Origin of the sequence: Bacillus cereus group sp. N12 (assembly GCF_016483575.1) — a bacterium.
In the GTDB taxonomy this organism is placed as follows: domain Bacteria; phylum Bacillota; class Bacilli; order Bacillales; family Bacillaceae_G; genus Bacillus_A; species Bacillus_A toyonensis.
Genome location: NZ_JAEHBO010000012.1, coordinates 57,672 through 105,308 on the forward strand (window position 1 = coordinate 57,672; position 47,637 = coordinate 105,308).

A 47,637-nucleotide genomic window follows, 5' to 3' on the forward strand; every position below is an offset into this window, starting at 1 on the left:
CAAACAGGAAAATCACTCTTTCTTTCCAATATGTATAAGACATATATAGAAGAGGAGCGAAAAATGTGGATCGAGGAATTTTTAAAGAAGTTCCATTACCGTGTGCATTTTTAGATGAAGTAGCTTTAGAAAGAAATATTCAATCGGTTATTGAACTAAGTGGCGATAAAAAGATTCGAATAGCGAGTAAATCATTACGATCCGTTCCAATTATGAAACGGATTTTAGCTGCAAACAACCGATTTCAAGGTATTATGTGTTTTTCACCTAGAGAGGCTTTGTTTTTAATTGAACAAGGATTTAATGATTTATTATTAGGATATCCAGCTTATGATGACAGGGCTTTATATGAAATTAGTTTGCTAACAAAGAAAGGGCTTATTATAACTTGTATGGTGGACTGTGAAGACCATATTGTTTATTTAGAAAAAATTGCTGAGAAGTCTAAAGGGTGTTTTCGTGTTTGTTTGGATATTGATATGAGTAGCCGTTTTTTTCAATTTCATTTTGGTGTAAAAAGATCCCCGGTAAAAAATGTGCGGAGCGCTCTGGAAATAGTAGAAAAAGTGAAGGACTCATCATTTTTAATACTAGATGGTGTAATGGGATATGAAGCTCAAATTGCTGGGGTTGGAGATTATATACCGAATCAATGGATAAAAAGTAAAGTAATTTCTTATTTAAAGAAGAAATCAGTGTTAGAAGTTAAAGAAAGAAGAGGACGTATCGTGAAAGAAATACAAAACCTTGGTATTGAACTTAGGTTTGTAAATGGGGGGGGAACAGGAAGTATAAAAACAACTGAGCAAGATAACTCAGTTTCAGAGATTACAGTAGGTTCTGCTTTTTATGCCCCTAGACTGTTTGACTATTATAAAGAAGTACAATTTCATCCAGCTGTCGGATTTGCTTTACCAGTTGTACGTAAACCAGCTCCGTTTATCTATACTTGCCTAGGTGGTGGATATATTGCTTCAGGCGCAGTTGGTAAAGATAAAGAGCCTGAGGTTTGGAGACCAGATGGTGCAAAACTATTAGCTTTAGAAGGTGCTGGTGAGGTACAAACTCCCGTTCATTATAACGGTGAGGAGCGAGTGAATATAGGAGATTCTATATTGTTTCGTCATAGTAAAGCTGGGGAATTATGGGAGCGTTTTCCAATTTTGTATCGTGTGAAACAAGGGAAGATTATTGGGGAGTATTCAACATATCGGGGGGATGGCCAATGCTTTCTATAGAGGGGAAAAAATGGAGAAATTGGACAGGGAATGTAGAAGGAACGCCGCATTATACGATGTATCCAGAAACTATACAAGATGTAATAGAAGTTGTAGAGCTTGCACGAAAAAAGGGGAAGAAAATTCGTGTTGTCGGTTCAGGGCATTCGTTTACGCCTCTCGTGCAAACAGAAGAAATTTTAGTTTCTTTAGATGAATTAAAGGGTATTACGAATATTGATGAAGAGAAGATGGTTGCCGAAGTATGGGCAGGAACAAAGTTACATGATTTAGGGAAGTTGCTTGAAGAAAAAGGTTATGCACAAGAGAATTTAGGCGATATTGATTCACAATCTATTGCGGGAGCGATTAGTACGGGAACTCATGGGACAGGTGTTAACTTTGGGAGTTTATCAACACAAGTTATAGAGATTACGACAGTTTTATCAACAGGTGAGAGTATAGTTTGTTCAGAAACCGAGAACGTCGAATATTGGAAAGCATTTCAGTTATCGCTTGGAATGCTAGGTATCATCGTAAAGATAAAATTAAAGGTTATCCTATCATATTCGCTCGTTTATAAAAGCGAAAAACAGTCACTATCTACTGTAATGAACAAGTTAGAAGAATATAAGAAGAATCGTCATTTTGAATTTTTCGTTTTTCCTTATTCAAATGAAGTACAAGTGAAGTTTACAAATGAAACAACGAGTAAAGGAAATGATTTGAAATGGCATAAACTAAAGGTGGAGTTACTTGAAAATAGGATGTTCTCTTTGTTATCTAAAGGGTGTAAATGGTTTCCTTCCATAAGTAAAGGAGTAAGTCGATTATCAGCTAAGGCTGTACCAAACACAAAAATAATCGGCCCAAGCTATGAAGTGTTCGCTACATCACGTACGGTTCCATTTTATGAAATGGAGTATAGTGTCCCTTCAAAGCATATGAGAGCTGTTGTAGAAGAAATTTCAAGTCTCATTGAAAAGAAAAAGTATAAGGTGCACTTCCCGATTGAATGTCGCTACGTGAAAGGTGATGATATATGGCTTAGTCCAGCGTATGGAAGAGACTCGGCATACATTGCTGTTCATATGTATAAAGGTATGAAGTATGCTGCTTATTTTGGTGAAGTGGAGAAAATTTTTCTGAAATATGAAGGTCGTCCACATTGGGGAAAAATGCATACGTTAACATACGAAAAGTTACAAAACATATATCCAGAATTGCATTCGTTTCTAAAAATGAGGAAGTCACTAGATGAAACAGGAATGTTTTTAAACCCTTATACAGAAAAGTTATTTACGATTATGAAAAAAAGCTGACAAAGTATTACTTGTCAGCTTTTTTTAGTATAATTGCATTTCTTGTTTGACTAATATGCTCGTAGAATAGTAACTTATCACGGCTAAATACATGTAATAAAACATGAATAATAAATAGGCCGTTAATTACGAATTGGAATAACAGTATAACTAGTAATACTAGAGGCTCTGTAAGATTTAAGATAGAGCTACTAGAAAGAATATAATTGATTCCACCTAAAACGAAATAGAATATACCGTAACGGATGAATAGTTCCTTCATCGTAATACGATCTGATTTTCCTTTAATGTAAATACGAAGCAACGCTTTTCCTATCGTTCTTCCATTTGTAAAGTATGGAATGATAATAAAGTAAATAAAGATTGAACATGTAATGAAAAGGAGTTCGTATACATTTGTGTAAGATTGGATATTAGAAATAAATAGAGAGTTTCCTTTATTTTTAATGACAGGAACAACGATAGATAAGAACAGCCAATCAATTTGCATAGCGATAAGACGACGAACGAATCCGACTGGTTTCGTTTCTAAATCAACATGACTATCTAATTCGCTTGTTTTCGGAAGGAAGTACGTAAATATTGGTGCAATGATAAAACCAATTACGCCGCCTAATGTGTTTAAAAATAGATCATCGATATCGAATAAGCGATATGCACAATTGTATATACCGTATAGTCCAGTTACCTGTGTCAGTTCGAAAAATAGTGAAAGACAAAAAGAAATACAAACTGTTTGTAAGAAACTACGTCGGAAATAATAACGTAAATAAACACCGAATGGAACGGTTAATAGAACGTTAAATGCTACTTGTAAGAACGCAGATTCTTTTAATAAATAGAAATAAGTAGCTGGTTTCGTTAAAATTGCCGAAGTATGATTACTAATTTCTTGTATGAAATAAAATGGTGATAGTTGCATGTGCTGCGTATTAGCCGGTTGTAGGCTACAAGTATCATATGTTTGTGGTAACGGCAAAATCACAAGAAAATAGGCATTTAATAAGTAAAGTAATAATGAGTACAAAATAAATGAACGCCATTTATTTAAATAACCATACTTTCGGTAGTTAAATATTAAAAAAGGTATTAAGAGAAACATTGCTAAAAAAGGAAATAAAATAAATGCTGTTTTTACTGGAAATAAATATGCAGTCAAAATGAGGCTCCTTTCAATGAAAATTCGTTTATCATTATAACGTTAAAAGAACCTTAAAACAAAATTAAAATATTTTGAAATAGAAAAAATTATAAATTTTAATGGAATTAAGTTATACTAAATTTAATATAAGGATATTGTGATTATTATAAGTTGAGAGAGGGTACAAGATATGCGATATGAGCTTTTTTCTGTAAGTGGGGATCATATTACAACTTTTGAAAGTGTGTGGCGTTTTCAAGAGGGAGAACAGGTTTTTGTTCATGATGATCAAACAAAACGAAATTTTATTATTATCCGCCTAACGCATGATGTATTTCAACAAAATAAACATGTTATTCGTTTGTATTGTCAAGAAAAGAAAGTTTATAAATAAGGGAAGCCCTCTTACTGGATGAGAAAAGGTAAGAGGGTTTTATCATTTTATATTAGGAAAAGCTCCTTAGGAATATCGAGTGAAGTTTAATGCATATAAGTAGCATTGGATGTGGAAGAAAGGATATAGTTTTGCATTTTGTGCTTCCAAGTTTCATTTTCGTTTCTTTGAGAAAGCCACGCATGGTAATCTTGTTGTGTTTTCCATAACATACGGACCATATATTTTGCTCCATCATCTGTACGATGCATATGTGAAAATTCTATGTTAATAAAACCATTTGTTCCAGTTGATGGATAATATTGTTTAAGTGAATATAGTAAATCATTCTCATAGCCATATTTAATATGAATTAGTTCAGTAACAATAAACATAGGAACACCTCTTTTATAATAGTAGTAAAGAAGACGGATTTTTATTAGTAGGAACATAATTAATATTATACTATTCTGAAAATTTAAAGTAAATAAGGCACTTCAACTTAATAGAAGTATAAAAAAGCGAGCCATCTTAGTGTAGTAGAATGACTCGCTTTAAATTTGTAAGTTTACTTTATAAGAAAATGATAGTAAGTACCCCTACGATAATACAATAGAAAGAGAAATATTTTAAATTTCCTTTTGCCATAATGTTCATAAACCATTTTAATGAAATATATGTCATGATAAATGTTGCTATAAACGCAACGATATATGGTACGAATAATGTGTCTAAATTAGGATCTTTAGCAATATCTGTAATACTTAGCAATAACCCACCTAAGCTAACAGGAATATATAGTAAGAATGAGAAGCGAAGAGCGGTCTCTTGCTTCATACCGAGTAACATCGCTGCTACAATTGTAGCGCCAGATCGGCTAATTCCAGGGATAAGTGCACAAGCTTGAGCTAATCCGATAATGATTGCATCTTTCATAGAAAGGTCACCATCATTTTTACGCCCGCGTAAGTTTCTAATAATCCAAAGACCGACAGCGGTAATAAGAAGGGAAATCCCAACCATTTTCACGCCTTTTAAGTACTGGTCGATATAATCTTTAAATAAAACGCCAATTACACCTGCTGGAATAGTTGCAATTACAAGGTAAATAATGAAGAAGAAATCTGATTTTGCATCTTCTGCTCTTGTAAATATATAAGATAGACCATTCTTTGTTAGACGAATTAAATCATTTCTATAAATAAGTAATACAGCTAGTAATGAAGCTGAATTAACAAGTAGTTCAAAGCTAAATCCTTCTATTTTTAGTCCTAGCAAATGTTGTGCTAAAACGAGGTGACCACTTGAAGAAATCGGAATTGGTTCTGTTAGTCCTTGGAACAGACCAAGAATTAAGTATTTTAAAATGTAGTAAAATTGTTCCATAACATCCTCCTTGTAAATTAATTTAAAGAAACAACTTTTCCATTATAACAAAGATATAGATGAAGATTGAGAAGAAATAAATATTCAAAATATAATAAAAACCCCTTATAGCGATATAAGGGGTTTTTATTGTTAATGAGAAGATAATGTTTCTTGAAGACCATTAGTCAATTGAACATCGACTTTTTCAGCATCATGAATATGGTTCATAATAGTAGTATTTAATTTTTGGAACATTTGTTGAGTGTTTGCAAATTCTCTTAATATATCATCATTACAAGATTTTTGGTTTTCAATTGCTTGAATAACGTTTGTAGCACCATTTTGTAACGTTTGAATCATAATTAAAATATTTTCGATTCTAGCGTTTGTATCGGCACTCATTTCTACACCTTCATCAACTAAATGTAAATTATCTTTTGTATTTTCGTATGCTTTTTCAATTTCTTCTTGAATTTTTTTCGTTAAGTTGCCGATATTTTTTGTACTCTCTGCCGTACTTTCTGCTAGTTTTCTTACTTCATTGGCAACAACCGCGAAACCTTTACCGTGCTCTCCAGCACGCGCAGCTTCAATACTTGCGTTTAGCGCAAGTAAATTTGTTTGTGCTGCAATGTTTTGAATGACTTCTACAATTTGCTCGATTTCTTTTGAGCGTTCACTTAAATGATTCATACTGTTAGATGTGCGCTGAGATTGTTCACCTAATTTATTAATTACAATAAGTAAACGGTGAACAGATTCTTTTCCTTCATTAGAGCAGTCAATAATCTCTTCAATAGACTGAATTAAGCTTTGTTCTTTTTGTAACATTTCACTATTTAATTCATTAGAATTTGTTGTACGTGTTGAAACATTTTCAAAACACGAGTTTAATTGCTGAATTAAATTTTGGAGTGTATGGTGCTGGTTATTTACAAGTTGATGCTCTTGAATGACGTTTTGCACACGGTCATGGATAGAAGAAATCATATTTTGTTTTTCAATGTCTTTTTGTTTTAATTCAGCCTCTAATTCTTTTATACGATCTTCTAATTGATCAATTTTATGTTGGAGTGATTTCTTTTGAGTAAACATGTATTTGTTTCAACCGCCTTTGGAAGTTATATTTTCTCTATATTTGGATTTTAGCATCTTTTATAATTTTTAAATATAGGAATTGTTAAATATTTAAGAATCTATTACATTTTATTTATAATTCCCTATTTTTTGTCATGAAAAATAAACTGTATTTAATAGTATTGTAAACAAACTGTAAAATAAATCATGTATAACTGTATAAGAAGGGAGTCGGATTATGAACTATTTTAAGCGAATCAGTAGTCTAGTATTAGCAGGAATTATCGTTCTTTCTAGTACAGTCGCTGTAAAAGCAGAGTCAAACGACGAGAAACTTAACAACATGCAACAGCAATTGCAGCAAAACGATGCAGATATGCAGAAGAAAGAGCAAGAGAAGCAAGCTGTTAGTAAAGAGATTCAAGGTATTGAAAACGAACTACATAACTTAAATAATACAATTGCAAAAAATAAAGAGGATCAAGCTGCTATTCAACGTAAAATCGATGAAACGCATAAGCAGATTGAGCAAAAAAAGAATGAAATTGTCGTTTTAGAGGATAAAGTCCTTGCTCGTAAGGATATTATGAGAAAACGTATGGTTTCTGTTCAAAACAGTTCAAATACAAGTTTAGTAGTAGAAGTTGTTGTAGAGTCAAAAAACTTTGCAGATTTCTTACAACGTATGAATGCAGTTTCTACTATTTTAGAAGCTGATAAAGAAATTTTACGTCTACAAGAACAAGATCTTCGTCAAATTGAAGAAGATAAGAAAACAATTGACGAAAAAGAAGCATCTTTAGTAGTAGACAAACAAAAATTAGCAAAAGCGCAAGCTGATTTGCAAGATAACTTGAAAAAGCGTCAAGATAACTTACAAGCAGTTCAAGCTAAATATAACCAAATTGCAAGCCAACTTAATTTAGCAGCAGAAGAAAAAGCTAAAATTGAGTCAAATATGAAGGCAGTACAAGAAACGATTGCCCGTGAGCAAGAAGCAGCAAGAATTGCAGCAGAAGAGCGTGCGAAAGCAGAAGCGGCTGCAAAGGCTGAGCAAGAAGCTTTAGTGAAAGCACAAGCAGAAATTGCTGAAAAACAAAAGCAAGAGAAAGCTAATAAACCAGCTGAACCTGTTGCGAATAATAATTCGAAGGTAGAACCTGCACAACCTTCGAAGCCAACTGCTGGTGGAAGAGAAATATATGTACATGCAACAGCTTATACAGCAGATCCAGCTGAAAATGGCTATGCGCCAGGACAACAAGTTTATTCTGCATGGGGAGGCTATAATCTAACTGCAAACCCAGGAATGAAATTAATTGCTGTAGATCCAAGTGTTATTCCATTAGGTTCTACTGTATATGTTGAAGGTTATGGACAAGCAATTGCAGCAGACACTGGTGGCGCAATTAAAGGTCACAAAATCGATGTTTTAATGCCTGATAAAGCTTCATCTAGTAATTGGGGCAGAAAAAATGTTAAAGTTACAATTTTAAACTAACACGTAATCCAACTTTACAATACGTAAAGTTGGATTTTTTTGTAAAAATAATGTTAAGTTGAGTTTACATTTTGTTAAGGATAGCATACAATAATGGTGAGAGGTGGTAAAATTGACCATTTTAAATAGAGTGAAAGAATTAAGGGCTCGCTTCAATTTTTCGCAAAGTGTATTAGCAGAAAAGGTTGGAGTGACGAGACAAACAATTGCTGCAATTGAAAAAGGGGATTACGTTCCTTCGTTGTTATTGGCACTTACGATTTGTGATGTGTTCCAGTTAAAGATGGAAGATGTGTTTGTTTTAAATAAGGAGGGGAAAGAGGATGAATAGACTTGTATTTTCTTATATGCTAAATGTACTTTTAATGGTATTAGCAGGTTGGGCTTTTATTGAGTTGTATTATTTTACTATTGAAGTCGCTAATTTTATTCAAACGAAGAGAGTACCATTTGAAGTTTCAATAAGTTTAATACCGCTCGGATTACTTTTAACATTTGGTATTGTATCGACGGTTATTTATAAAATTCAAAAGAAAAAATATAAAGAGCTCTCGTATTGGATGTTTCCACTATTATTTCCTCAAGAAGATGAGCGTGAAAAGGCAATTACAGAAAAGGCTTGTCGTACTACATTTATGTCATTATGGTATGTGTTGCCTTGTGCGGTTGGGTTTTTAACTCTTTCTCCAATTATTATTCTATATGTTCCTGCATATCCGATATATATTGCATTTAGTATCTTCTTTATTCAGATGACGATTTTTCACGTGTCTTTATATCGAAATAAAATTGCTTAAAAAGAAACCTTCTTGCATCGGCAAGAAGGTTTCTTTTCAGCTTATACTTGTACATATAGCAATATTATTTTATCATTTTATATAGAGTAAGATTTTGTAAGGGAAAGGAATTGTATATGAATAAGCAAAGAATTTATAGTATAGTAGCAATCCTTCTATTTGTTGTAGGTGGGTTTTTAATTGGAAAGCCATTTTATGATGGATATAAGGCTGAAAAGAAACAGACTGAAAATGTGCAAGCTGTTCAAAAGATGGATTATGAAAAGCATGAGACAGAATTTGTAGATGCGTCAAAAATTAATCAACCAGACTTGGCAGAAGTAGCGAATGCATCGTTAGATAAAAAACAAGTAATCGGTCGTATTTCGATTCCAAGTGTTTCATTAGAAATTCCTGTTTTAAAATCTTCTACTGAGAAAAACCTGTTATCAGGTGCAGCGACAGTAAAAGAAAATCAAGTAATGGGAAAAGGGAATTACGCACTAGCAGGGCATAACATGTCTAAAAAAGGTGTTTTATTTAGTGATATAGCATCTTTGAAAAAAGGCGATAAAATTTATTTATATGATAATGAAAATGAATATGAGTACGCTGTTACTGGTGTATCTGAAGTAACTCCGGATAAATGGGAAGTTGTAGAAGATCATGGGAAAGATGAGATAACGCTTATTACATGTGTATCTGTAAAAGATAATTCTAAGCGTTATGTTGTAGCTGGTGATTTAGTAGGAACAAAGGCGAAGAAATAAAAAAGAAGGTCAACTCTTTAAAGGGTTGACCTTCTTTTTTACTATTGTTGAGAAATAATAGAATATTTTAGTTTGCATTTAAAAATCCTTCTATTTATGTATAATAAAGTTAGAATTCTAGATTTTGGGAGGAACAAGAGTGAGACAACAGGTGAAGAAACTTCTTTTAACAACAAGTGTAGCGTTATTGGTAGCTCCAATTTCAGCTTATGCGCATCCAGGACGTACAGATGCGAATGGTGGACATACGTGTCGTACAAACTGTGAAAAATGGGGATTACAGTACGGGGAATATCATTATCACAATAAACCAGCTTCTAGTAGTGGTGTAACGAGTCCAACTCCTAGCCCAAATAATAATGGTGCTGTAGAAGCTGAAAGACAAGCAGAAGCACAGCGTAAAGCTGAAGAAGAGAGACAACGTGTAGCTGAGGAACAAAGAAAAGCAGAAGAGGCACGTAAGCAAGAGGAAGCAAAGCGCCAAGTTGATATGGAGAAAGGTCAACTTGAAGGTGAAAAAAATGGAGAGACTGATTTTAAAGCAGGGAAAAATGATGTTCAAGTACATTTAGTTGGAAAATCAGATACATATAAACAAGCATTTACAACTGCTTATACTACTACTTGGTCTTTAGAAGAGCAGAAGAAAACGCATTTTGAAAAAGGAAAAGAACAGGGCTTAGCACAAGAGACGGTGGACGATAGTCAAATTACTCCAGAGTTTAAGCCAATCTTTGCAGAAGGTTTCCAAGTGGGAAATAAAGAGAGAACAGAAAAAATTGAAAAAGAGCAAGCTGAACTAGGGGAAAAGGCTGGTAAGGAACTAGCTGAAAAGAATCCTGGAAATAATGAGAAAGATGTATACGTGAAGTCATATGAAACAGCGTATGAAAAAGGCTATAAGTCTACAAAAAAGGCAGTAGAAAAGGCTGGATATAAGTATGCGTTTGAAAACTATGATTTAAAAGTTCCTGCTAAGTATGAAAGAAATGAATTTTTAAAGAAATGGTTTATTGAAGGATTTAAATCGAATAAAAAGGCAGCGGAAATTCGAGAAGAAGGGTATAAAAAGGGAGACAGCTGGTTCTCATTCTTCTATAAGAGTTTCGTACCAAGTGAATATAAAGAACATAAAGAGTTGTATGAGCAAGCAATAGAAAAAGGTAAGAAGGCATAAAAAAGATGAGGAGAAATTCCTCATCTTTTTTTAATCCATCCATTTTACTAGTTTTTTAGAGATTAATAATAAAACACAACCTAAAACAATTGCTACAGCGCCGATAACAGTAAACACTTCAGCATATCCAAGTGAAGTTGTGAAGCTTGCAAGTTGTCCGCCTAAAATGTTGGCGATACCTGAACTTGCTAGCCATACCCCCATTAGTAAAGAAGCAAGTTTTACTGGAGCGAGAGAACTAACCATTGATAGTCCGACAGGTGATAAGAATAGCTCACCTAACGTATGGAAAAGATACGTAAAGACGATAAATAGTAAGTTTGCTTTTTCAGTAATGTTATGTTCGTCACTACCTGTTTTTAATGTAGCGATAACAAGTATGATATAACCGATACCCAGTAAGATCATACCAAGTCCCATTTTGGTTGGGATTTTTAAATCCCCGCGCTTACGAGTTGCAAGTTTTGCCCATAATGCTGAAATGACTGGAGCAAGTAAAATAATAAATAATGGATTGACCGATTGGAACCAAGATGTTGGAACTTCCCATCCGAACACAGAGCGGTCTACAAATTTGTTTGTATATAATGTTAATGAACTACCAGCTTGTTCAAAACCAGCCCAGAAGAAGACAACGAAGCACGTTAAAATGACGATAACTGCGGTACGTTGTTTTTCTTTTTTTGTTAACGGTGTATCTCCTACTGATGGTTGTCCAGCAGCTGTTTGCAAATCGCGAGTTGGTTTTTTACCGATATCACCAAGGAAGCGATTTGATAGTGTTGTAAATAAAATTTGTCCAATGATCATTCCGATTGAAGCGGCTAAGAAACCGTAACGGAATCCAAAATGAACAACGCCATCCACTGTTGTTTTGAATAAATTTTCTGATAAAAATCCGCAAACGAGTGGAGCTAAAAATGACCCGACGTTAATACCCATGTAGAAAATGGTAAATGCACTATCACGTTTTGGATCATTCTCTTCGTATAATTCTCCAACCAGTGTAGAGATATTCGGTTTGAAGAATCCATTACCGATAATAATAAGCGCTAATCCGAGGTATAGGCCTAATTGGTTTTGCAAGGCAAATAGTGTAAGGTTACCGATTGCCATCGTTATACCACCAATTGTGATGGCTTTTCTTCTACCTAGAAAACGGTCTGTTAAGTATCCACCAATCATTGGCGTGAAATAACAGGCTCCAGTATAAAATCCGTAAATGGAGAGTGCCCATGCGGGACTAAACCCAAGACCACCGCTTACTAAAGCTGTCGTTAAATATAATGTTAATAATCCTCGTAATCCATAGTAACTAAATCTTTCCCACATTTCTGTAAAGAAGAGTAAGTATAAACCTGGAGGATGTTTCTTTTTTCTTTGCTGTTTTTTTTCTAGTTGTATCGCTGATTCCATGTTATTTTCCTCCTGACACAAACAAAAACAAGGTTAATAATTTTGTATATTTAATATTTTACTTTATTAACTATTATAAGTCAATGAAGTGTAACTTTAATCATATTGGAAGATTTTATTCCAATATGATTATTAGTTGAACGAATCGGGCTTTTATGGGCAGTTTGATTCCCACTGGATATCCGGTTATTAGCTTAATTATTAGGGGGGAGTCTTACTGCCCGTTAATGCGGGGAAAGGTTGATTTTTCAGAAGAAATTGGAAAAGGGAAATAGCTATAGAATGGGCATTTCTTTTGTGATAGACTATGGACTATGTTTTCTTTGTAAGGAAGCGGATTACCGCGTTTTTTTATGTATGGAATTGATTTCACAAGAGATGAAATTGAAGAAGGAGAAAGAAATGAAATTGTTACAGAAAAAAGAAATTTTACTTATTAGTCTTATGCTATTCTCTATGTTTTTTGGAGCGGGGAATCTTATCTTTCCACCTTTCCTTGGATATGAAGCAGGAGAACACGTGTGGATTGCGCTGTTAGGTTTTATTATATCAGCAACAGGTCTTCCGATATTAGGTGTTATTGCTGTTGCAAAAGCAGGCAGCTTTCAAACGTTAGCGGGTAGAGTACATTCTTCATTTGCAATTATTTTTCCGTGTATTGTGTACTTATTTATTGGGCCTGGTCTTGGTATACCACGTGCAGGAAGTTTAGCATTTGAAATGGGACCAGGTCAGTTATTCCTAGAATCAGGTAGTGTAGTTTTACTAGTTTATACGATCGCTTTCTTTAGCTTTGTTTACTGGTTAAGTTTATCGCCATCTAAATTAATGGGCTTATTTGGGAAGGTTTTAACGCCTTTATTATTATGTATGATTGCACTTATTTTTATAAAAACTATGTTTACACCAGTTGGTAGTGTGAAAGAGGTTACTGGAAATTACGGACAAGCTCCTATGTTCCAAGGATTTTTAGATGGATATTTAACGATGGATGCGCTAGCGGCTTTAATCTTTGGTATTGTTATTGCAAATGCTTTACGTGCAAAAGGTATTGAAGATGATCAAGGCTTAGCGAAATATATGAGTATTGCTGGTATTGGAGCAGGTCTTTTATTATCTATTATTTATGTCATCCTCGGATATGTGGGTTCAATTAGCGGTTCGTTAGGTACGTTTAATAATGGGGCGAATGTGTTAGCACAAGTGATGACGACGTTATTTGGACAAGGCGGAGTAGTTTTGTTAGGCCTTATTTTTACTATTGCGTGTTTATGTGTTTCAATTGGACTTGTTACATCTTGTAGTCAGTTTTTTACAAGTGTATTTCCGAAAGTATCGTATAAAGTTTGGGCGTTTATATTGAGCTTTATTAGTATGGTTTTAGCTAATTTAGGGTTAACACAAATTTTAAAAGTTTCAGTACCGATTCTTGGATTTATTTATCCAATTGCATTAACGCTTATTATTTTAGGGTTATTCCATAAATATATTGGGAAGTATGTGTGCATATATCCTGTTACAATTTTGATTGTAGCGGTATTTAGTGCAATCGATATTTTAAATAAAAATGTGATGACGAATCAGTGGACGCCAATATTGAAGTATATTCCGTTTTATACAGAAGGTGTAGGATGGATCATTCCAGCTCTTGTAGGTGTGTGTATTGGTGTAATCGTTAGTATCATGATAAATAAGGACAAATAAGTGAAAGGGTGTTTTCCATAATGGGAAAACACCTTTCTTTTTTTGGAAAAATAGTTTTAAAAATGAATAGACTAAGAGTATGATAAAGATAATTGGTAATATATAGGTTTCGAATGAATGGTGAGGGGGGAGTATATGAAGGAAGATTTGAATAAGAAAATAGAAGCACTCGAAACTGCAATTGAAACGATGCAAGAGGCACTTTTTGAGTTGAAAGCAAAACAAAGGGAAATAGAAGTAGAAAACGCTCAGCAACGTGTTAGTAAGGAAAAGAAAGTATATATCGAAACGATAATAGATGAAAAATTACAAGAAGATGTAGTAAAGATCAAAGAGCCCGTGCAAAAAGTTGAGGAAAAACAAGTAAATATATCTGCTTTTAAACCGGAACCATTCAATATTATTAAGTTTTGCCAAACATGGTTGCCACGTATATTTGTCGGTATTATGCTACTTGGGGTTATTTGGTTATTTAAAGCAGGGGTAGATGCTGGTTTATTAACACCAGCGATACGAATTGTGTTTGGTATCGCCTTATCTATCGGTTTGTATTATATAGGGGATATTCAAATTAAACGAGAGCGGCAAGCGTTAGGGTTAGTATTAGCTGGAGGAAGTATTACAGGTATTGTTTTAACGACGTTTGCGGCACATTATTTATATGGATTTATTCCAGCAAGTATTGCGTTTATCTGTAATATTGTATGGGTTATTTTAGGGATTTATTTAGCGAAAAAGTATCAATCGGAATACCTTACTATCTTCGTAGCGGTCGGAGCTTTCTTCGTTCCGTTCTTGTTAAATAGTACGACTCCGAATCCTTATATTTTCTTTGGATATGAGACGATATTAACACTTAGTTTATTATGGTATGCGTTGAAAAATCGTTATAAGTACTTATATATGATTTCTTATGTTGTTGCTGCCATTGTCCTGTTTGTCTTCTTTGCTGTTATGTCGATATTAGTAGAGAATTTGCAAATACAGTTAACGATTGTATATGGTGTAATTCATTTGCTGTTATTTTGGCATATGTTTTCAGAGAGAGAGTTTATACAAGAAGCAAGAGTAGCGATATTTAGTACAAATGCCGTTTTCTTTATTTTATCTATTGCAAAAATACCTGATTTTACTACGTGGGGATTGGTCATAAGTGCACTCGTGCATACTGTTATGTTTGTACTTGAATATAGGAAGAATAAACAGTCTATATTTGCAAATCTCTTATTTGGTTTTGCAATGGGGTCATTTAGTTTAGCGATTTTATACGAGTACAGTTTAGTGAATGCAGCAATTGTATTATTGTTACAAGGTTTTCTCGGTATGGTTACTTCTATTAAAGCAAAACAACAAATTAAACTGTATGTAAGTGCCACTATTTATGCGATTGGAATGGTACAGACGATTTTTAGCCCGTTTGATCATTTTGTTTCAGCTGGGTTTGTTGCTCATATTATTTTAATAGGTACATTTTATTACTGCATGAAACGAGCGAAAGATGTATTAACGAGTTTTGGAAAATATGTTTATTCTATAGCTCTCTATTGGTTCATGGTCATTGTATTTATTACAATTACTAGAGTTGGCGAAGTTCTTTCTACAGATGGAAGTATAATAAGCGTATCAGTATCGTTATTATGGATGGTATATGCATTATTTGCAGTTTGGCTTGGACGGAATAAAAATATGAATGAAATATTGTATGCTGGCTTAGTTGTTTTAGTAGTAACGATAGGAAAGTTATTCCTTCTAGACTTACCAGAAGTTTCAATGATGATCAGGGCAGTGTTATTCTTAATTGTAGGTAGTATAGGTATCGTCATTTCCAGAATGTTTTTCTCAAAAGAAGAGAAATGAGAAGAAGGCAATCCGCATGTGGATTGCCTTTTCTTTTACTTCTTATTAATCGTTACAGCTTCATTATATTTAGCAGTTGTATTTTGGCGTAGACGAAGTGTTGCTTGTCCAGTTGTATTTGAATCAAGTTGTACGTTCACAATTTTTTCAGCAGAACCAAAGCTGTTTGTTGTGAATGAGAAGGCGCTACTATATCCGAAAGTAGATGGCCAAGTGCCGTTTGTATTTTGGACTTTTGCTACTTGTGTTCCGCCAGTCGTGAAGATACCTAAAGAATAGTTATTATAAGTTGTATTAGGTAATAAGTTGTTTACTTGAATCTTTATTTGGAACACTTCATTGTTTGGTAGAATGCTAGGGCGTGTAATCACATAATCGTTTGCTGTTACGGCGCCGTTATATCCGTATGAACCAGGTTTAAATGTATTTGTATTAAACCATTGGTAACCAGCGTTTGGTGCACTCCAAGGTTCTGGTTGTGGCTCTGTTGATAAGCTTGGTTGTTCAAATGTTTGTAAAGCAGTAGGTGAATCAAGTTGTAAACCGTTTACTTGATCTAAGCTTGTAAATGTCTCTTGTTTCGATAGCCAATTTACGATATTTTCTAGTAAAACAGCATCGTTTTCTTCTTTATAACCATCGTAAGTTTTCTTTGTTTGACCAGAATCTTCACGAACGTATTTTGGCGTAGCATCTTCAACAGGAGAAGAGTCACCGATAAAGGCAGCTTTTCCAAGTCCTACTTTTGCGATTGCAGCATATGGACCCTCTGCAACGCCACCGCCGTTATAAACACCACTATCAACAGCGTTATTCCATTTTGATGGGTTTTCTGGAAGATAAACAAGTCCTTTTGCTAGTTTTGGATTTGTAATTGCTAGAGTAGAACCAGCATGCATTGCTACCGATGAAACACCTTGTGTAATTCCGAATGATTGTTCAGGCGAAACAATGTTTTTAGCTGAAACATCACCAAGTGCATTGTAACGGAAGCGAATACCAAAATTATTAGATAGCCAATCAGAACTTTCTACTCCTTGCATAGCTTGTGAGTTTGCTTCTTCGTTAGACATTCCTTTTGCGGGATTTTCCCAAGCACCGCGTCTATATCCATTAAATACTTCAGAAGAGTCCCAGCGATTTTTATTACGATCTGCATTATAATGATCGGCAATGAAGAAGATACTGCCGCCATTTTTTACATATTGTAACATTGCATCTTGTTCAGATTTTTTGTAAGGAATATTTGCCTCTGGAACGATAAACACGTTGTAATTTTTTAAGTCTTCGTATGTAATAGGTGTTGATTTACGAAGTTCTTTTACATGATATCCATTTTGGGCAATGCCGTTTCCGAAATCAGAAAAGCCGCCATCAATAACCCAGTCAGCTGTCCCTGCAGTTTGACCGTGCGTATTATCAAATAATACTTTCTTCCCATTGTTTTGATTTACAACCTTTGCAGCAATTTCAGGAGCTGGGTCTACAGAGCTTTCGGCATAAGTAGACGGTATGAACGAACTCCCCATACTAAGTGTAATTGCTGTTGCTAAAGAAAATGTAATCCATTTTTTATTCTTCATAGAAGAATCCCCCTAATAATAAATATATGTGCTTTAATAATGTAATTTATTTTTCTGAAAAAATAAAGACAGAAAACGTAAAAAATATTAAAAAATTGTAAAAATACCGTGAATTTTGTTGAGAAATATTTATGTACACAATAAAAATCCCTTCCAATTAATAAGGAAGGGATAACTTGTTTAACTAATCTTTGAATTAGGTGTTTCATCAATCTTATGAAACCCTTTCATGTAATACACGATAGCTAAGCCAATAAGCCAAATTGGGCCAACGATTAATGCAATTCGTGTATCTTCTGAATACGCCATTATACAGAGTACAAGTGCAAGGAAGCCAAGTGAGAAGTAAGAGCTTAATGGATGTAAAGGCATTTTATACGTTAGCTTGTCTTTTTTCTCAGTTGATAATCCTTTACGGAATTTAATTTGAGCGACTAATATAATTCCCCAGGTCCAAATTGCCCCGAAAGTTGAAATACTAGTTAACCATGTAAACACCTTTGCAGGCACAAGGTAGTTTAATATAACACCAACAAGTAAAACGATAGCCGTTGCTACAATTCCTTGACTTGGAATCCCATTTTTATTTAAACGACCGAATCTTTCAGGAGCTTTCTTTTGTTGTGCCAATGTAAATAGCATACGCCCTGTACTAAATAAACCACCGTTACAAGAAGAAAGTGCAGCTGTTAATACAACAAAGTTAATAATACCTGCTGCTTTTGCAATGCCGATTTGTTGGAATGTTAATACAAATGGACTTCCTTTCTCACCAAGTTCGTTCCATGGATAAATTGCCATCATAACGAATAATGCCCCGACGTAAAAGATTAGGATTCTCCAAAATACGTTATCGATAGCTTTTGCGAGTGTTTTCTTCGGATTTTGAGCTTCACCAGCTGTAACACCAATTAGTTCAACGCCTAAATAAGCGAATAATACCATTTGTAAGGAAAGTAGTAATCCGGAAAATCCATTTGGGAACCAGCCACCATGTGACCAAAGATTTGAAATACCAGTAGCGATCCCACCATTTCCGAATCCGAATAAAATAATGCCAGCTCCAACTACTATCATACAGATAATTGTGACAATTTTAATGAGGGCAAACCAAAACTCAAGTTCTCCAAATACTTTTACTGATAAGAAGTTGAAAGCGCTCATTAATAATAGAGCGAGTAGTGCCCAAGTCCAGCGCGGGATATCTGGGAACCAGTACTGCATGTAAATTCCAGCCGCCGTAATTTCAGCCATACAAGTAACAACCCATAAGAACCAGTAGTTCCACCCAGTAATATAGCCAGCAAGTGGGCCGATATAATCATTAGCGTATTTACTAAAAGAACCGGCAACCGGTTGTTCAATTGCCATTTCTCCGAGCGCTCGCATAATGAAAAAAATAACGAGTCCAGCGATTATATAACCTAGTAAGATGGAAGGACCAGCTAGTTTAATAGCAGAAGCAGATCCTAAAAATAGCCCAACTCCAATAGCTGAACCGAGTGACATTAAAGTAATATGTCGTTCTTTTAAACCTCGATTTAAAGTTCCAGATTTGTTTGTGTGCTGCATAAGAAGAATCCCCCTTGTAGAATGAGCTACCTAAATATTTAACTATTTCAAATTATAAAACATTTCTATCTGTTATGCTACAAAAATAACCAGAAAAGAACTGTACTACATCTGAAGTTGTCAGACTTAAACTTAAAATTCTCACTATTAGAGAATATATTGACTCTTCTTTTTATTGATTGTTAAGATTAAGTATTATATTTTCTCACATACTAGTAAGAAAAGAATGTGTGATAATAATTCAGATGTAGGAAGGGTACATAAGCATGTTTCAATTACAAAAATATAACACTTCTGTGAAGCAAGAGCTTTTAGCTGGCATCACAACTTTTTTTACATTTGCGTATATTCTTGTCATCAATCCGAAAATATTATCTGATGCAGGTGTACCATTTGATCAAGCTTTTACGGCAACTATTATTGCGACAGTTATTGGGACGCTATGTATGGCGTTTTTAGCTAACTATCCAATTGTTATTGCTCCAGCTATGGGGATGAATGCATATTTTGCTTATTCTGTTGTTCAACAGGCCGAGGGGATTACATATGTCATTGCGTTTTCGGCAGTATTTGTAACAGGTATTATTTTTCTTTTATTATCTTTCACTTCATTTAGGCAAAAGTTAATTGTCGCAATTCCTGATAGTTTAAAGCATGCAATTGCAGGTGGAATTGGACTATTTATTGCTTTTATTGGATTACGTCTATCTGGAATTATCGTTGATCATCCATCTAATTTAGTTACGATTGGTGATTTTCATTCTCCAGCCGTTATTTTAACTTTAATTGGTTTAATTTTAGCTGCGGTATTAATGGTATTACGTGTGAGTGGTGCATTATTTATTAGTATGATTGTGACAGGAATTATCGCCTTCTTTACGGGGCAACTGAAGTTTGAGGATAAAATTGTAGCGATGCCTCATTTACCAGAGGGTATTATCGTTTCAAATCCAATCAATGCCTTTTCAGATGTAATTCAGTATGGATTATATGGTGTTGTATTTTCATTTTTACTTGTACTTTTATTTGATACGACAGGTGCATTACTCGGTTTAATTAAACAAGCAGGTTTAATTACAGATAATACAGAGAAACGTTTTGGTAAAGCGTTTATTGCAGATGCGATTGGCGGAACGACAGGTTCTATCTTTGGTACAAGCCCAACAGCAGCGACAATTGAATCGTCAGCTGGTATTGCTGCGGGTGGTAAAACGGGATTAACAGGTATTGTAGTTGTTGGACTAACAATTATAACGGCATTTTTCAGTCCTGTAATTGCATCTTTATCAAGTGTAGCTGCTATTACAGCTCCTTCATTAATTATTGTCGGTAGTTTAATGGCACAAAGTATTCGTGATATTAATTGGAATGAGTTTGAAGATGCATTACCAGCATTTTTAATTTTCGTAGGTATTCCGTTAACGTCTAGTATTGCGAATGGAATTGCAATCGGATTTTTAGTGTATCCGGTCTTAAAGATTGTGAAAGGGAAAGGGATGGAAGTACATCCGTTACTATACTTATTTACAATTTTATTTGGATGTCATTTATTCTTATAATATAGATATAGAAGAGGGGCTTCTTATGAGAGGCTCCTTTTTTGTGTATAATAAAGTGAAACTATAATTAGTGAGGGGTTTATTACCCGCAAATAGTGGGGGAAAGTGAAAATTAAATTAATTACGCAAAATATAAATTACTTAACGGAATATATATATTACAATTAAGGTAGAGGAGGAACATGAATGGCTGTAAGTAAAATAAAAGTCGCGCGTGTTCAGTTAGATTTAACACAGCAAAAATTAGCAGAAAAAGTAGGCGTTACAAGGCAAACGATTAGTTTAATTGAAAAGGGGAAATACAACCCGTCTTTAGATTTATGTTTGAAAATTTGTTATGCGGTAGATAAAACATTAAATGATTTATTTTGGGAGGAAGGGGATGAGAATCGTGAAAGATGAACGTTTAATGACTGAGGGGCTAAAACATATTAGACTCGTTTTCATCTTACAAAATATCGTCATACTAGGTATTGTTTTTTATCGCTATGTTTTGCAAGGTGCAGGATATGAAAGTATTTCGGATTTATTAATGGTATTTATGTGTGGGATAATAGGTATTAACTTTTTAAACTTAAAAAATTCGGTGCAAGTGTATGAGCATACGGGCGGAGTATCACGCAGCTATTTTATGAAACTATTATTCATTCCGGTAGGTATTATTATTGGGATTTTAGCTATTTGTATCATTGTAACACCAGATATTTCGATAAAGGAAATTAGTATGACAGGACTTATTATGTTTGCTTGCTTTTTAGTTCCTAGTTTGTTTGTATACATATATATGAAAAAAATAAAAAGTGAAGATTGAAATATAAGAAAAGCTTTCCCGTATTGCGGAAAGCTTTTCTTATATCTTTTTATATACAATACTTTATGAAGGCCAATCGGTTCAATTTCAAAGATTACACCATTTTCCTAGAAGCCTAAGCGCTTGTAATAGTCAGTTACAGTAATTCGGCCATTACACCATAAAATATTTGCTTTACGCTCTTTCAAGACTTGTTACGCTTTTTGAATTAAAGAGCTTCCAGCGTGTTTGTTTCGAAAGTTAGGTAATGTTGCCATTCCACGTAGTCGATAATGAATACCTGTTGGTAAGTCAAGGTATATTTTTTTGAGAAGGAAGCGATACTAATCGGTTCATCGCTTAGAAAAGCACCTAAGTGAAAGGTATCTGCTTCGTAGTCGGAAGAGTATTTACAATCTGTTACTGTTTGATTCGGGTGTAAAAATTTTTGACGTAATACGCAAGTTTCAGATGCATCAATACATTTCACGGTAATTATATTAACATCCTTCCTTATAAGCCTTTTTCTGTTAGTTGTATAAAGAAATAGGCAGGTGCAGCGAAAAGTCCGAGTATGCTAGCGGTTCCGAGAAGGAGCGAAAGCAAGAGACAAGTATATTTGACGCCAGTTGATTTTTTCCAGCCGTAACTACAAATTTCAATGCTAACACCGATGAGAATAATAGCAACGAGTACTTCCGCTAATAATAATAGAGCTAAAGTTACAATAGACATAATGTGATCCATCCCCATAATATGTGATAGTAACATTTTACCATATAGAATGGAAAAAAATGCCCCTCAATTATGTGAGGGGCATTTTCTATTCTAATATGTTTTTTAGTGTATTAATATGTTCTTTTGAACCTGTTACAAGCAGTGTGTCACCATGTTGTAACCTCGTATCACCATGCGGTATTAATGCTTTATTACCTCGGTAAATTTGGATGACAAGTACATCACCTAAAAATGGAAGGCGGCGAAGCTCGATGCCGTTATATTTATTGCTACGTAGTTCAACTTCACGTACTGTTTCGTTCGCTGTTGTAATTAAACGAACGAGACTCGGTTTATCGATAAGAGCACGTAATAAAATACGTGTAGAGTTAATAGTCGAGAATACAGCGATATGTTCTTGTGTTGCTTTTTCTTGTAGAAGTGGATCTTCTACACTTGCAATGACATGTTCAACACCTAGTTCTTTCGCATGTTCTGCTAATAATAAGTTTTGTTCATCATCGCTTGTTGCAACGACAACGCGATCTGCATCAAATGCTGTTCGTTCAGTTAATGATTCAATTGTAATATCATCTAATTTCACGATAGGGAAGTCATGTGATTTCGCTTCCTCATCATTTATTTTATTTTGGCGCATCATATATAGCGTTACATCATAGTCTTCTCGTTTTAAATCAAGTGATAATGGAAGAGTAATTCTGCTCGCGCCAATAATAGATACTTTCGGTTTTGGTGTTTCCACTTTTGGGAACATCTTTTTAAATAATATAGGTGCAAAAATGCAAGTAATAACTGCACTTAAAATAAGAGAAGCGGATAAACTTGGGCTGATGATTCCTAGTTTTTCACCAATTTGTGCCGCCGCAATAACTAAGGAAAGTGTTGATGTTAATAAGATGGCACTTCCGAGTACGATATTACGCGGATACCATTTACGTAGGACGAGTGATGGTAAAAGTTTTGAAATAAAGAGTCCTACAATTAAAATTGGGATCATTAGCATACTAGAAGGTTCTTTAAAAATAGACCAGACTTCTAGATTTACACCAACCATTACGAAGAAAATAGGAATAAAGAAACCGTATCCGATGGAATCAAGTTTTTCAACCATATCTTCATTTGGTGATAATAACGATACGAGTACACCTGCTAAGAAGGCACCTAAAATATTTTCTGCACCAACAGATTCAGATAACCCTACTAAAATTAAGATAAGTGCAAAAACAGCTCGAGTATCAATTTGTACACTACCAGCTTTTAAGCTATCTAAGTATGGGATGTTTTTGAAGCGTTTTGCAATAAAGTAAATGATAATACCTGCTCCGAATAGAAGGAGTAGGAGCCACATGCTTTGGCCGCTTTCAGAATTTAATCCGACAAATACAGCGAGTAAAATCATTGTAACTAAGTCTGCAATAACAGCGACTAATAAAATGATTTGTCCGATTGCGGTTTTTCCTAAGTTATTCTCTTTTAATGTTGGTACGACAACACCTAAAGAAATAGTTGAAATAATTAAAGTCATGAACATTGCATTATCTACAAATCCTAGCCATACGAATAGTAATGATAGGGCATAAGATAAGATGAAAATAAACAAGAAAATAATGCTTGCTGCTTGGAATGTGTTCGGTTCGTTTTTCGTACTTTTTTTCCCTTTTTGTTTAAAAATAGAAAAGTCAATTTCTAACCCGCTTAAAAACATGAGGAAGATAAATCCTAGTGTTGATAAAACTTGGAGCCACATATCTGGCTCAATAATATTAAACCCACTTTTACCTACAAAGATTCCCGCGATGATCTCTGCAACAACGACAGGAAGTGCTTTTAATTTAAAGCGTTGTAACAAAAGGGGAACGAAAAACGCGATTGCAACTACAACCATAAGTGATAGAACAGAAGTATGATGTTCCATTGCGTTCTCTCCCTTCAAATAAATATAGTACCTATTTAGCCATATAATAGGTAGAAAATCAACGCATATGGATTCGATTTCATAAAGAAAGAGTTTTCTTAACATTTGTCATAATAAGTATATTTTTCATGATTCTGCTGTTAATGCTGTAATGTGGATGTAATAGAGGAGGGGAATAAAAAAAGACTGCTGAGGAATCTCAGCAGTCTTTTTCATGTACATTACATTGAGAAGAAGATCCATACAGTTAAACCAACTGTTGCAGTTGCAACGAAGAAACTGTATATCATTGTAAGAATTTGAACTCTTCCTTCTCCTTCTTTTAAATGCATGAACATAATTAATTGTAATAAAGCTTGCGCAACAGCCATTATGATAATAGTTGTTAAGACTGTTGAAAGTGGTAATGTTGTGTAAAGTGCCACGTATAACGCTAGAAACGTTAGTGCAAGCGATAAAATAAATCCGAAAACGTGTGACCAAGGGAATCCGCTATGCGCATGCCCGTTTGCTTGGTTGTTATTTTGACCCATTTACGCCACCATCCCGTTCAAGTAAACTAGTGTGTAAATAAAGACCCAAACAAGATCAAGGAAATGCCAGTATAAGCTGATAATGAATACTTTACGAGCTGTAACTGGTGTTAAACCTCGTTTTAAAATTTGGATAATAACACAAATTGCCCAAATGATACCGCCTGTTACGTGGGCACCATGCGTTCCAAGAAGAACGAAGAATGCAGATAGGAAAGCACTTGTTTGAATTGTTGCGCCTTCACCAACGTATAAAATGAATTCTTCAATCTCGAAGAATAGGAAGCCTGCACCTAAAAGTAATGTAAGGATGAACCATCCAAGCATTGCTTTTTGGTTGTGCTTACGCATTTCGTGAATTACGATACCACATGTGAAACTACTTGTTAAAAGTAGTAATGTTTGAATTAAAAGCGTTTTAAGTTCAAACAGTTGTGCTGGAGTTGGGCCATCTGCCGTACGACCAGCAAGGACTAGATAAGAGGCGAAAAGTGTTGCGAACAGCATAATTTCAGCCCCAAGAAAAATCCAGAATCCTAGGATATTCAATCTGCTTTGTTCGGATTGATATTCCAAAGGTAAGCTTTTATCTAAAGCCGCCATGTCATTTCACCTCTCATGCTATATGTTCTGTTTCTTTAATTTCATCAACACTTACGTAGTAACCATCGTCGTAATCGAATGAACGATAGATTAAGCAAGCTAAAATACCAACGCCGCCGATTGCTGCAAGCCAGAACCAGCTAAATACTAATGCGAAACCTGCAAGACCGAAGAATAAAGACGCAATAATAGGCACACCAGAGTTACTTGGCATGTGAATTGGTTTTAAATCTTCTGCTGCTGGTGTAACTGTTTCTCCGCGTTTTTTCATGTACCAGAAAGCATCAGCTTCTTTAATTTCAGGAAGCTTCGCGAAGTTGTAATGTTGTACAGGAGATTGAGTTGCCCATTCAAGTGTACGACCATCCCATGGATCTCCAGTTGTGTCACGTTCACCGTGACGTGCACTCCAAATTACGTTGTAGCAAAGAAGTAGGAAGCCGATACCCATCATTACCGCACCAACAGATGCGATTTGGTTTAGCCATCCCCATCCAAGACTTTCAGAGTAAGTGTACATACGACGAGTCATACCGTCTAAACCTAAGAAGTACATTGGGAAGAAACAGATGTTGAATCCGCTCATAAAGATCCAGAATGTCCATTTACCTAGGCGTTCATTTAACATATGACCAGTCATTTTTGGATACCAGAATGTGAATCCAGCAAGCATAGCGAATACTGTACCTGCAATTAATACGTAGTGGAAGTGAGCAATTAGGAAGTAGCTGTTATGGTATTGATAATCAGCTGCCGCCATTCCAAGCATAACCCCTGTAACCCCACCGACTACGAAGTTTGGAATAAATGCCAATGACCAAAGCATTGGAACTGTAAAACGAATACGTCCTTTATACAGTGTAAACAACCAGTTAAAGATCTTAACCCCGGTTGGAATCGAAATCGCCATTGTCGAAATCGAGAAGAATGAGTTAACCGCTGGACCTGCACCCATCGTGAAGAAGTGGTGAAGCCATACGACGAAACTTAGTAAAGAAATTGCAACCATTGAGTATACCATCGCACTGTAACCGAATAGACGTTTACGTGAGAATGTACTAATGATTTCAGAGAAAATACCGAATGCCGGTAAAATAACGATATATACTTCAGGGTGACCCCATACCCAGAACAGGTTGGCCCATAACATCGGCATACCGCCGCTCGCCATCGTAAAGAAGTGAGCATCGAATAGACGGTCAAATGTCATTAATGCAAGAGCAACTGTTAATACTGGGAAAGCGAAAATAATGATAATTGTTGTAATTAAGATTGACCAAGTAAACATTGGCATTCTCATTAAAGTCATACCAGGTGTACGCATTTTTAAGATAGTAACAAGGAAGTTAATACCGGTCATTAGCGTACCGAGACCTGAAATCTGTAATGCAATTGCGTAGTAGTTATTTCCTACACCAGAAGTAAACTCTGTACCTGCCATTGGGAAGTAAGAAGTCCACCCAGCGTCTGGAGAACCACCGATTACGAAAGCGATGTTAAATAACATTGCTCCGACAAAGAATAACCAGAAACTTAAAGCATTTAAGAACGGATATGCAACGTCACGAGCACCAATTTGTAATGGTACTACAAGGTTCATTAATCCCATAACGAATGGCATCGCCATGAAAAGAATCATAACTGTACCGTGTGTTGTAAAGATTCCGTTATAGTGTTCAGCGTTTAAATAAGTTGTTTCTGGGAATGTTAATTGTGCACGGATCATTAAACCATCCATACCACCACGGAATAACATGATAACCGCAGAAATAATATACATGGCTCCGATTTTTTTATGGTCAACAGTTGTCAACCATTCATCCCAAAGCCACTTCCATTTTTTATACTTTGTTAGTACGAAAATGATTGCTAATGTCACAAGAACGATAGAAGCGTCTGCACCGTAAATAATCGGGTCACCTGTGACAAAGAATTCATCAAGCTTCACTGTGTTCACTCCAATCTGTTGGAATAATAGCTATTATTTTTTGTTTTTGTAGTAGTTGTAATCACAATATTCAAGTGATTTTGGATCTACATAACTTAAGTGATGACTAGAGAATGTCATACGACCAACTACACCAGGTTTAACAATTTCGTTGTACTTATCTTCTGTTAGTTTAGGAGCAGTTTGTTGTACTTCTTTTACCCACTTGTCATACTTTTCTTTTGTTTTTGCTTCAACTTCGAACTCCATGTGAGTGAATCCTTCACCAGAGAAGTTCGCGCTACGGCCTAGGTAAGAACCTGGCTTATCAGCTTGTAAATAAAGATCCATAATCATGCCATCCATTGTGTACTTCATACCACCAAGTTCTGGTACCCAGAAAGCATTCATTGGGCCGACAGAAGTCAGTTTGAATTGAATTGGTACACCAGCTGGGATGTTTAAATAGTTAACGGTTTCAATTTTTTCCTCTGGGTAACTGAATAACCATTTCCAGTTTGCAGATGTAACATAAATTTCAACTGGTTTAATATGTTTGGACTCTTCCGGAACCTCTTCCGAAGCATAAGTTGCTTTTACTGTTGGGATCGATAATGCGATAACGATAATAACAGGAACAAGCGTCCAAATAATTTCTAATAATGTGTTACCGTGTTGTTCAGGTGGCTCGTAGTCCATATTCTCTGGTTTTTCACGATAACGAATCAAGATGACTGTAAACAGGATGAATACAATTGCGATAATTAATGACATAAGCAAGAATGACCAAACAATTAAATCATACTGTGCTTTTGCAACAGGTCCTTGCGGATTTAATACTGCGAGTTTCTTATCACAGCCACCGAGGAACAGAAGTAATGATAACGGAAGAAGCGAAGCCAACTTCCAAAATGCTTTCTTTAGTTGCACGATTGAAAATCTCCTTTCTCCTTGGATTGAAACTATGCCAATAAAACAATATAAACCTATTAATTTATAGAAGGCAATAGTTTTTGAGATATTGTTAAAAAATAGACACAAATGCACACTTTTTAAGGTGAATATCATTTGTAACTTGATTATATTGTAAACTATTTTCCAGAGAAAAACGTGATTGTGAAAATTTTAAGATAAATAAAGTTATACCAAGATATCCAATAAATAGAAAAAAGCTATCTTATTATAAGAAAGATAGCTGAATATTTTGTATATTTAGTTTATTTCCTGAGTTATACTTTTTTTCTGTTCAAATGTGACAACTTTTTTATATTTAACTTGGTATAAAATGTAGCAAATAATCATAAATGGAATTCCGCAATAAAGAGCAATTCTCTGATCTGGAATGAAAGCTAAACTAACAAATGTAATAAAGTTGAGTGAGAACGCTACGATTGGAACTATTGGATAAAGTGGTGTACGATATTTTAAGTCATTTATGTCGCCGCCATTTTTTACGAAATTTCTACGGAAGAAAAACTGTGAAGCCGCGATTGACATCCAAACGACAACGGCGGCCATTGCTGCAATAGATGTTAAAACTAGAAAGACAGTATCTGCCGCAAACACGCTTGTTAATAAAGAAAGGCTTGCAAAAATAAGACTGAAAATGAGTGCATTCAGTGGTACCCCTTTTTTAGTTAACTTCGTAAAAGCTGGACTTGCCATTCCTTGTTTTGCCATCGCCCAAAGCATACGAGAGTTTGCGTATAAACCAGAATTAGCTACGGATAATACGGCTGTAATAATAACAAAGTTCATAATGTCTGCTGCATATGGAACACCAGCTACATCAAATACAAGTACAAATGGACTTTCGACTAGATTAGCCTCTTGCCATGGGAGTAACCCTACAACAACTGATATTGCTAGGACGAAGAAGAATAGAGTTCGCCAAATTGTGTTTTTAATTGCTTTTGGAATTGTTTTTTCAGGATTTTCACTTTCTCCTGAAGCAATTCCGATTAATTCTGTTCCTTGGAAGGAGTAATTTACTGTAATCATTGTAAGAAGAACAGCTAATGCACCATTTGGAAATAGACCGCCATTTTCAGTGAAATTGTAAAGCATTGGAGCGGGTTTTCCGTTAAAGTCTAGTAGACCAAACATAACTGCACCACCAAGTACGACAAAAATAACAATTGTTGCAACTTTTACACTTGCGAACCAAAATTCTGTTTCTGCATATGCCTTTGCTGATAGAGCGTTCACAAGAAAAAGTGCTGCTGCAAATGTAACGCACCAAATCCACGAAGAAACGTCTGGAAACCATCGTTTCATTAAAATACTTACAGTTGTTAACTCTACTCCAACTGTAACAGCCCAATTTAACCAATACATCCAACCGACAACAAATCCAAAACCAGGTGAAATAAATTTGCTTGCATAGCTTTGGAACGAACCTGCTTCTGGCATAGCAACGGATAATTCACCAAGACATAACATCGTTAAATACATAACAAATCCACCGACTAAAAATGCAAGAATTGCACCACCAGGTCCAGCGTTATGGACGATTTGACCAGATCCCATAAATAGTCCAGTTCCAATAACGCCACCAAGTGCGATCATAAATAAGTGTCTACTTTTCATTGTACGTTTTAAATTTGTTTGTTCTACTTGTTGATTCATATGCCCCTCACCCCGTTATTTTCTTGTATGTATTAACTGGTTTTCATTCTGAGTGTTTAATCATTAGCGGGGGATGTGACACATACTCAATTTATTTGTTATGAAATGAATGGAGTATGTAAAAAACGAACTATGACTAAATACTCTAAGAATGTTTATTAACAAGGTGATATCTTCACTATGTTAATAATTTCGATTTTAGCAAAATGTTTCGAAAAAGTATATTGTTTTTTCTTTTTATTAAAAATAATTAGAATTTTATAACGATACAAATGTGAATAATAATTCACAGAATCTTTCTAGCAAACTAGTTAGAAGAAGGGTACAATGATAAGAGTTGTGTCTGTAAAATAATAATTAATGGAGTTTTGTTTATAATGAAAAAGTTAAAATATCTTTTTGTTTTTGGGATTATACTTGCGGCCGCGTTTTTTATAGGGAAAGATAAAATTATACAAAAGGCGCAAGTGCTACGCTTAGATTTTCTATCTGAAATGAAAGAATCAGCTATGATTGAAGATGTTCCATTTATAAAACAATTACCAGAATTACCTCGTGGATGTGAAGTGACAAGTTTGGCTATGTTACTGCAATATAAAGGTGTACAAGTAGATAAGCTGCAGCTTGCTAGCGAAATCCATCGTGTTCCATTTGAACAAAATGGTTTGCGTGGAAATCCTTATGAGGGATTCGTTGGAAACATTTATACGAAGGCTGAACCTGGATATGGTGTATATAATCAACCAATCTTTAATTTAGCAGAAAAATATGTTCCTGAAAAAGTAATTAATTTAACAGGTAGAGACATGCAAGATATATATAAAGTAATTAGTTCTGGATCTCCAGTATGGGTCATTATTAATACAACGTTTAAGCCACTAGCTGAAAGTAGTTTTGAAACATGGAATACGAGTTCAGGTGAAGTGAAAATTACATATTATGAGCATAGTGCAGTAGTAATTGGATATGATCAAAACTTTGTATATGTAAATGATCCTCTTAAAAACAATCCACGTTTGGCTGTTCCACGAGCGGAATTTGAGAAAGCTTGGGAGCAAATGGGAAAACAAGCAATTACTATTTTGTAATAAGGAAAAAGTCATCTTTTAGATGGCTTTTTATTTTTAAGTCTATAACACGGAAAATTCGGAATATTCTTTTAAAAGTTAATAATTCGCGTTATAATAACATTTAACTTGGTGAAGAAGGAGAGAAGAGAAATGGATGTTGCAAAGGAACTTGTTTTGTCAAAAAATCAGTTGGTTGAGTGGAGAAGGCATTTTCATAAGTATCCAGAGTTATCTTTTCAAGAAGAGAAAACATCGCAGTTTGTGTTCGACATACTTCAAAAAATCCCATATTTAGAAGTGTCACGACCGACTCAATATAGTGTGATGGCAAAGTTAGTAGGTAAACAGCCCGGTAAAACAATTGCGGTCCGGGCTGATATGGATGCTCTTCCTATTCATGAAGAAAATGATTTTGATTTTATTTCGACATATCAAGGTGTGATGCATGCATGTGGTCATGATGGACATATGGCGATATTACTTGGTGTGGTACATAAGTTAGTAGAGGAAAGAGAGAAGGTTAAAGGGGAGATTCGTTTTCTATTCCAACATGCAGAAGAAAATTTTCCTGGTGGCGCAGAGGAAATGGTTGCAGCAGGGGTAATGGAAGGTGTGGATTATATTATTGGTGCTCACCTGTGGGCGTCGTTAGAGGTTGGTAAAATAGGTGTAATTTATGGTGCGGCAATGGCTGCGCCGGATGTTTTTAAAATTACGATTGAGGGCAAGGGTGGGCATGCTGGAATCCCTCATGAAACTATTGATAGTATTGCAATCGGTACACAAGTTGTTTCACAACTTCAGCAAATTGTATCTCGCCTCACGAATCCGTTAGATTCTCTCGTAGTATCTGTTACGCAATTTCATGCCGGAACAACCCATAATGTGATTCCAGAACAAGCGGAAATTGAAGGAACAGTGCGGAGTTTAAGACATGAGTTGAGAGAAGAAACAGAGGGGAAGATTGAACGGATTGTAAAGTATATTACAGAATCTTACGGAGCGAAATATACATTTTCTTATGAATATGGATACCGACCAGTTGTAAATAATTATGAAGTTACAGAGCTTATTGAACGCACGGCATTGCAACTTTATGGACGAGACAGGGTTGTTCGTTTACAACCAACGATGGCTGGAGAAGATTTTTCAGCATTTTTACAAAAGGCACCAGGGACGTTCTTTTTTATCGGAGCAGGAAATAAAGAGAAGGGAATTATATATCCTCATCACCATCCTCGTTTTACGATTGACGAAGATGCACTGCCGATTGGCGTGGAAGTGTTTGTATCATCCATTATGAATTTCATAAATAAAGGAGAATGAGATGAAGAAAATACACGTGCTAGCACTTATTCCCGTTCTTTGTTTAGTAGTTGGACCAGTATTTGCAAATTCGGTCACTCCTTACGTACTAGGGATGCCATTTTTATTATTTTGGGTATTATTATCGGTGCTTATTACCTCTCTTTGTATGGGGATTGTGTACGTATTCGATCCTGCTAATAAGGGGGATATGGAATGACAGCATTATTTATCATTATTTTATTCTTATTTCTAGCGCTATTTTTAGGTATTCGGGCGCAGCGTGGAAAAGATATGAATTTAGAGCAATGGTCAGTTGGAGGAAGAGGATTTGGAACGATTTTCGTATTTCTTCTTATGGCAGGCGAAATTTATACGACATTCACATTTTTAGGAGGAAGTGGATGGGCGTATAGTAAAGGAGCGCCTACTTTTTATATTTTAGGTTATGGCGCACTAGCTTATATTTTATCGTATTTCTTATTACCGCCAATTTGGAAATATGCGAAAGAACATAACCTTGTTTCACAGCCAGATTTTTTTGCGAAGAAATATAGAAGTAAAGCGCTTGGATTAATTGTTTCAATTGTTGGTGTTGTTTCCATCATCCCATATCTTGTTTTACAGTTGAAGGGATTGGGGATTATCGTTTCAGAAGCTTCTTATGGAAGGGTATCACCCGTTGTTGCAGTATGGATTGGTGCTATTGTTATAACTATATATGTAATGGTTTCAGGTATACATGGATCAGCTTGGACAGCCGCTTTGAAGGACATTATGATCCTGTTTATTGTTATGTTTTTAGGTATATATTTACCGTATCATTATTACGGAGGGTTTCAGCCGATGTTCGAAGCTGTAGAAGCTGCGAAACCAGGATTTTTATCTTTACCTGAAGAAGGGATGAGTATTTCTTGGTTTGTTTCTACTATTATATTAACGGCCCTAGGTTTTTATATGTGGCCTCATACATTTGCTTCTGCTTTCTCTGCTAAAAATGAAAAAGTATTTCGTAAAAATGCGGCAATTATGCCATTGTACTCTTTAGTTTTACTTTTCGTATTTTTTGCAGGGTTTGCTGCTATCCTGCAAGTTCCTGGATTAAAGGGAGCAGATGTAGATCTTTCATTATTCCGTCTTGCTTTACAAACTTTTGATCCTTGGTTTATTGGAATTATTGGTAGTGCTGGGGTATTAACGGCATTAGTTCCAGCATCCATGCTTGTTATGGCCGCGTCTACATTGTTAGCGAAAAATATTTACCGAACGATGATCCCATCTGCTTCAGATAGACAAGTGGCTAAAGTAGCAAAATTATTTGTGCCTGTAGTAACGTTTATAGCAGTTTTATTTACATTTAAAGGAGGAGAAACAATAGGAGCTCTCCTTTTAATGGGATACAGTATTGTAACGCAACTTTTCCCTGCACTTGTATGTAGTTTGTTTCCACGTCAAATTATTACGAAGCAAGGGGCGATTGCAGGAATGGCGATTGGTCTGTTAGTTGTTGCATATATTACCTTGTCTGGTTCCACTATAGCTACGATGTTTCCGAGTTTCCCGCAGTATATAAAAGATTTAAACGTAGGTATAATCGCATTATTAATGAATATGATTGTGATGTTTGTAGTGAGTGGGATTACGAAAAGAGTATCTATAAAAACAGACAATATAATAGTAGAAAAATAACCTGTGCACGAGAGCTATCTTTGAAAAGAGATAGCTCTTTTTTGTATATATTTTCTTCTATTAGCGGAATCTAACTAAAAACTTGTTGAAAAGGAAGTTAGGTGGGGGAATTGTTAGAGTTAGAAGGTAACTTGTTTGAAGTTATGGAGGAAATTAGAGATGAGTTAGGTTCACCTAATGATTTAACAATTAGAGAAGTTGCTCTTGCTGGTAGTTTAACGCGCTGCGCTGTTATTTTTTTATGTGGGTTAACAGATAAGGATAATGTTTATAAATATGTAGTTCGTACGCTTCAATATGAAGAAATAAAAAAAGAAGCATCTATTGTTCAAACGTTATTGGATCGCTTTATTTCTATCGCAGAAGTCGGTATGAAAACAACATTTCCGGATATTATAAATGCGATTTTAGCGGGAGATACAGTTATATTAATTGATAATATTCAAACGGCTATTGTTGTTAACAGTAGAGCTTGGGAGAAAAGAAGTCTGGAGCCTCCAGTGACAGAAGATTTAATACGTGGACCAAGAGTTGGGTTAAATGAAGATATTAATGTAAATAAAATGTTAATTCGCCGTGGTTTACGTGATCCGAAGTTACGGTTTCAATCTTATATTATGGGGAAACGATCGCAGAAAGAAGTAACCTTAGTATATATAGAAGATATTATTAATCCGTATATTGTAAAAGAACTAGATCGGCGTCTTCAATCCATAGTGACAGATGTCATTTTTGAGACGGGAACGATTGAGCAATTAATTCAAGATAATAATTTGTCACCCTTTCCGCAGTTTTTAAATACGGAAAGACCTGATAATATTGTGGCTTCATTAGCGAAAGGAAAGGCAGCTATTTTGGTGGACGGATCACCGTTTGCTCTTATAGCTCCACTTGTATTTGTTGATATTTTTCAATCTGTCGAAGATCATTATGAGCGCTGGGTGATTGGAACGTTATTGAGAGTTTTACGGATGGTTTCTGGTATAATGGCAGTTTTGCTACCAGCTATGTATGTAGCACTTGTATCATATCATCAAGGGCTTATCCCATCTAAACTAGCTTATTCTATTGCGGGAGCCAGAGAAGGGGTACCATTTCCGGCATATATTGAAACATTAATGATGGCATTAACGATGGAGTTAATACGAGAAGCGGGAATTAGATTGCCAAAACCGATGGGACAAACAATTGGGATTGTAGGCGGTCTTGTAATTGGGGAAGCGGCGGTGAATGCAGGAATTGTAAACCCGTTCTTAGTTATTATTATTGCAGTTACTGCAATTGCTACATTTTCACTGCCTGTATATAGCATTACAATTACGTTTCGCATTTTACTTTTTGTTTTTGTATTAGCAGCAACTGCTTTTGGATTGTACGGAATCATTTTAGCTCTTATTTCACTTGCGATTCATATTACGAATTTAAAGAGTGTTGGTATTCCTTATACAACGCCTATTGCTCCTGCATTTTATAAAGATTGGAAAGAAGAACTTATTCGTATGCCAAAATCGATGTTGAAAGAGAGACCGGAATATTTACAAACAAAAGATTCTACAATACGTCCAAAGGAGCGAAAATAATTGAAACCATTTGAGTATGGCGATGAAGAGATTGGATCTCGGGAAATTGGGTTTGCGGTATCGTCAACCATTATTGGTATAGGGGCATTGTCTATGCCGAGAGATATTGCTGATCAAACTTTATTTTCGGACGGTTGGATTATTTTACTTTTGGGTGGATTGATATGTGCGGTTTTAGGTTGGTTTGTAACGAGGGTAGCTATTTTATTCCCAAAACAAAACTTTGTTCAATATACGAGTGCGCATTTGACGAAACCTGTTGCATACACAATTAGTAGCATCTTAGTATTAACATTTGCAGCTTTGACAGCATATGAATCGCGAATGATTGCGGTTATTTCACAAACATATTTATTTAGTGATACACCAATACAGCTATTGTCTTTCTTCTTCTTATTAGTTGTTATTTATGGAGTAGCTGGATCGAGAGCGGCTTTATTAAGGTTAAATGTTCTATTCTTGCCAATTGTTTTAATTGCGATAGTGCTTCTTTCTTTATTGAATGTGAACTTAATGGAAATAGATAATTTACTACCGGCTTTTCAAACGAATGTCAGTCAATATGCTGTAGGAGTTAAAAATTCTATTTTTACATTCATCGGATTTGAGGTAGCTCTGTTTTATGCTGTGTTGTTGAACGATAAGGCAGCGAAAAAAGCGCCAATGGCAGTTGCAAAAGCGGTGATGGTGAACGTATTGTCATACATTTTAATTTATGTAACTTGTATTAGTGTTTTTACATATATGACAACACGTGGATTGACATATCCAACAATTGAACTAGGAAAAGAAATTGAAATTGGTGGAGGGTTTTTAGAAAGATTTGATGCAATTTTTTTTACTACTTGGATTATTACTATTTATAACACGACAGCAATGTATTATGACGTCGCATCTTTATTATTTTGTGCTATGTTTCCGAAAGTGAAGAAACATATTTTCATTTTTGTAAGTGCCCCGATTATTTTTATGGTGAATATGATACCTAGTAATTTGAAGGAATTGTCAAGTTATGGGACTTATTTAGCTTGGATAGATATGGGGTTTGTCGTGTTAGCGCCTTTGTTAGTTTTTATTGTATATAAAATAAAAAGAAGGAATGGTAAAAATGAAACACCTTCTTAAAATAATAATGGTTATGGTTTTAGCTGGATCTATAAGTGGGTGCTCTGAGTTAGAAGAAATAGAAGAAAGAGGATTTGTAGTAGGTGCAGCTTACGATATTGTAAAGGCAAAGAAAGCAAATCCAATTATGAAAGGGACGTATCAGATGGTACTGCCCAGTAAATTGTCGCAACAAGGTGGACAAGGTGATGGAGATGGAGAAAATTATATTAATGTTAGTGCGAAAGCAGATAGTGTCTTTGAGCAAATCCGAATTATCGCCAAAAAAATTAGTCGTTCATTATTCTTTCCGCATATACAAGTGATTATTTTTTCTAAAGATTTACTAGCGAATCCATATGTTTTGCAAAATACGTTAGATGTATATATTCGCGATCATGAAATGAGAAGGAATATTCGTTTGTTCGTTTCTAAGAAAAATGCAGAAGCTATTTTAAAGCAGAGTGCCAAGCCTGAAAATTTGCCAGCGCAGTATATCGATATGTTAGCTGAACACCCTCCGAAAAATGCCCAAATGATTGAGGCTGCAAGAATTGGTGAAGTACAGGAAAAGATGATTTCCAATCGGAGTTTTGTATTACCTATTCTCGAACTAACAAAACAAGGGGTACAAATGAACGGGGCAGCGTTGTTTCGCGGGAAGGATAATAAGTGTGTAGGTATTTTGGGTGGGGAAGAAACATTAGGAATGAATTATATAATAGGTAAAAAAATTGGAGGTTTTTTTACCATTCGTAAAAAGGACCAACTTATTACATATGAAATTCATAAGCTGCGTCGGAAAATTAAAGTATCCACAATGAATGCTACAAAACCAAAGTTTGATATTCACATATCGCTGGAAGGCACATTGGCGGAGTTGCACTTTAGTGATCATAAAAAGGTTTTGAATGAAAAGCGTTTAGAGAAGGATATTTCGGAGGAAATGGAGAAACGCATCCAAAAATCGATTAAGCTTGTTCAAAAAAAATATAAGGTAGATGTATTAGAATTAGGAGAAGTGTATAAGAGACATAATTATAAAGAGTGGAAAAAAATAAGTAAGAATTGGGATCAAGGTCAGAATTATTTTAGTGATGCTGAAATTACTGTTCATGTTCATCCGATAATTGAGCATTCAGGTTCAGCTTTACCGAAGAGAGTGAAATAAGGTGATGAAAGTTGTTTACTGGATTAGGAATTAGTTGCACGATATTAATGGCGGTTCTTCCGGGAACCATATACTTCATCCATAAAAAACTCACAACGTATGGAGCGCAACCGTGGAAAGAAAAAAAGAAACCTGAATGATTTTCAGGTTTCTTTCGCGCAAAGCATATGTGAAGGGGGATACCTTCTATGTATGCTTTGTTTTTCTCCCGCGTTAATGGGCAGTAAGACTCTTACCTAAAAAAATCGGTGGAAGCAAGGTATTAGATAGGAAGTCAACTGCCCGTACACGCCCGATTAGTGAGGGCTAATACAAGCCCCTACTGAGTAAAATTTCACTTTATACTAGCCCTAACCAATGTACCAATTGTGTAGAGAGGAATGTAACAACAATGGCGATAACGGTAGGGATTGCAAATGATAAGAATGTCCATTTTGCACTTTTTGTTTCTTTATATATGTTAACTAGTGTTGTTCCGCACGGGAAATGAAGAAGGGAGAACAACATTGTGTTTAACGCTGTTAACCAAGTCCAACCGTTTTCTAAGAATAGATTTTTAATCTGATTAAAATCATCTATTTCAGTTAAAGATCCAGTTGATAAGTAAGACATTAATAAAATCGGAATAACAATTTCGTTAGCTGGTAGTCCAAGAATGAATGCAGCTAGAATAAAGCCGTCAAGTCCTAACATTTTAGCGAATGGATCTAGGAAGTTTACAAAATACATAAGCAGGCTTGTGTCACCGATGAAAATATTAGCGAGTAACCAAGTTAATGCAGCGGCAGGAGCAGCTACAACTATAGCTCGTTTTAAAACATAGATGGATTTATCGAGTGTTGCACGTACAATTGTATTCCAAATTTTTGGCTTACGGTACGGTGGTAACTCAAGTGTGTAGTGAGTTGGAACACCTTTTAAAGCTGTTTTCGATAGTACCCAAGAAACGGTTAACGTCATAATAACACCAATTACAACCATTCCAACTACAACGCCAGCGGTAACAAATGTTTGCATACTACCTGTATAACCAGCAGCCATAAATAGTGAAGCCATTAAAATTAACGTAGGCCAGCGACCGTTACATGGAACGAAGTTGTTTGTTAAGATAGCAAGCATACGTTCACGTGGCGATTCGATAATACGCGTTGACATAATAGCAGCTGCATTACAACCGAATCCCATTGCCATTGTTAAAGATTGTTTACCATGAGCACCAGATCGCTTAAATAAACGATCCATATTAAACGCAACACGTGGTAAGTATCCGTAGTTTTCTAATAGTGCGAACATAGGGAAAAAGATTGCCATAGGTGGTAACATAACGCTAATAACAGCACCGATACCACGGAATAAACCAAGTATTAAAATACCATGTAACCATTCAGGTGAATGCATTGCTTGGAACCAAGATGTTAAATATCCTTCTACCCATCCAAAGAACTCAGCAATCATATCAGATGGTACGTTAGCGCCTGCAATTGTAAGATAAAAAATGATAGATAAAATACCGAGCATAATTGGAAATCCCCAGATGGGAGATGTGAAAATTTTATCTAGTTTTTCGGAACGATACAATTTATCAGTATTTGTATATTGAACAGATTCTTTACATATGCTTGCAGATGTTCGGTAAATATCTCCGACAATATCATCTCGTATATCTTCTTTTGATAGTGTTTGTGCATGTTGAATAATATAGTCCAATGGAAGAGCTTTACTGGCTGAGTGAGATTCCATTTATTACGACCTCCCTTACAAGTGGTTCATTATGGTGTTTTTGAAGTGTAGTTAAGAAATTTTTATCCCCATCTAATATACGTAACGCAATCCAGCGTGCTGGATACGCATCACCGAACACTTTATAAATTTGTGGTTCTAATTCCTGAATCATATTTTCGATTTTTTCGCTGTAAGTAATTTTAATTGGTGCTGGAATTATTTTTTTATTTGCTACTTTAGCGATGACATTTAGTAAATGCCCGATACCAATTCGGTTTCGAGCTGAAATCTTTACTACCGGTACACCGAGTGATGTTGCTAATTTCTTTTCATCAATAACGATGCCTTTTTTCTCAGCTTCATCAATTAAGTTAATACAAATAACTACGTTGCTCGTCATTTCCATCACTTGGAGTGCTAAATTTAAATTTCTCTCCATAGCAGTTGCGTCTATAACAACTACAGTGACTTCTGGCTTTTCAAAGATAATATAATCTCTCGCCACTTCTTCATCCGCAGAGTTTGAATATAGTGAGTAAGTTCCAGGTAAATCTATTAATGTATATTTATTTCCGTTATGTTCATATTCCCCTTCGGCCTTTAAAACAGTTTTTCCCGTCCAGTTTCCAGTATGTTGTTTTAAGCCTGTTAAAGTATTAAATAATGTACTTTTCCCGGTATTCGGGTTGCCAGCTAAAGCAATACGGTGGTTGCTCATCTGAAATCATCTCCTATTAATACCCCGAAAATAAGGGAGCTTTCTTCTTTCCGCAGTGCAATAGTTGTATTGCTTACTTGATAAGCGACCGGATCTCCAAGTGGACTGCGCTGTAATACTTTAATCGTTGCCCCAGGGATAAACCCTAGATCTAATAAACGTCGTTTCATAGTTCCTTCTAATTGTATCTTCTCAATTTGTACAAACTCTCCTGTTTTAAATGCAGAAAGTGGTCTTGTATTAGCCGATACCATAAAAGTTACCTCATCTCTATATTGTTAGTTTAAGTTTAAAAAGTTTCCTTAGGTAAACTTTTTGCTACTAATATAGTAGACTACATTGAATGATGCTGTCAATTAGTACTTTAAAAATATTCAATTATTTTTAGAATTGTTCCAATTTATTTAGTTGTACTAAAAAAAAATACTGAAATTCTGTTTAATGTAAATAAAATGAGATTGTAAAAGTTAAAAATATAGTGGATTTGTAAATATATTTTTAACTAAAAGGTGAAAAGAAAGAAAAACATTTACATTGAGTTTACATTATTAAGAATAAATTTACATTACAGCTCGTTTAGTGTGGATTTTGTTGGGTTCTTTAACTACAAATGTTGGAATTCCTAGCTTTTTAGGATTATTATCGCCATTTACTTAAAATTAAAAATTGCTTAACACTCACATAATATTGTTGTCCTACAATGAATTTGTGTTCGAAAAAAGTAGACGAATGTGAAAAGTGATAATCCAAATGGGGGTACAAGACATGGTTATGAAAAAGGGTATTAAATTTTCTTTAGCAGCTTTAGTGGTAGCAGGAGCATTAGTTGGATGTGGGAAAGCAGAAGATACAGCTAGTAAAGATAATGCTAAAGGAAGCGATAATGCAAAACAAGAATTGTCAGGTACGATTGCAGCTGCAGGTTCTACAGCGCTTCAACCTCTTGCAGAGGAAGCTGGAAAGAAATTCATGGAGAAAAATTCAAAAGTTTCTATTCAAGTTCAAGGTGGCGGTAGTGGAACAGGGATTAACCAAGTAGCATCTGGTGCAGTACAAATTGGTAATTCGGATGTTCCATCTGGAGATAAAATAAAAGATGCTGATAAAGCAAAAGAATTAGTAGATAACAAAGTTGCGGGTATCGCATTCGCGCTTGTCGTAAATAAAGATGTAAAAGTTGATAACTTAACAGTACAACAAGTACAAGATATCTTCACTGGAAAAGTAACGAATTGGAAAGAGGTTGGCGGGAAAGACGAAAAAATCAACGTAATTAACCGTCCAGCTTCATCTGGTACACGTGCTACTTTTGAAAAGACAGTGATGAAAGACGCGAAAATTAATGATGGAACTGGTACGACACAAGATTCTAATGGTGCTGTAGAGCAAGCGATTAACTCTACTCCAGGTTCAGTGAGTTACTTAGCAATGTCTTACATGGTTGGTGAGAAAAAAGGTGCGCTACAAACGGTTAAAATTGATGGATCTGAACCAAAAGTTGAGAACATCGCTGCTGGTAAATATCCATTCTGGTCTTACGAGTACATGGTAACAAAAGGTGAGGCAAAAGAAGCAACAAAAGCTTACATTGACTATGTAAAAGGTAAAGATTTCGAAAAGCAAGTAGAAGATATGGGTTACATTCCGATGTCTAAATTAAATAAGTAATAAAATTTATGGGGCTGGCTGCAAGGTCAGTCCTGTTCATTTCAATTTATGAAGTGGGGTCTGTCCTGTGATGAAGGGGAAAAAACAAATAAATTACGTAAAGAGTGAATATATAGGAAGATCACTCGTTACGTTTTGTGGTATTTTTATTGTTTTAGTTACATTAGCTATTATTGCGTTTATTTGTGGTAAAGGAATTCAATCTTTTACGCAAAGTGGTATCTCATTTACTGAGGTATTAACATCGACAAAATGGAATCCGAACGCTGACGAAGGAACCTTCGGAGCTGTAATTTTTATTATAGGTTCAACATTGGTTTCGATAGGTGCAGTTATTATTAGTGCGCCAATTGCTATAGCTCTTGCTATATTCATGAATTTAATTTCGCCGAAGTTCGGAAATAAAGTATTGAAGCCTGTTTTAGAACTATTAGTTGGTATTCCTTCAGTTGTATACGGATTATTAGGGGTTACGATTTTAGTGCCACTATTACGTGATTCGTTTGGAGGAGTGGGCTTTAGTTTAATTGCGGGTATTATTGTCCTAAGTATTATGATATTACCTACTATTGCTAGTATCGCTTCTGATGCAATACGCTCTGTTCCATTTGATTATTTAGAAGCTTCTTATGGTCTAGGATCAACGAAATGGCAAGCGATTAGTCGAGTGATTGTTCCTGCTGCAAAACAGGGGATTTTAACAGGTATAGTTTTAGGGTTAGCGCGTGCTTTTGGTGAAGCGTTAGCGGTTCAAATGGTAATCGGGAACACGATTAAATTACCAGAAGGAATATATAGTCCAACAGCAACGTTAACGGGTATTCTGACAATGGATATGACGAATACATTGAACGGAACAGCTTGGAACAATGCGCTATGGACATTAGCGATGATTTTGCTTGTTATTTCATTCCTGTTTATTTTAGTAATTCGAGCGATTGGTCAAAGAGGTGAGCGATAATAATGAATGCAAGAACGGTAAATAAAGTTTGGACAGGTATCTTTTATGCGGTTGCGGCTTTAGTTGTAGCTTTGCTAGTGTTCTTAGTGTTTGAAATTTTACAAAAGGGATGGGGATTTTGGGATCCTAATTTCTTGTTTGGAGAACCAAGCAATACAAGAGCTGGTGGTGGGATTGGTCCGCAGTTATTCAATTCCTTCTATATGCTTGTTATAACGCTTATTATATCTATTCCTCTTGGATTAGGTGCTGGAATATATTTAGCGGAGTATGCAAAACAAGGTCGATTTTTAAGTTTTGTTCGTTTATGTATTGAAACAATGGCGTCTTTACCTTCTATTGTTGTTGGTTTATTCGGTTTGTTAGTGTTCGTTACAATGACAGGCTGGGGATACACGGTAATGGGTGGTGCTTTAGCTTTAACTATTTTAAACTTACCAGGTTTAACGCGTGTGTGTGAAAATGCGATTTCAGAAGTTCCTCATAATGTAAAAGAGGCGAGTCTTGGATTAGGTGCGACAAAGTGGCAAACGATCGCGCGTATTATTATCCCGTCGTCATTACCGCAAATTATTACAGGTGTTATTTTAGCGGCTGGCCGTATATTTGGTGAAGCAGCGGCATTAATTTACACAGCGGGTTTAACATCTCCAATTTTAAATTCAGCAGCGGACTTCTCAAGTCCTGCGCATCCTTTAAATCCATTTAGACCAGCTGAAACGTTAGCGGTTCATATTTGGAAGTTGAATTCTGAAGGGATTATCCCGGATGCGAAGTTGATTGCGACAAAATCTGCAGCTGTATTAATTATTATGGTATTACTATTCAATGTTATTTCACGCTTGATAGCATCTTTATTGCATAAGCGTTTTACAGGAACGAAAAGAAAAAGTAAAACGACGAAGAAGGTAAAAGCGGCATAAGTTATAAAGAAGAACTCTCTATTTATAAGTAGGGGGTTCTTTTTGTATTTTAATATAGAAGAAATGGATATAAAGGGGGGGAGTAAAAGACCTTCAAATAACGAATATCTTATTGTAGACTTTGGTCAACCTATAGAGCGATATGCGCAAAAGAAGGATGGATTATATGGGTAGGTAAAGAAAAGGCGTTATCTTCATTCGTGAAGATAACGCCTTTTTACTTTAAATATCAGGTGTTTCTGTAGATGTACTGATTTTTCTGCGTGAACGTCTTTTTCTACCGATTTTATCCAGTAATTCGTACATAACAGGAACGACTACTAATGTAAGAACAGTTGAGACTGCCAAACCGCCGATTACAACAACTGCCAAACTTTTTGATACCATACTCCCTGCTTGAGATTGACCGAATAGGAGAGGGAGCATAGCAACGATTGTTGTTACAGCTGTCATAATAATTGGACGAAGTCTCGTGGACCCAGCTTCTAGTAAGGCGTCCCTTGTTTCCATGCCATTTTCTCGATTTTGTTGCACTCTTTCTATTAATACAATTGCATTTGTGACGACAATCCCAATTAACATTAATGCGCCAATTAAAGAATTTATATCGACAGGTGTTCTTGAAATGATTAATCCTAAAATACCACCGACAGCAGCTAATGGTAAGGAGAATAAAATTGCAAAAGGAGCACGCGCTTGCCCAAAGGTGATAACCATAATTAAATATACAATCCCAATTGCAATCCCCATGATTTTGAATAAATCTGTGAAGTTCTCTTGCATAGATTCAGTGGCGCCGGCGATATTTACTTTTGCTCCACTAGGTAAATCTAAGTTGGTTATCGCATTGTTTACTTCTGCGCTTACTTTACTTAAATCTTCACTTGAGGCTTCAGCAGTAATTTGAATTGTTTCTTTTCCGTCTTTATGGAAAATTTCTGTTTGAAGTTGTTTTTCTGAAATAGTTGCAATGTCCTTTAAAGGAATTGGTCCGTTAATAGGTGACAGTATGTTTGCGTTTAAAATATCTGTTTGTTTATTAATATTTTCTTTTTTGTGATCTATCATAATAGTAGTTTTTTCATTGTTAATTGAAATTTCACCAATAGGCGATTTCTTCATAAGGAATGCTACTTGTTGTGCTGCTAATTCTGGGGTTAAACCTAATTGTTCGGCTTTTGTTTGATCAATATGAATTTGCCATTCTTTCTTAGAGTCTTCTAAATTCGTTTTTACTTTAGAGAGAGCATCCATACTCTTTAGTTTTGTTTCGACGATGTTAGCGGCTTTTTTTAGATTCGTTTCGTTAGTAGCAGTTACGTTAAATTGTAAATTGTTACCCCCACCAGAGCTTGAATAACTCGTTTTTATATAATCAAGTTCGGCAGGTTCAAAAGATTTATGATCTTTCTTTAAGTCTTTAATATATTGGTCGATATTAGACCCCTTTTTGAAGACTACAAATATACTGGCAAGATTATTTTTAGTCGTTTGCCCCCATTGTGCATCTTCTGCGCTAGATCCCATTCGTAAAATAACATCTGTTACATCAGAATTAGAGAGTAGTTTCTTTTCGAAGTCAAAGGCTTTTTGCTTTTGAGATTCAGAATTATAATCAGCTGGAAACGTCATATTAACGGATAACATTGTATCATCTTCGGACTTTATGTTCGATTTTGGTAGTAATATATATGCAGCGATTGATCCCGCAAATAATAAAAATGAAGTTAGTAGAATAATAAATTTATGAGAAAGAGCCCACTTTAATGTAGCTACATATCGTGGTGAAGAGCTCGGCTTGCGATGCTTTGTTTTTTTGAGTAGTAAAAAAGCCATAAGTGGAACAACTGTTAATGCGACGATTAAAGAAGAAAGGATAGAATATACAACTGCTAATACCATAGGTAACATTAATTTTCCGATTACTCCTGATACGAGGCCGATAGGTAAAAAAACAGCGACCGTTGTTAAAGTAGAAGAAGTGATTGCGACGGCAACCTCTTTCGTTGCATCGATAATAATATCTTTAGAGAAAGGTTCTTTTTGTAAACGGCGAAAAATATTTTCGATGACAACGATACTATCATCGACGAGACGTCCAACTGCAACTGCTAAGCCACCGAGAGTTAAAATGTTAAGTGTGATGTTAGATTGGTGTAGTAATAAGAGTGTTAATAAAATAGATAATGGAATACTGACAACAGCGATGAGTGTCGTTCGGAAGTTACGCAAAAAGATTAAGATAATTAGAGTAGCGGCGATTGCGCCAAGGATTACTTCTTTTCCCATACTAGTAACAGCATTTTCGACTTGTTCATGAGTTGAGGCTAAAAGTTTAATGGAAAACTGATCTTTATATTGCTTACTTATGTCTTTAATTTTTTTATCAATCTCTTTTCCAATTGCAACCGCGTTTTTACTCGGCTCTTTCATGATGATTAATCCTGTTCCTTCTTCTCCGTTTATGTGTGATATTGTATCGTAGTTTTGTTTCAGTTCAATTTGAGCAATATCTTGCAATTTCACTTGAGGTGCTACGGTGATGTTTTTAATCTCATTTATATTTTTTACTTCCCCGATGACACGAAGATTGTATTCTTCTTTATTAACAGTAATTGCTCCAGTGGGAGTGGAAGTTTCTTTTCCCTGTACAACTTTTAATACTTGCTCTGACGTTACGTTTTTATCTTTTAGTTTGTTAGGATCAAGAACGATGGATAATTCGGAAGTTGATTTTCCGAAAAACATGACATTGGCAACACCATCAATGCTTTCGAGTTGTGGTACGATTTCTTTCTCGATTTGTTTTTCGTCAGCTTTTGAAAATCCATTTTGCTTCTGAATGGTAATTTGAGCGAGTGGAATCATAGAAGTATTTAATTGGCTAACTACAGGTTTAGTTACATCTTTAGGTAATTTAATCGTATTAATTGCTTTTTCGACTTCGCGTGCTGCATCTTTCATATTTGCCTTGGATGTATATGCAATGTCGATGCGTGATAATCCTTCGTGTGTGGAGGAAATGATGCCATCAATATGTTCTAAATTACGAAACTGTTTTTCAAGGGGATCAGTTACGTCTTTAGTCATCGTTTCAGCATCGAGCCCTTGAGATAATGTTGTGACAGTTATTGCAGGGTTATCGATGCTTGGTAAAAATTCCATAGGTAATTTAGAGCCGGAATAAACACCGAGTATGGAAATGAGAAAAACCATGATAATAATAGCAGCTCGGTTTTTTAATGAAAATTTTGTTAACCTATCCATAAGATAATTCCTCCATTAGTATTTATAGTTTTGTGGGCACTTTCTTACTATATAACAAAAAATGGATATTTTTCATTAATTAAATGTAAAAAAATTCTAACAACAATCTTAAGATAATGTTTTTGGTGAGATTGTATTATTTGTATAAAGTGCAATTTTTGATGGGGGAGGAAATTGTTCGTTCGAATTGCTTTTTAATGTGGATTGATTCGTTTCTTACGGCTAATTTATATCGTTATTCTATAGGGAGTAAATGATTATGAACTTTAATATAGAAGAGAATGAAAATCTGAGAAGTTATTGTGACCTACAGTTTGGTTGCTCGGAGTGTATTGGTATACAATCAAAATACCTGTTTTCAGTAGAGAGGATAAGGAGTCCTTACATAGAAGAAAGTAGGATAGGTGATTTTTTTATTTTTTTTATAAAAAGTACTTGTTATTTCGAAATCACGATGGTATATTAATAAACGTCGCTGATGCGGAAACGCAGAAAACGACAAAAAGAAATTAAGAAACATTGTTGACATCGAAAAATGAAGATGTTAATATGATGAAGTCGCTTATGAAGCGGCGGACAAGTTCTTTGAAAACTGAACGAAACAAACAACGTGAAACGTCAATTTTTATTTTTAGATGCTAGACAAACTAACTTTATTGGAGAGTTTGATCCTGGCTCAGGATGAACGCTGGCGGCGTGCCTAATACATGCAAGTCGAGCGAATGGATTGAGAGCTTGCTCTCAAGAAGTTAGCGGCGGACGGGTGAGTAACACGTGGGTAACCTGCCCATAAGACTGGGATAACTCCGGGAAACCGGGGCTAATACCGGATAATATTTTGAACTGCATGGTTCGAAATTGAAAGGCGGCTTCGGCTGTCACTTATGGATGGACCCGCGTCGCATTAGCTAG

The 47,637-nt window shown here is 35.4% G+C and carries 41 protein-coding genes, 1 rRNA gene and 1 pseudogene; 24 read left to right on the forward strand and 19 right to left on the reverse strand.

Annotated elements, in window-relative coordinates:
- Window positions 1–65: 65 nt before the first annotated feature.
- Window positions 66–1,238, forward strand: a complete 1,173-nt coding sequence (locus tag JDS92_RS09185; protein ID WP_199631847.1) for an amino acid deaminase/aldolase — start codon at window positions 66–68, stop codon at window positions 1,236–1,238.
- Window positions 1,226–2,539 (forward strand): D-arabinono-1,4-lactone oxidase, encoded by a 1,314-nt coding sequence (locus JDS92_RS09190; RefSeq protein WP_000948666.1) that lies wholly within the window; start codon window positions 1,226–1,228, stop codon window positions 2,537–2,539. Before JDS92_RS09185 ends, JDS92_RS09190 begins: the two co-directional genes overlap by 13 nt.
- Window positions 2,540–2,546: 7 nt before the next feature.
- Here JDS92_RS09190 and JDS92_RS09195 read toward each other — a convergent pair whose 3' ends face one another.
- Window positions 2,547–3,698, reverse strand: a complete 1,152-nt coding sequence (locus JDS92_RS09195) for a VanZ family protein (protein WP_199631848.1) — start codon at window positions 3,696–3,698, stop codon at window positions 2,547–2,549.
- 172 nt (window positions 3,699–3,870) lie between these two features.
- Here JDS92_RS09195 and JDS92_RS09200 point away from each other — a divergent pair, with 172 nt between their 5' ends.
- Window positions 3,871–4,074, forward strand: coding sequence for a hypothetical protein (locus JDS92_RS09200; protein ID WP_001268335.1), 204 nt, complete (start codon window positions 3,871–3,873; stop codon window positions 4,072–4,074).
- A gap of 86 nt (window positions 4,075–4,160) precedes the next feature.
- Here the strand turns inward: JDS92_RS09200 and JDS92_RS09205 are convergent, their stop codons facing one another.
- From JDS92_RS09205 to JDS92_RS09215, 3 genes are all read right to left on the reverse strand, one after another.
- Window positions 4,161–4,448, reverse strand: a complete 288-nt coding sequence (locus JDS92_RS09205; RefSeq protein WP_199631849.1) for an antibiotic biosynthesis monooxygenase — start codon at window positions 4,446–4,448, stop codon at window positions 4,161–4,163.
- Window positions 4,449–4,626: 178 nt separating this feature from the next.
- The gene (locus tag JDS92_RS09210) at window positions 4,627–5,439 is read right to left on the reverse strand and encodes an undecaprenyl-diphosphate phosphatase (protein ID WP_000434781.1); all 813 of its coding nucleotides are present in this window, start codon (window positions 5,437–5,439) and stop codon (window positions 4,627–4,629) included.
- A gap of 132 nt (window positions 5,440–5,571) precedes the next feature.
- The gene (locus JDS92_RS09215) at window positions 5,572–6,516 is read right to left on the reverse strand and encodes a methyl-accepting chemotaxis protein (protein WP_199631850.1); all 945 of its coding nucleotides are present in this window, start codon (window positions 6,514–6,516) and stop codon (window positions 5,572–5,574) included.
- 220 nt (window positions 6,517–6,736) lie between these two features.
- On the opposite strand from JDS92_RS09215, the gene JDS92_RS09220 reads away from it, so the two are divergent.
- The 5 genes from JDS92_RS09220 (at window position 6,737) to JDS92_RS09240 (ending at window position 10,722) form a co-directional block, all read left to right on the forward strand.
- Window positions 6,737–7,999 carry a 3D domain-containing protein gene (locus tag JDS92_RS09220; RefSeq protein WP_097959050.1) on the forward strand — a complete coding sequence of 421 codons (1,263 nt, stop codon included), beginning with the start codon at window positions 6,737–6,739 and terminating at the stop codon, window positions 7,997–7,999.
- Window positions 8,000–8,111: 112 nt separating this feature from the next.
- Window positions 8,112–8,330, forward strand: a complete 219-nt coding sequence (locus JDS92_RS09225) for a helix-turn-helix transcriptional regulator (RefSeq protein ID WP_000154014.1) — start codon at window positions 8,112–8,114, stop codon at window positions 8,328–8,330.
- On the forward strand, window positions 8,323–8,796 hold the full coding sequence (locus JDS92_RS09230) for a DUF2178 domain-containing protein (RefSeq protein ID WP_199631851.1): 474 nt from the start codon (window positions 8,323–8,325) through the stop codon (window positions 8,794–8,796). Before JDS92_RS09225 ends, JDS92_RS09230 begins: the two co-directional genes overlap by 8 nt.
- Before the next feature lie 116 nt (window positions 8,797–8,912).
- Window positions 8,913–9,545 (forward strand): class A sortase, encoded by a 633-nt coding sequence (locus JDS92_RS09235; RefSeq protein ID WP_001041710.1) that lies wholly within the window; start codon window positions 8,913–8,915, stop codon window positions 9,543–9,545.
- A gap of 139 nt (window positions 9,546–9,684) precedes the next feature.
- Window positions 9,685–10,722: a YHYH domain-containing protein gene (locus JDS92_RS09240; protein WP_199631852.1), complete on the forward strand. Its 1,038-nt coding sequence runs from the start codon at window positions 9,685–9,687 to the stop codon at window positions 10,720–10,722.
- Between the two features lie 30 nt (window positions 10,723–10,752).
- On the opposite strand, the gene JDS92_RS09245 is transcribed toward JDS92_RS09240, so the two are convergent.
- Window positions 10,753–12,138: a peptide MFS transporter gene (locus JDS92_RS09245; RefSeq protein ID WP_000443137.1), complete on the reverse strand. Its 1,386-nt coding sequence runs from the start codon at window positions 12,136–12,138 to the stop codon at window positions 10,753–10,755.
- Between the two features lie 402 nt (window positions 12,139–12,540).
- On the opposite strand from JDS92_RS09245, the gene brnQ1 reads away from it, so the two are divergent.
- Both brnQ1 and JDS92_RS09255 read left to right on the forward strand, forming a co-directional pair.
- Window positions 12,541–13,842 carry a branched-chain amino acid transport system II carrier protein BrnQ1 gene (brnQ1, locus tag JDS92_RS09250; RefSeq protein WP_472926308.1) on the forward strand — a complete coding sequence of 434 codons (1,302 nt, stop codon included), beginning with the start codon at window positions 12,541–12,543 and terminating at the stop codon, window positions 13,840–13,842.
- Between the two features lie 135 nt (window positions 13,843–13,977).
- A complete protein-coding gene (locus tag JDS92_RS09255; protein WP_088055954.1) occupies window positions 13,978–15,699 on the forward strand; it encodes a DUF2339 domain-containing protein in 1,722 nt (573 codons plus the stop codon).
- A 35-nt stretch (window positions 15,700–15,734) separates the two neighbouring features.
- Here the strand turns inward: JDS92_RS09255 and JDS92_RS09260 are convergent, their stop codons facing one another.
- A complete protein-coding gene (locus JDS92_RS09260; protein ID WP_000791528.1) occupies window positions 15,735–17,282 on the reverse strand; it encodes a DNA-binding protein in 1,548 nt (515 codons plus the stop codon).
- Window positions 17,283–17,462: 180 nt separating this feature from the next.
- Window positions 17,463–18,854 (reverse strand): amino acid permease, encoded by a 1,392-nt coding sequence (locus JDS92_RS09265; protein WP_099003652.1) that lies wholly within the window; start codon window positions 18,852–18,854, stop codon window positions 17,463–17,465.
- 266 nt (window positions 18,855–19,120) lie between these two features.
- On the opposite strand from JDS92_RS09265, the gene JDS92_RS09270 reads away from it, so the two are divergent.
- The 3 genes from JDS92_RS09270 to JDS92_RS09280 all read left to right on the forward strand — a co-directional run bounded on the left by JDS92_RS09270 (window position 19,121) and on the right by JDS92_RS09280 (window position 21,224).
- Window positions 19,121–20,413 carry an NCS2 family permease gene (locus JDS92_RS09270; protein WP_087949404.1) on the forward strand — a complete coding sequence of 431 codons (1,293 nt, stop codon included), beginning with the start codon at window positions 19,121–19,123 and terminating at the stop codon, window positions 20,411–20,413.
- A 186-nt stretch (window positions 20,414–20,599) separates the two neighbouring features.
- The gene (locus JDS92_RS09275) at window positions 20,600–20,815 is read left to right on the forward strand and encodes a helix-turn-helix transcriptional regulator (protein ID WP_199631854.1); all 216 of its coding nucleotides are present in this window, start codon (window positions 20,600–20,602) and stop codon (window positions 20,813–20,815) included.
- A complete protein-coding gene (locus JDS92_RS09280; RefSeq protein ID WP_199631855.1) occupies window positions 20,796–21,224 on the forward strand; it encodes a hypothetical protein in 429 nt (142 codons plus the stop codon). The genes JDS92_RS09275 and JDS92_RS09280 overlap by 20 nt, the downstream gene beginning before the upstream one ends.
- 107 nt (window positions 21,225–21,331) lie before the next feature.
- On the opposite strand, the pseudogene JDS92_RS09285 reads toward JDS92_RS09280, so the two are convergent.
- From JDS92_RS09285 to JDS92_RS09320, 8 genes and pseudogenes are all read right to left on the reverse strand, one after another.
- Window positions 21,332–21,702, reverse strand: a pseudogene (locus JDS92_RS09285) (GNAT family N-acetyltransferase).
- A gap of 14 nt (window positions 21,703–21,716) precedes the next feature.
- On the reverse strand, window positions 21,717–21,974 hold the full coding sequence (locus JDS92_RS09290) for a DUF4022 family protein (RefSeq protein ID WP_000926990.1): 258 nt from the start codon (window positions 21,972–21,974) through the stop codon (window positions 21,717–21,719).
- Between the two features lie 52 nt (window positions 21,975–22,026).
- A complete protein-coding gene (locus JDS92_RS09295) occupies window positions 22,027–23,856 on the reverse strand; it encodes a monovalent cation:proton antiporter family protein (protein ID WP_000399997.1) in 1,830 nt (609 codons plus the stop codon).
- Between the two features lie 221 nt (window positions 23,857–24,077).
- Complete coding sequence (qoxD, locus tag JDS92_RS09300) at window positions 24,078–24,389, reverse strand: cytochrome aa3 quinol oxidase subunit IV (RefSeq protein WP_000531386.1); 312 nt, start codon at window positions 24,387–24,389, stop codon at window positions 24,078–24,080.
- Window positions 24,390–24,992: a cytochrome aa3 quinol oxidase subunit III gene (qoxC, locus tag JDS92_RS09305; RefSeq protein ID WP_000729311.1), complete on the reverse strand. Its 603-nt coding sequence runs from the start codon at window positions 24,990–24,992 to the stop codon at window positions 24,390–24,392. It abuts the gene before it with no gap.
- A 13-nt stretch (window positions 24,993–25,005) separates the two neighbouring features.
- Window positions 25,006–26,940, reverse strand: coding sequence for a cytochrome aa3 quinol oxidase subunit I (gene qoxB / locus JDS92_RS09310; RefSeq protein WP_000762376.1), 1,935 nt, complete (start codon window positions 26,938–26,940; stop codon window positions 25,006–25,008).
- Window positions 26,941–26,973: 33 nt separating this feature from the next.
- On the reverse strand, window positions 26,974–27,849 hold the full coding sequence (locus JDS92_RS09315; protein WP_001176160.1) for a cytochrome aa3 quinol oxidase subunit II: 876 nt from the start codon (window positions 27,847–27,849) through the stop codon (window positions 26,974–26,976).
- A 282-nt stretch (window positions 27,850–28,131) separates the two neighbouring features.
- Window positions 28,132–29,547 (reverse strand): amino acid permease, encoded by a 1,416-nt coding sequence (locus JDS92_RS09320; protein WP_199631856.1) that lies wholly within the window; start codon window positions 29,545–29,547, stop codon window positions 28,132–28,134.
- A 377-nt stretch (window positions 29,548–29,924) separates the two neighbouring features.
- Here JDS92_RS09320 and JDS92_RS09325 point away from each other — a divergent pair, with 377 nt between their 5' ends.
- The 7 genes from JDS92_RS09325 (at window position 29,925) to JDS92_RS09355 (ending at window position 37,466) form a co-directional block, all read left to right on the forward strand.
- Window positions 29,925–30,635, forward strand: coding sequence for a C39 family peptidase (locus JDS92_RS09325; protein WP_199631857.1), 711 nt, complete (start codon window positions 29,925–29,927; stop codon window positions 30,633–30,635).
- Window positions 30,636–30,767: 132 nt separating this feature from the next.
- Complete coding sequence (locus JDS92_RS09330; protein ID WP_173781592.1) at window positions 30,768–31,943, forward strand: amidohydrolase; 1,176 nt, start codon at window positions 30,768–30,770, stop codon at window positions 31,941–31,943.
- A 1-nt stretch (window position 31,944) separates the two neighbouring features.
- On the forward strand, window positions 31,945–32,142 hold the full coding sequence (locus JDS92_RS09335; RefSeq protein ID WP_000719865.1) for a DUF3311 domain-containing protein: 198 nt from the start codon (window positions 31,945–31,947) through the stop codon (window positions 32,140–32,142).
- Window positions 32,139–33,611 carry a sodium:solute symporter family protein gene (locus JDS92_RS09340; protein WP_000125691.1) on the forward strand — a complete coding sequence of 491 codons (1,473 nt, stop codon included), beginning with the start codon at window positions 32,139–32,141 and terminating at the stop codon, window positions 33,609–33,611. Before JDS92_RS09335 ends, JDS92_RS09340 begins: the two co-directional genes overlap by 4 nt.
- Before the next feature lie 101 nt (window positions 33,612–33,712).
- Window positions 33,713–35,191 (forward strand): spore germination protein GerLA, encoded by a 1,479-nt coding sequence (gene gerLA, locus JDS92_RS09345; RefSeq protein ID WP_002042673.1) that lies wholly within the window; start codon window positions 33,713–33,715, stop codon window positions 35,189–35,191.
- Complete coding sequence (gerLB, locus tag JDS92_RS09350; RefSeq protein WP_000801987.1) at window positions 35,192–36,316, forward strand: spore germination protein GerLB; 1,125 nt, start codon at window positions 35,192–35,194, stop codon at window positions 36,314–36,316.
- Window positions 36,300–37,466, forward strand: a complete 1,167-nt coding sequence (locus JDS92_RS09355) for a Ger(x)C family spore germination protein (protein ID WP_141554649.1) — start codon at window positions 36,300–36,302, stop codon at window positions 37,464–37,466. The genes gerLB and JDS92_RS09355 overlap by 17 nt, the downstream gene beginning before the upstream one ends.
- 339 nt (window positions 37,467–37,805) lie before the next feature.
- On the opposite strand, the gene JDS92_RS09360 is transcribed toward JDS92_RS09355, so the two are convergent.
- Genes JDS92_RS09360 through JDS92_RS09370 form a run of 3 tightly spaced genes read right to left on the reverse strand, consistent with a single transcriptional unit; the run spans window position 37,806 to window position 40,160 of the window.
- Window positions 37,806–39,206 carry a nucleoside recognition domain-containing protein gene (locus JDS92_RS09360; protein WP_000443614.1) on the reverse strand — a complete coding sequence of 467 codons (1,401 nt, stop codon included), beginning with the start codon at window positions 39,204–39,206 and terminating at the stop codon, window positions 37,806–37,808.
- Complete coding sequence (locus JDS92_RS09365; protein ID WP_098911616.1) at window positions 39,184–39,906, reverse strand: FeoB small GTPase domain-containing protein; 723 nt, start codon at window positions 39,904–39,906, stop codon at window positions 39,184–39,186. Before JDS92_RS09365 ends, JDS92_RS09360 begins: the two co-directional genes overlap by 23 nt.
- Window positions 39,903–40,160 carry a FeoA family protein gene (locus JDS92_RS09370; protein ID WP_000252995.1) on the reverse strand — a complete coding sequence of 86 codons (258 nt, stop codon included), beginning with the start codon at window positions 40,158–40,160 and terminating at the stop codon, window positions 39,903–39,905. The genes JDS92_RS09365 and JDS92_RS09370 overlap by 4 nt, the downstream gene beginning before the upstream one ends.
- A 511-nt stretch (window positions 40,161–40,671) precedes the next feature.
- Between JDS92_RS09370 and JDS92_RS09375 the strand changes: the two genes are divergently transcribed.
- From JDS92_RS09375 to pstA, 3 genes are all read left to right on the forward strand, one after another.
- Window positions 40,672–41,574 carry a phosphate ABC transporter substrate-binding protein PstS family protein gene (locus JDS92_RS09375; protein ID WP_000245100.1) on the forward strand — a complete coding sequence of 301 codons (903 nt, stop codon included), beginning with the start codon at window positions 40,672–40,674 and terminating at the stop codon, window positions 41,572–41,574.
- A 70-nt stretch (window positions 41,575–41,644) separates the two neighbouring features.
- Complete coding sequence (gene pstC, locus JDS92_RS09380) at window positions 41,645–42,535, forward strand: phosphate ABC transporter permease subunit PstC (RefSeq protein ID WP_000676684.1); 891 nt, start codon at window positions 41,645–41,647, stop codon at window positions 42,533–42,535.
- Window positions 42,536–42,537: 2 nt separating this feature from the next.
- The gene (gene pstA / locus JDS92_RS09385) at window positions 42,538–43,458 is read left to right on the forward strand and encodes a phosphate ABC transporter permease PstA (protein ID WP_199631858.1); all 921 of its coding nucleotides are present in this window, start codon (window positions 42,538–42,540) and stop codon (window positions 43,456–43,458) included.
- Window positions 43,459–43,680: 222 nt separating this feature from the next.
- Here pstA and JDS92_RS09390 read toward each other — a convergent pair whose 3' ends face one another.
- A complete protein-coding gene (locus JDS92_RS09390) occupies window positions 43,681–46,725 on the reverse strand; it encodes an efflux RND transporter permease subunit (protein ID WP_199631859.1) in 3,045 nt (1,014 codons plus the stop codon).
- 653 nt (window positions 46,726–47,378) lie between these two features.
- Here JDS92_RS09390 and JDS92_RS09395 point away from each other — a divergent pair.
- A 16S ribosomal RNA gene (locus tag JDS92_RS09395) occupies window positions 47,379–47,637 on the forward strand; the annotation flags it as partial.

Excerpts from the sequence above, each read along its gene's own strand:
- JDS92_RS09190 (WP_000948666.1), top strand. The coding sequence starts at position 1,226 with ATGCTTTCTATAGAGGGGAAAAAATGGAGAAATTGGACAGGGAATGTA.
- JDS92_RS09200 (WP_001268335.1), top strand. The coding sequence starts at position 3,871 with ATGCGATATGAGCTTTTTTCTGTAAGTGGGGATCATATTACAACTTTT.
- JDS92_RS09205 (WP_199631849.1), bottom strand. The coding sequence starts at position 4,448 with ATGTTTATTGTTACTGAACTAATTCATATTAAATATGGCTATGAGAAT.
- JDS92_RS09210 (WP_000434781.1), bottom strand. The coding sequence starts at position 5,439 with ATGGAACAATTTTACTACATTTTAAAATACTTAATTCTTGGTCTGTTC.
- JDS92_RS09215 (WP_199631850.1), bottom strand. The coding sequence starts at position 6,516 with ATGTTTACTCAAAAGAAATCACTCCAACATAAAATTGATCAATTAGAA.
- JDS92_RS09220 (WP_097959050.1), top strand. The coding sequence starts at position 6,737 with ATGAACTATTTTAAGCGAATCAGTAGTCTAGTATTAGCAGGAATTATC.
- JDS92_RS09230 (WP_199631851.1), top strand. The coding sequence starts at position 8,323 with ATGAATAGACTTGTATTTTCTTATATGCTAAATGTACTTTTAATGGTA.
- JDS92_RS09235 (WP_001041710.1), top strand. The coding sequence starts at position 8,913 with ATGAATAAGCAAAGAATTTATAGTATAGTAGCAATCCTTCTATTTGTT.
- JDS92_RS09245 (WP_000443137.1), bottom strand. The coding sequence starts at position 12,138 with ATGGAATCAGCGATACAACTAGAAAAAAAACAGCAAAGAAAAAAGAAA.
- brnQ1 (WP_472926308.1), top strand. The coding sequence starts at position 12,541 with ATGAAATTGTTACAGAAAAAAGAAATTTTACTTATTAGTCTTATGCTA.
- JDS92_RS09255 (WP_088055954.1), top strand. The coding sequence starts at position 13,978 with ATGAAGGAAGATTTGAATAAGAAAATAGAAGCACTCGAAACTGCAATT.
- JDS92_RS09260 (WP_000791528.1), bottom strand. The coding sequence starts at position 17,282 with ATGAAGAATAAAAAATGGATTACATTTTCTTTAGCAACAGCAATTACA.
- JDS92_RS09265 (WP_099003652.1), bottom strand. The coding sequence starts at position 18,854 with ATGCAGCACACAAACAAATCTGGAACTTTAAATCGAGGTTTAAAAGAA.
- JDS92_RS09270 (WP_087949404.1), top strand. The coding sequence starts at position 19,121 with ATGTTTCAATTACAAAAATATAACACTTCTGTGAAGCAAGAGCTTTTA.
- JDS92_RS09275 (WP_199631854.1), top strand. The coding sequence starts at position 20,600 with ATGGCTGTAAGTAAAATAAAAGTCGCGCGTGTTCAGTTAGATTTAACA.
- JDS92_RS09280 (WP_199631855.1), top strand. The coding sequence starts at position 20,796 with ATGAGAATCGTGAAAGATGAACGTTTAATGACTGAGGGGCTAAAACAT.
- JDS92_RS09290 (WP_000926990.1), bottom strand. The coding sequence starts at position 21,974 with ATGTTACTATCACATATTATGGGGATGGATCACATTATGTCTATTGTA.
- JDS92_RS09295 (WP_000399997.1), bottom strand. The coding sequence starts at position 23,856 with ATGGAACATCATACTTCTGTTCTATCACTTATGGTTGTAGTTGCAATC.
- qoxD (WP_000531386.1), bottom strand. The coding sequence starts at position 24,389 with ATGGGTCAAAATAACAACCAAGCAAACGGGCATGCGCATAGCGGATTC.
- qoxC (WP_000729311.1), bottom strand. The coding sequence starts at position 24,992 with ATGGCGGCTTTAGATAAAAGCTTACCTTTGGAATATCAATCCGAACAA.
- JDS92_RS09320 (WP_199631856.1), bottom strand. The coding sequence starts at position 29,547 with ATGAATCAACAAGTAGAACAAACAAATTTAAAACGTACAATGAAAAGT.
- JDS92_RS09325 (WP_199631857.1), top strand. The coding sequence starts at position 29,925 with ATGAAAAAGTTAAAATATCTTTTTGTTTTTGGGATTATACTTGCGGCC.
- JDS92_RS09330 (WP_173781592.1), top strand. The coding sequence starts at position 30,768 with ATGGATGTTGCAAAGGAACTTGTTTTGTCAAAAAATCAGTTGGTTGAG.
- JDS92_RS09335 (WP_000719865.1), top strand. The coding sequence starts at position 31,945 with ATGAAGAAAATACACGTGCTAGCACTTATTCCCGTTCTTTGTTTAGTA.
- JDS92_RS09340 (WP_000125691.1), top strand. The coding sequence starts at position 32,139 with ATGACAGCATTATTTATCATTATTTTATTCTTATTTCTAGCGCTATTT.
- JDS92_RS09355 (WP_141554649.1), top strand. The coding sequence starts at position 36,300 with ATGAAACACCTTCTTAAAATAATAATGGTTATGGTTTTAGCTGGATCT.
- JDS92_RS09360 (WP_000443614.1), bottom strand. The coding sequence starts at position 39,206 with ATGGAATCTCACTCAGCCAGTAAAGCTCTTCCATTGGACTATATTATT.
- JDS92_RS09365 (WP_098911616.1), bottom strand. The coding sequence starts at position 39,906 with ATGAGCAACCACCGTATTGCTTTAGCTGGCAACCCGAATACCGGGAAA.
- JDS92_RS09370 (WP_000252995.1), bottom strand. The coding sequence starts at position 40,160 with ATGGTATCGGCTAATACAAGACCACTTTCTGCATTTAAAACAGGAGAG.
- JDS92_RS09375 (WP_000245100.1), top strand. The coding sequence starts at position 40,672 with ATGGTTATGAAAAAGGGTATTAAATTTTCTTTAGCAGCTTTAGTGGTA.
- pstC (WP_000676684.1), top strand. The coding sequence starts at position 41,645 with ATGAAGGGGAAAAAACAAATAAATTACGTAAAGAGTGAATATATAGGA.
- pstA (WP_199631858.1), top strand. The coding sequence starts at position 42,538 with ATGAATGCAAGAACGGTAAATAAAGTTTGGACAGGTATCTTTTATGCG.
- JDS92_RS09390 (WP_199631859.1), bottom strand. The coding sequence starts at position 46,725 with ATGGATAGGTTAACAAAATTTTCATTAAAAAACCGAGCTGCTATTATT.